This is a genomic window from Streptomyces sp. NPDC051740, assembly GCF_044453165.1.
GTDB classification, from domain to species: Bacteria; Actinomycetota; Actinomycetes; order Streptomycetales; family Streptomycetaceae; genus Streptomyces; species Streptomyces atrovirens.
Map to the genome: position 1 here is coordinate 134,429 of NZ_JBITCL010000012.1, position 56,416 is coordinate 190,844.

Below are 56,416 nucleotides of genomic sequence, written 5' to 3' on the forward strand. Positions count from 1 at the left end.
CGCAGGAGAACTCCCGGCCCGAAGAAGAAGCTCGCGCTGCTGGTCAGTGCCGCGACGGTGGCGGGAGGCGGGGCCTTCGTCATGGCGAACACGTCGAACGCCACCCCTCCGTCGGCCACCACCAGGTCGGCGGCGGACTCGACCGTCTGCCAGGGCCTCGCCACCGCGCTCGGCAACAACCAGAAGTTCATCGAGGGCCAACGGGCCGCCCCGGACGCGCAGTCCGAGGCGCGGATCGCCAACCGCGAGGCGGTCATCGGCCAGATCCAGCGCCAGCAGGAGGCGTCCGGATGCACGGTGGGGGAGTCGGCTCAGGACTCCCAGGCCGCGCAGCCGCAGCAGCCCGCCCCCTCGCAACCCGTCTCCTCGCAACCCGTCCCCTCGCAACCCGCGGCGGAGGAAGAGGGGGCGCAGGCCTCCGGTGAGCAGGTGTGCGACGGGTCGACCGTCACCCTCTCCGGCGAGGACGGCGCCCCGGCCGCGTCCAGCAACCGGTTCCCGGCCGGTACGAAGCTGAAGGTCACCAACCTGGACAACGACAGGTCCACGACGGTGGAGGTCACCTCGGTGTCCGGCAGCTGCGTGCTGCTCAACGACGCGGCCTTCGAGCAGGTCCGCGAGGCCGGCAAGTTCCTGATCCGCCGCGCGGTGATCGAGAAGGTGGGGTGAGGTCCGGGTTCGTCGCGGATTCCCGGGGCCCGCCGCTCCCCCACCGGGGCGGCGGGCCCGTCCGCGTCCCCCGCGACCGGGCACGCGTGCTCACACCGTGAGGTGGGACACAGCGGTGTCAGGTAACACGGGGTTCACATTCGGGCAATGGCCGGGAAATCGCCTGTTGACAGGCTGCGGGCATCGACGGCGGCGTCCCAGTGCCGCAGCGCCGCAGCACCCGCACCAGCGCCCAGACCCACCCCAGAAGGATGTGGACCGTGAGCTTCAAGGCCGAGTACATCTGGATCGACGGCACCGAGCCGACCGCCAAGCTGCGTTCCAAGACGAAGATCCTGGCCGACGACGCCAAGGGCGCGGAGCTGCCGATCTGGGGCTTCGACGGCTCCTCCACCAACCAGGCCAAGGGCCACGCCTCCGACTGCGTCCTCAAGCCGGTCTTCGTCTGCCCGGACCCCATCCGCGGCGGTGACGACGTCCTGGTGCTGTGCGAGGTCCTGAACACGGACATGACGCCGCACGAGACCAACACCCGTGCCGCGCTGGCCGAGGTCGCCGGGAAGTTCACCGCGCAGGAGCCGATCTTCGGCATCGAGCAGGAGTACACCTTCTTCAAGGGCGCCCGCCCCCTCGGCTTCCCCGAGGGCGGCTTCCCGGCCGCGCAGGGCGGCTACTACTGCGGTGTCGGCTCGGACGAGATCTTCGGCCGCGACGTCGTCGAGGCGCACCTGGAGAACTGCCTGAAGGCGGGCCTCGGCATCTCCGGCATCAACGCCGAGGTCATGCCCGGCCAGTGGGAGTTCCAGGTCGGCCCGCTGGCCCCGCTGGAGGTCTCCGACCAGCTGTGGGTGGCCCGCTGGCTGCTCTACCGCACCGCCGAGGACTTCGAGGTCTCCGCCACCCTCGACCCCAAGCCGGTCAAGGGCGACTGGAACGGCGCGGGCGCGCACACCAACTTCTCCACCAAGGCGATGCGCGAGGGCTACGACGCGATCATCACCGCGTGCGAGTCGCTCGGTGAGGGCTCCAAGCCGCTGGACCACGTGAAGAACTACGGCGCCGGCATCGACGACCGTCTCACCGGTCTGCACGAGACCGCCCCGTGGAACGAGTACTCCTACGGCGTCTCCGACCGCGGCGCCTCGGTCCGTATCCCGTGGCAGGTCGAGAAGGACGGCAAGGGCTACATCGAGGACCGCCGTCCGAACGCCAACGTCGACCCGTACGTGGTGACCCGTCTGCTGGTCGACACGTGCTGCACCGCGCTGGAGAAGGCCGGCCAGGTCTGATCCGTACCGCAGGTCCACGAGGGGCGTCCACCGATCGGGGTGGGCGCCCCTCCGCGTTGTCCGAGCGGTGGAAGGGGGCTCCTGCGGACCCCGCGTGTCTGCTTCAATGGACGCATGGCCGGCTTCCGGAAGTACGACGCGACGGGTCGCCGTGACCTGGAACCGTTCTGGCCTTCCCGTCAGCACCACGACTTCGACCGGGTGTGTTGTCGCGCGACGAACGCGCCGGCCCTCTAACGCCCGGATCCTCTCCCGGCCTTCGGCCGGCGCGCACCGCGTACGTCCTCGACGACCCCTTCGCGCGAAAGAGCTGACGTCTCATGGCGACCCCCCGTTCCCTGTCCCCCGTCTCCCCTTCCGTTCCTCCCCGGCTGCGTGCCGTCGACCGGGACGAGGTGGTGACCGTGGCGGATCTGCTGCCGCCGGGCGCCACCTGGCTGCCCGCGCCGCAGAACGCCCTGCCCGTCCTGCCCGGCCGCCCCCCGATGATCGGCTACCTGGTGCTGGTCCCCGCCGACCAGCAGCCGCCGTTCCCGGCCGCGGTACCGGAACCGGCCGGGCACCCCGAGGACGAGCCGCTCATCCACGTCGACCCCCTACAGCGCACCGCCCACGTCGACGGACGGCAACTCGACCTCACCTACCTGGAGTTCGAACTGCTCGCCCATCTCGTGGCGCACCCGAACCGGGTGCACACCCGGGACCACCTGGTCGGCACGGTGTGGGGCTACGGCCATGTCGGCGACGGCCGTACCGTCGACGTCCACATCGCCCGGCTGCGCCGCAAACTGGGCTCCGGACACCGGGACACGATCCGCACGGTGCGCCGGGTCGGCTACAAGTACGTTCCGCCGGCCGGGCGCTGAGTCCCGTACGGCCGGTCTGCCGACAGCAGATCCCCGTTCCCCCGTGCCGCCCGGCCGGGCAGAGTCACCGGTATGAGACTTCTGATGCTGGGTGGTACGGAGTTCGCGGGCCGGGCCGTCGTCGAGGCGGCCCTCGGCCGGGGCTGGGAGGTGACCGTCTTCCACCGGGGGCGGCACGAGGCCCCGCAGGGCGCGCGGACGCTGCTGGGCGACCGCACCGCGGTCGACGGCCTGGCCGCGCTCGACGAGGACCCCGGCGAGTGGGACGTCGTCGTCGACACCTGGTCGGCCGCCCCGCGCGCGGTGCGGGACGCGGCGCGGCTGCTGCGGGGCCGCGCCGGACGGTACGTGTACGTGTCGAGCTGCTCGGTGTACGACTGGGCCCCGCCCGCCGGATACACCGAGCGGGCACCCGTGGTGGAGGGCGCCTCCGCCGACGCCGGTCCCACGGACTACGCGCGGGACAAGCTGGGCGGTGAGCTGGCCGCCGTGGACGCCTTCGGCGCGGACCGGTCGCTGCTGGTGCGGGCGGGGCTGATCCTCGGGCCGTACGAGAACGTGGGCCGGCTGCCCTGGTGGCTGGACCGGACGGCGCGCGGCGGGCCGGTCCTCGCGCCGGGCCCGCGTGACCTGCCGCTCCAGTACGTCGACGTCCGCGACCTCGCGGAGTGGATCCTCGGGGCGGCGCAGCGGGAGCTGAGCGGGCCGTACAACCTGATGTCGCCGCAGGGGCACACCACGATGGGCGGGCTGCTGGAGGCGTGCGCCGAGGTGACCGGGGGTGCGGCCGAGCTGCGCTGGACCGCGCCGGAGGTGATCCTCGAAGCGGGCATCGAGCCGTGGACGCAGTTGCCGGTGTGGGTGCCGCCGGGCAGCGACCTGCACGACGCGCTGCACTCGGCGGACGTCTCCCGGGCGGTCGCGGCGGGGCTGCGCTGCCGCCCGGTCGCCGAGACCGTGGCCGACACCTGGGCCTGGCTGCGGGAGATCGGCGGCACCGCGCCCCGGCGCCCGGACCGGACCGGCAAGGGGCTCGATCCGGAGGTGGAGGCGAAGGTGCTGGAGGCCACCGGAGGGGTGTAGCCAGCACCACCCCCGGGCCGGGTGCCCGGCCCAGTGCCCCGCCGGTCCCGCCCGGCCAGACTTGTGCCATGACCACCGACACGAAGAACGGCCAGAGGCGGACCGGGGGACGGGGCATCGCGCTCGCCGCGATACGAGGGCTGGCGCTCGCCCTGGTGGCGCTGCCGGGGGCGGTGCTGTGCTTCGTGCTGTCCGCGGTGTCCATCGCGCTGATCCCGATCGGCGTCGGCATCGTCACCACCCCGTACGTGCTGCGGGGGGTGCGGACGTTCGCGAACTGGCGGCGGGTGCTGGCGGCCGAGTGGGGCGGGGTGCGGATCCCGCCGTCGTACCGGCCGATACCGAAGGACGCCAACCCGTGGGGGCGGACGTTCGGGATGCTGGGCGACCCGGCGACCTGGCGGGACCTGCGGTGGCTGCCGGTCGACATGACCGCCGGTTTCGTCACCGCGCTGCTGCCGTTCGTGCTGCTGGTCTACCCCCTGGAGGGGTTCGCGCTGGCGGTCGGTCTGTGGCGGGTGATGCCCGACGGGTACTGGTACGGCTTCGTGCCGGTCTCCGACCAGACGTCCGCGCTGGGCGCCGGCGTCCTCGCCCTCGCCCTGCTGTCCCTCGCGCACTTCTCCACCCCGCGCCTGCTGCACGTCCACTTCCTGCTCACGCGGGCCGTCCTCGGCTCGGGCCGGGGTGAACTGACCGAGCGGGTGCGGGTGCTGACCGAGACCCGGCGGGACGCCGTGGACACCTCCGCCGCCGAACTGCGGCGCATCGAGCGGGATCTGCACGACGGGGCGCAGGCACGGCTGGTCGCGATGGGCATGGACCTGGGGACGGTCGAGGCGCTGATCGAGAAGGACCCGGCGAAGGCGCGTGACCTGCTGGCGCGGACCCGGCGGTCCTCCGCCGAGGCGCTGACCGAGCTGCGGGAGCTGGTGCGCGGCATCCACCCGCCGGTGCTGGCCGAGCGCGGTCTCGGGGACGCGGTGCGGGCGCTGGCGCTGCGGCTGCCGGTGGCCACCGAGGTGAACGTGGAGCTGTCCGGGCGGGCCGAGGCGCCGGTGGAGTCGGCGGCGTACTTCGCGGTGAGCGAGGTGCTCACCAACGCGGTGAAGCACTCCGGGGCGGACCGCGTCTGGATCGACCTGCACCACGCCGACGGCCATCTGCGGGTGACGGTCACCGACAACGGGCGGGGCGGCGCGGTGGTCGGCGCCGGCTCGGGACTGACCGGGGTGGAGCGGCGACTGGGTACATTCGACGGCGTCCTGGCCGTCAGCAGCCCCGCGGGCGGCCCCACCATGGTCACCATGGAGATCCCTTGCGCGTTGTCCTAGCCGAAGACCTGTTCCTGCTGCGCGACGGACTCGTCCGGCTGCTCGAAGCGCATGACTTCGAGATCGCGGCGGCCGTGGAGTCCGGCCCCGAGCTGGCACGGGCGCTGGCCGAGCAGGAGCCCGACGTCGCCGTGGTCGACGTACGGCTGCCGCCGACGCACACCGACGAGGGGCTGCAGTGCGCGCTGGAGGCCCGTCGCAGGCGGCCGGGACTGCCGGTGCTGGTGCTCTCGCAGCACGTGGAGCAGTTGTACGCGCGGGAGTTGCTGGCGGACGGCAGCGGCGGGGTGGGCTATCTGCTGAAGGACCGGGTGTTCGACGCGGAGCAGTTCGTGGACGCCGTACGACGGGTGGCGCGGGGAGGTACGGCGATGGATCCGCAGGTGATCCAGCAGTTGCTGGCGCGGCGGTCGGGGAACGACCGGCCGCTGGCGCGGCTGACACCCCGCGAGCTGGAGGTGCTGGAGCTGATGGCGCAGGGACGCACCAACGCGGCGATCGCGGCCAGGCTGGTGGTGACGGAACGGGCGATCGCGAAGCACACCGCGAACATCTTCGCCAAACTGGGCCTTGAGGTCTCGGACGACGACAACCGGCGCGTGCTGGCGGTTCTCGCCCATCTCGACCACGGCCGGTGAAACCGGACCCACCCCTTCACCACGGGTGGGCGATCGGCAACTCCCGGTGCTCCAAGGCCTGTTGAAACCAGTGTGACCGTACTGACCTCCCACCGATTTCCGGGACGGGTGAACACCCGTGGGGCGGCTCCCGTACTCAAGGGAGCCGCTTCACTCCTGCCGGGCCGCTCGACGCCCCGCAAAGGTGCCCCCGTAAGGAAGGTCAAGAGGATTTCCATGGGACGCAACACAAGAAAACGCCGTATGCCGCTGGCCACCAAAGTGACAGCCGGGGCGGCGGCCCTGGCGCTCGGTGGGGGCGGGCTGGTCTGGGCCAACTTCTATGCCTCGGCGCACGAGGACGGAGGCCACAACCGGACGAAGTCGAGGGGGACACAGGTCGCCACGATCAACTGCCCCGATGTCGGCCAGAAGCTGACGAAGGTGCCGAGGAGTGCGCGCAGGGGCGTGGCGAAGGAACTGGCCCTGCTCGACCGGCAGATCACGGACGCCTACACGCGCCTCGCGGAGACGCGCCAGGCCCAGGCGGGTGACGAGAGCTACGTCGACAACGCCATCCTCGGACCGCTGAAGTCCAAGCGGACGGCCACCCTGGACCGGATCGGCATCAACATCAACCGCGCGGGCGGCAAGGCGCCGCGCGACCTCGGCCGGTTCGCCCAGTGCCAGGGCGTTCCCGTCGAACAGCCGGGGAACGACGACGGCGGCGGCCAGGACCAGGACAACGGCCAGGACCAGGGCGACGGCGGTCAGGACCAGGGCGACGGCGGTCAGGACAACGGCCAGGACCAGGGCAACGGCGGCCAGGCCCAGAACGGGCCCGTCGCGGACGACTTCATCAGGATCGAGGACGTCCAGCCGAACTCCCGCAACCTGCCGAACGGTCTGGCCGCGAACGGCGACGGCGGTTCGACGGGCAGCTTCACCACCGTGTGCGGCACCAACGAGAACGCGCTGCGCAACTCGGACAACGTGATCGTCGCCCCCGGCGTGAGCAACGGCGCCCAGCACCAGCACGACTACGTCGGCAACCAGGCCAACACCGCCTTCGCGAGCGACCAGGACCTGGCCAACGGCGACACGACCTGCCAGAACCAGGGCGACCGGTCGTCGTACTTCTGGCCGGTCCTGCGCATCCAGGACGGTACGCAGGACATCGACCAGGGCCAGCCGGGCGGCGGTCAGGACGGCAACGTCGGCAAGATCGTCGCGCCCACCGAGGCGGAGCTGAAGTTCGTCGGCAACCGGACGAGCGACGTCGTCGCCATGCCGAGGGCGCTGCGCATCATCACCGGTGACGCCAAGTCCTTCACCAACGGGCTGAACAACGCCAACACCTCCTGGAGCTGCACCGGCTTCGAGGACCGGCAGGTGACGGACAAGTACCCGGTCTGCCCCGAGGGCAGCGGCGTGGTCCGGACGTCCGCCTTCCAGAGCTGCTGGGACGGCCAGAACATCGACAGCGCCAACCACCGCACGCACGTCGACTTCGTCGAGGCGGACGGCACCTGCTCGAACGGCTTCCAGGCCATCCCCCAGCTCCAGGTCCGCCTGGTCTACGACAACATCCCGGCCCCGCGGATCGAGAACGGACAGGTGGTGAACCCGTTCGCGGTGGACTCCTTCCCGGAGCAGCTGCACAAGCCGATCACCGACCACAACGACTTCATCAACTTCTTCGACGAGGACCTGATGAACGAGATGGTCGACTGCATCAACAGCGGCCAGGACTGCCAGTAGTCCGGTAGCCCGGTGACGGGAGGAGGCCGGCGGTGGGAGATCCCACCGCCGGCCTCCTCGTCCGTCCGGAGCCGGGGGTCAGCCGTGGTGGCCGCCCTGGTTGTGGCTGCCGCCGGGGTTCATGTGCTCGGACCCCTCCTCCATGGTCCCGCCGAGCGTGCTCCGCAGCGCCGTCACGGTCCGCTCCTCGCCGACGGCCACCCACTTGCGGCCGACGAGGTAGTAACCGCCGTAGTCCTTGGCGGTGCTGAGCCATTCGGCCTGGCCCCGGTCGGTGGCGAAGGTGGCGAGGACGTACTTCTCGTCGCCCTTCCCGCACAGCGCCTGGCGGATGGTGTCGGCGTCGGTCTGCATGTTCGGCTCGCACTTCGCCTCGGCGGCCAGGTGCTCCAGGCTGCCGGTCGCGGTGGGCGGCACCTCGTCCTCGGCGTCTCCGCCGGATCCGCAGGCGGTCAGCGCCAGTGCCGCCGCCGCACCGGCCAGCGCGAGCATCGGTCGGGTCAGCCTCATGTGTTCCTCCGGTCCCTCGCGGGCGACATGCCGCACGGAGCCCCGGCGCGGGGCCCTCGCCCTTCGATACGGCTGTGACGCCCGCGGCGCTCAATTCCCGGTGACCATCCCCCCGGTCCGCTCGTTCTGCTGGACGTGCAGTCACAGGATGTCGTCCCGCCCTCCCCCGCCTCCTCCGCGGCCGGTCCGGTCGTGGGCGTCGAGCAGGCCGAGGCCGCGCTCGTCGAGCACTATCCGCGGCTCGTCCGGCTCGCCTACCTGGTGCTGCCGTCCGGCAGGGGCCGGAGCAGGCGGGTGCTCACCGCGCACTCCCTGGTCCAGCGGGCGCTGCCCCGGGGCCGCACCCCCGCGCCGCTGATCCCCGCCCAGCAGGCCGGCCGTGACGGCGACCCCGGGTACGCGCTGCTCCGCCTCCAGGTGCTGCGTACGGCGCTGGGGCGCGGGGCGCGGCTGCCGTCGCCGCTCCCGCAGGCGTGGGGGCTGAAGCTGTTCCCGCGCTCGGGCGGCGCCGACGAACTCGCGCTGGACCAGCGGCTGAGCGCGCTGTCCGGGCCGGCCCGCGCCGCCCACGCCCTGCGCGGTCTGGAGCGGCTCCCGGACGGGGACGTGCGGGAGGTGCTCGCGGCGGCGGGCGTCGCCGACGTGGACGCCGCGCTGGAGGAGGCCGACCGGATCCCCGACCCGTACCGGCTGCTCGACTCCCCCGAGTTCGACCCCTGCGTGCTCCAGGCCCGGCCGACGGATCTGCTGCGCCGCCGACGGCGTGTGAAGGCCGCGCTGGTCGGCGGGGCGGCGCTGGCGGTGTGCGGGACGCTGCTGGGGCTGCCGGGCGACGGCTGGGGCCCGGACGGCGCCGCCGCGCCCCCGTACGCGCGCAATCCGGCCGCGCAGGCCGCGCTGGACCCGGGGAAGCTGTCCCGGGTCCCCTCCACCGCGTGGAGGACCTCCGCGCGCACCGACTTCTCCGTGTGGCCGGCGCGCGGCGACCGCACCGGCGACGAGGCCCTGCTGCGCCGCGCCCTCGCCGTCTGGGCCCGGCCCGGGAGGAACGTCCGGGTGTCGGCGACCCCGGGCACCCCGTCCGGCGGCCCCGCCGGACCGCCCCGGCTGCTGTACGCGGGGACGGTCGACACCGCGCGCGTGGTGGTCCTGTACGACGGTCTGCGCCTCGCCAGGTACGCCGAGCCGGAGGACGGCACGCGGGGGGCCGTGCTCGACCTCGCCCGCGTCGACGGCGCCGGCCGGGCCGGGTCGGGCGCGGTGGTGCTGAGCCGCGTCGACGGCAACGTCCGTTATCTGCTGGCGCCCTGGGTGCGTGAGGCGGACGAGCGGGACCTGCGCGAGCCCGGCTCGGAGGCGACGGCCCTCACCTTCACCGACGGTGTGACCTCACCGCTGGCGAGTCCCGCCCTCCGGCCGGGGCCGTGCGCCTCCTGGAACGTGCTGCGGCTGACCGACGGCACCGGCACCCGGCTGGTGACCGACCTCGGCGAACTGGTCCCGGCCCACCTCACCGCCGGGCGTCCCGGCGCGACGCGTGAGGCCTCCGGTGCCGGGGCGCTGCGCACCTGGGCGCCGTACGCCTGCTCGCTGAGCGCGATGCGCTCGGCGGGCGTACGGAGCGTGAACGCCTGGGCGTTCGCCGAGCAGCCGCTGCCCGACGGGAGCGGGGAGGCGGCGTGGGTGTGCACACGGGCGGAGACCTGGCGGGGCGGCGGGGCGCGGGTGCTGGCGCAGTTCCACACGCCGGGCGGGCGGTTCGGGGCGGTGGCGGCGAAGGCCGAGTCCGCGCCGGCCTGCGGGGAGCGCGAGCCTCGGGTGCTCGCCGGGGTGCTGTGGAAGTCCGGGTCCGGCACCTGGTACCTGCTCGCCGCCGGCAGCCGCGACCTGGCGTCCGTCAGGGCGACGGGCGGGGTCGAGGGCTCGGCACGGGGCCCTCTGCTGGCCGTCCGCGCGGAGAACGGAGCCCGCGCCGGCCTCAGGGGCACGCTCGGGAACGGGCGGTCGGTCGACGGATTGCGCTAGCCGGATGAACACCGCCGTCCGGTCCGGGCCGTTCGAGGCCGGAATCGATCGGTAAGGTGTTCGTATGACTACCGGGGTGCGGCGCAGGATGGGAGTCGAGGAGCGGCGGCAGCAGTTGATCGGCGTGGCCCTCGAACTGTTCAGCCGGCGTTCCCCCGACGAGGTCTCCATCGACGAGATAGCGTCACGGGCAGGCATCTCCCGCCCGCTGGTCTACCACTACTTCCCCGGCAAACTCAGCCTGTACGAGGCCGCGTTGAGACGTGCGGCGGAGGACCTGGCGTCCCGGTTCGTGGAGCCGCGGGAGGGCCCGCTGGGGTCGCGGCTGCGGCGGGTGATGGCCCGCTTCTTCGACTTCGTCGACGAGCACGGGCCCGGTTTCGCCGCCCTGATGCGCGGCGGCCCGGCGGTGTCCGCGGGCGGAGCCTGCTCAATGAGCACGGTCTCGGCCACGAACGCGCTGATCGACTCCGTGCGGCAGGCCGCGTACGACCAGATGGTGGCGCACATGGGCGTGGTGGGCCCGGCGCCGGTGCGGCTGGAACTGGTCGTGCGGTCCTGGATCTCGCTCGTCGAGTCGACGGCGCTGATCTGGCTGGACGGGCGGCGCATCCCGCGCGCCGAGCTGGAGGCGCAGCTGGTGCAGGACTTCGCCGCGCTCGCCGCCGTGGCCGCCGCCCGCGACGAGGAACTGGCCGTACTGCTGCGCGACCTGCTCAGGAACGAGCCGGGCGACGGGCCGTTCACCGACCTCGCCACCCGGCTGATCTCGCTGGCCGCCTCCTAGGGCCCCTACTCCTCGAACTTCCGGTACGAGGCGTCGAGGTCGCGCACCTCGGCGGAGGCGTGCAGCCGCACGCCCTCGGCCGGCTTCACGTACTGCCGCAGCAGTTCCAGGACGGTCTCGGTGAGGCGGGCCTTGGTCTCGTCGCTGCGGCCGGGCAGCATGGCGACGTGGACGTGCACGAGGGCGTGCCCTTCGGTCTCGGGGCCGACCACGACGTCCTCGGTCCGCCGGAACCGGGTCTTGCACGCCGGCTGCTTGGCCGCCGCGATCTCCACCACGGCGGTGTGCAGGTCCCGCGCGAAGGCGGGCCGGTCGAAACCGTCCGCCAGCCGCTCGGAGTAGTCGACGGTGATCTGCGGCATGAGCCCTCCTGATCTGGGTCGGGAGGGCTCACACTAGCCGCAGCTCCTCACGGGGTCAGCCGGCGGTGGTGAACACCGCGACCGTGCGCGCCGGGACGGTGAACGTGCCGGACCCCTTCGCGTACGACGAGGTCTTCACGACCGCGTCCCCGCCCGCCGCCTGCACCGGGTGCAGCCGGTAGCCGGTCCCGGCGAGCGCGGTGACGCGCTGCTCCTGCCGCTCCGGCGTGGCGTTGAAGACCACGACCAGGTCACCGAGGGTCATCGTGATCACGCCGGGCGTCTCGTCCTTCCCGGACAGCGGGAAGGAGAGCCGGGACTGCACCTGCGCGGCCGTGTCGAGGGAGAACGCCTTCTCCGTCGTACGGATGCTCAGCAGGTCCCGGTACGCGGCCGAGGTGCCCTCGATCTGCGGGCAGCCGACCTTCACCGCGCCCAGCAGGGGCTTGGCATAGGACCACTTGGCCTCGTTGTCGGCGGCCGGCGGCAGACCGCGGCCGAAGCCGTTGCCGTCCGCGCAGTTCCAGTGGATGGCGTTGAACCAGTCGCCGCTGTCGTAGGAGTTGCGGTCCAGGGACTTGGAGCGCAGCAGGTCGGTGCCCGCCTGGGAGAGGGCCGGGCCCTGCGAGAGGGTGGCCGTCGCCATGGCCAGGACCTGCATCCGGGCCCGGTCGTCGGCGGACGTGTCCTTCGGCAGCTTGAAGGCGAGCGCGTCGAACAGCGACTCGTTGTCGTGCGCGTCCGCGTAGGCGAGGGCGTCGCCGGGCGCGGCGGCGTATCCGGCGGGGGCGCCGTTGTAGTCGACCTGGGAGCCCCTGACCTCCTTGCCGCTGGTGTCGGTGAAGGTGTAGTCGGCGAGGTTGCCGCTCAGGCCCACCTTGATCAGGTCCTGGTAGTGCAGCAGCCGGGCCTTCTGCTCGGCCTCGGTGCCATTGTCCGCGGAGGAGTTGGGGTCGGTGTAGAGGCCGGAGGCGAAGCCCTGCACGCCGGGGTCCTCGTCGAAGGGGCCGCCGCCGCGCACGGCGTCACGGGCCCGGTCGGAGAAGGTGGCGATGCCGGTGCCGGCCATGTTCTTCTGCGTGGCCTGGACGAAGCGGGCGTCGTCGGCGATCTCGCCGAAGTTCCAGCCCTCGCCGTACAGGATGATCTTCTTGCCGTCGACGCCGTCCTTCTTCGGGGTCAGCGCGTCGAGGGCCTCGCGGACGGCGAGGATGTTGGCCTTCGGGTGGTGGCCCATGAGGTCGAAGCGGAACCCGTCGACCTTGTACTCCTTCGCCCAGGTGACGACCGAGTCGACGACCAGCTTGCCCATCATGGCGTTCTCGGTGGCCGTGTTGGCGCAGCAGGTGCTGTTGGCGACCGAGCCGTCGGCCAGCAGCCGCTGGTAGTAGCCGGGGACGATCCGGTCCAGGACGGAGGTCTCCGCCTGGCCGCTCGCGGCGGTGTGGTTGTAGACCACGTCCATCACGACCCGCAGGCCGTCCTCGTTGAGCGCCTTGACCATCTTCCGGAACTCGACCGTGCGCTCGGTGCCGTCCGGGTCGGTGGCGTAGGAGCCCTCGGGGACCGTGTAGTGGTACGGGTCGTAGCCCCAGTTGTAGGCGTCCTTGGCGGCGGCCTTCGCCACGCACTCCTGCTGCCGGCCGGAGTCGGCCGGGTAGGAGGCGAGGTCGCAGTCGACGGTGGCCTGGCCGGACTTCTCCTCGGGGATGGTGGCGATGTCGAACGCGGGCAGCAGGTGCACGTACGAGGTGCCGGCCTCGGCCAGCTCACGCAGGTGCTCGGAGCCGTCGCTGTCCTCGTCGGTGAAGGCGAGGTAGGTGCCGGGGTTCTCCGCCGTGCGGTCGGCCACGGAGAAGTCGCGGATGTGCAGCTCCTGGATCTGGGCGTCCTTGAGCGGCACGGCCTCCGGCTTGTCGTACGTCGACCACTCACGCGGCTTCAGGGACCGGTCGGCCAGGTCGACGACGAGGCTGCGCTCGGAGTCGGTGGTCAGGGCCACCGAGTAGGGGTCGGTGACCTCGTTGGTGACGATCTCGCGGGTGCTGGGCGCCCACACCTTCACCTTGTACCGGTACTCCTCGCCCTCCCAGGAGCGGGGGCCGGTGACGGACCAGACGCCGGTGTCGTCGTCGCGCCGCATCCGGACGGTGCGGTCGCCGATCTCCAGGGAGACGTCCTGCGCGGTCGGCGCCCACACGGAGAGGGTGGGCCGGCCGTGGCGGAACACCGGGCCGAGGTCCGCCTTGGTGGCGCCGGCCGCGTAGAGGTCGTCGAGCACGCCCGCCATCTGCACGCCGGTCGCCGCGAGCACGGCGCCGTTGGCGGCGTGCTGGGAGGCGACGACCTGGCCGCGCAGGGCCTCGCGCACCCGGTCCCGGTCACGCGGGTCGACGGACCAGGCGGTGCCGTCCTTCAGGTGCGGGAACCTCGCCTTCTGGGTGTCGGTGAGGGCCGTCTCCGTCAGCCGGAGCCAGCGCGCGTCGTCGCTGGTCAGCGCACCGTCCTGCACCTTGACGGAGCCGGTGCGGGAGGCGAGGAGCTGGGTGGAGGCGGCGGCCTCGGAGCCGTCCCAGACGACGGTGTCCCGGTCGATCCAGACCGCCTTGGAGGTGGTCAGGTCGAGTGCCGCCGCCGAGCCGGCCGGCTGCGGCAGCAGGTACTTCTCCTGGCCGTTCAACAGCCACACCTCGTGGCCGTCGGTCTTGAGGTCCAGCGACCGGTCGGTGGGCAGGTCCTTCTCGTCGCCCTTGTGGAGGATGTAGCTGAGGCTGGTGGCACCCTCGGTGAGCGGCACCTCGAAGACAGCGCCATAGGTATCGGTCTTCACCGGCTCCAGGGGGTTCGACCAGTCGGTGGGGTTCGCGGCACCGGTCCAGGTGTGCAGGCCCCAGCCGTCGTAGTTCCCGTCGGCGCGCTTGTAGTGCAGCACGGCCTTGGTGGTGTCCTGGGCCGGGTACTCGGGCCGTTCGGTGGTGACGGCCTCCTTGCCCTGCTCGATCCAGATCTCGCCGTGCTGGGTGACGTCGATGGTGCGGTCGGTGGCGACGTCCTTGTCGCCGTCCTTGTCGATGACGAGGAAGCCGACGTCGGACGCGCCCGGCTTGAGCTTGACGTAGGCGAAGGCGCCGTAGGCGTCGCGGCCGGTGAAGGGATGGCTGTTCGGCCACTCGGTGGCCTCGCCGTCGGCGAGGTCGCCCCAGGCGTACAGGCCCCAGTCGTCGTAGTCGCCGTCCGTGCGCTTGTAGTGGACGATCGCGTAGTCGCGGGAGGCGGCGGTGGGCGGCTCCTCGACGGGCGGGGTGCCCGTGGCGGAGGCGGCCAGGGCGCTCGCGGTGCGGCCGGCCGAGTCGATCACGACCGCCTTGTAGCGCAGGGCGGTGCCGGCGGGGACGTCCTCGCCGATGGTGTGGGTGACCTTGTAGGGGGCGTGGTCGGCGGAGCCGAGGGTCCGCCACTTCCCGTTGCCGGTCTGGGCGGCGAAGACGACCCGGTTGAGCCGGCCGCCCTCGACGTCGGCGGTGACCTCGACGGTGCCGGTGGCGCCCGCCTCGGGGGCCTCGAGGGTGACCGTGGGCTTCGCGGCCGGCCCGGCGAGCGGGCCGGACGCCTTGAGGACGATCGCCGAGCCGGCCGGGACGGTGACGGTGACCTTCTTGTCGGCGTCGCTGGTGACGGTGGCGTCGGTGCCGTAGAGGCCCTTGAACGTCATCCGGGCGGAGCCGGTCGCGAAGGTGGCCTTCTCGGCCTCGCCGGAGTTGTTGAAGGCGACGACGTACTCGGTGGTGTCCTTGCCGGTGCCGGTGCGGGAGAAGGCGTAGACGCCCGCGCCGTCGGCCGCGTACCGCTCCTGCTGGATGCCGTCGGTGAGGGCCGGGTGGGCCTTGCGCAGCTTCGCGAGAGCACTGATCTGCCGGTAGAGCGGTGCTCGCGTGTCGTAGCTGTCCTCGGCGTGGGTGCGGTCGGTGCCGATCAGGTCGTCGTCGAGGTAGTCGGCCGTACGCGAGGCGAACAGGGTCTGGCGGGCGTCCTTGTCGCCGCCGGCGCCGGTGAAGCCCTGCTCGTCGCCGTAGTAGACGACCGGGTTGCCGCGGCTGAGGAACATCAGCTCGTTGGCGAGCATGTCCTTCCTCAGCAGCTCCGCCTCGGACGCCTCCGGGTTGTCCTGCGTCAGGAACGTCCCGAAGCGGCCCATGTCGTGGTTGCCGAGGAAGGTGACCTGCTCGTAGGCGTTGGCCTTGTCGGTGGCGTACTTGTAGTCGTCGCCGAAGACCGAGGCGAGCTTCTTCGCGCTGCCGCCCTGCGAGGCGTACTGCCGTGCCGCCTCCTGGAACGGGAAGTCGAGCGTGGCGTCCAGGCGGCCCCGGGTGACGTACGGGGCGGTGATGTCCGTGTCGGCGGAGTACACCTCGCCGAACATGAAGAAGTCGTCCCGGCCCTTCTTGGCCGCGTAGGCGTCCAGGGCGGTGGCCCACTGGGTCCAGAACTCCATGTTGACGTGCTTCACGGTGTCGATCCGGAAGCCGTCGATGTCGAAGTCCCCGACCCACCGCTGGTAGATCTCCTCCATGCCGTCGACGACCTCGGGACGCTCGGTCCACAGGTCGTCGAGGCCGGAGAAGTCGCCGTACTCGGCGGACTCGCCGGCGAAGGTGGAGTCGCCCCGGTTGTGGTACATGTCCGGGTCGTTGAGCCAGGACGGGACCTTGAGGTCCTCCTTCGCCCCGGGCACGACCGGGGTGCGCGGGAAGGAGCCGGCGTCCACGCGCGGGAACTTCCGGGAGCCGTCGGCGTAGTCGGCGTCGTCGAAGGGCTCGCCCTCCTTCGTCAGGTACGGGAAGGCGCCCTTGGAGAGGTAGCCGTAGGACTTCTCCTCGTAGTCGACGACGTCGGCGGTGTGGTTGGTGATGACGTCGAAGAAGACCTTCATGCCCTTGTCGTGGGCCTTGTCGATGAGCTTCTCGAGGTCGTCGTTGGTGCCGAAGTGCGGGTCGACCTGGGTGAAGTCGGTGATCCAGTAACCGTGGTAGCCGGCGGAGGCGTTCTCCCCCGTCCCCTGCACGGGCTGGTTCTTGAAGATGGGCGCCATCCAGATGGCGGTGGTGCCGAGCCCCTTGATGTAGTCGAGCCTCTTCGTCAGGCCCTTGAGGTCGCCGCCCTGGTAGAAGCCCTTGTCGGTGGGGTCGTACCCGGTGCTGAGGCGCGAACCGGTCAGTCCACCGCGGTCGTTCTTCGCGTCGCCGTTGGCGAAACGGTCCGGCAGGACGAAGTAGAACTGCTCGCGGGTCAGGTCGTGCCGCGCGGGCGACTCGGCGAGCTTCGCGTCCGAGGGGGGCGCGGGCGGGGTGGCGGCACTGGCGGCGACCGGCTGTACCAGGGCTGCGGCGAGCGCGGCCACGGTGACGGCGGCGACACGTCTGCCGCGCGCGGTGCGGCGCCCCGGGGGCGCGGGCCATCTGGGTATCAAGGCGAGAACTCCTTGCGCTTACGGCTCGATTCGGGTCCGACCCCGTACGCCGCGGCACGGCCTGTTTCGGCCACGTCACCGGAGCGTCGGCGTGACCGTATCGCCGTTGAAAGCTTTACAGCAAGGGTTGTGAAAGTAACGGTAAGGACTTGCACACGGACGCGAGCCGCGCCGCCGCCCCGTGAACGGCGGCGCGGCCCGCGCGCGTTCAGCAGGACGACTTGCCGGCGTACACCGCGAGGGCCGTGTGGGAGCCCAGGGTGGCGGTGAGCTGTCCGGAACCGTTCACGGTGACCGTGGTGTTGTTCTGGACGTTGCAGTACGTGCCCGCGGCCAGGGAGGTCTGGTAGGTGCGGGTCAGGGAGCCGGACTCGTGGTTGACGGCCACGAAGCCCTTGGCGCCCCGGCCGAAGGCGATGGCGTCGCCTCCGTTGTCCCACCAGTCGGTGACCGCCTGGCCGCGGGTGGCGTTGCGGAAGGCGACCATGGACTTGATCTCCGGCCAGGCGTGCTGGCACTTCCAGCCGCTCTGCCAGCAGGCGTCGACCCGGCCTCCGTTCGGCGGTCCGGCGTCGTGGTCGGAGAACTCGTACCCGGAGTTGATGTCCGGGGCGCCGTAGGGCCAGGCCAGCATGAAGACGTTGGCCAGGGTGTAGGTGGCGTTGTCCTTGTAGGACAGCGTGGAGCCGTTGCGCTCGGTGTCGTGGTTGTCGACGAAGACGCCGGAGACGGAGCTGTTCATGTAGCCCCAGCCCTCGCCGTAGTTCTTCAGGTAGGCGAGGTTCTCGTTGTTGAAGACCCGCTTGAGGTCGTACGCGTACCGGAACTCCTGGACGTCGCCGTTGCCCGTGTACTCGGTGGGCTGGACGGCCTCGCCGGCGCCGTGGATGACCTCCTGCTTCCAGTACGCGGAGGGGTTGGTCAGCCGGGACTTGATGTTGGCGAGGTCGGCGGCCGGCATGTGCTTGGCGGCGTCGACGCGGAAGCCGTCCACGCCGAGGGAGAGCAGGTCGTTCATGTACCCGGCGATGGTCTTGCGGACGTACTCCTCCCCCGTGTCCAGATCGGCGAGACCGACCAGTTCGCAGTTCTGGACGTTCCCGCGGTCGCCGTAGTCGCCGATCTGCGAGGTGCAGTTGTCGAAGTCGTACGAGGAGTACAGGCCCGGGTAGTCGTACTTCGTGTACGACGATCCGCCGGTACCGGTGCCGCTGCCCGCGGACATGTGGTTGATGACCGTGTCGGCGACGACCTTCACGCCGGCCGCGTGACACGTGTCGACCATGCTCTTGAACGCGGCGCGGTCACCGAGCCGCCCGGCGATCTTGTAACTGACCGGCTGGTACGACGTCCACCACTGCGAGCCCTGTATGTGCTCGGCGGGCGGGGAGACCTGGACGTATCCGTATCCGGCGGGGCCGAGGGTGGTGGTGCACTCGCGGGCGACGGAGGCGAAGTTCCACTCGAAGAGGACGGCGGTGACGTCCTTGCCGCCCGGCGGGGAGGCCTGCGCCCCAGTCGGGGTCATGACAACCGAGGCTGCCGCGAGTGCGGCGGCCACGGCGAGGGTCCTGCGTGCCATGTGGGGTTTCCTTCTTCGTCGAAGGGTGTGGGGATACCGCCCGGATCGCTTGAAGCCTCTTGCAGAAAACTTCAGCAACCTTGCGGCAACGCAGATGTTAGAGGCCCGCCGCCCGAAAGGGCAGCGGGCCGTACCGACTTCAATGAAAAAGTCGCGAGCCGGACCTCAGCCCGTGGTCCACCACACGGTCGTGTCGGCGGGCACCTTCGCCTCGCCGGCCGTCTCCTCCACCTCACCGCTGGCGAGCAGGACACGGCCGTACGACGGGGTGGTCACCGACTCCCCCGTGGTGTTGGCGACGCACACGAACTCCCCGCGCCGGAAGGCGAGGACGCCCTCGGGGGCGCGCAGCCACTCCACCGCGTCGCCGGCGCCCAGGTCGGCCTGGTCCCGGCGGACGGCGAGCGCGGAGCGGTACAGCTCCAGGGTCGAGCCGGGCGCGCCGGCCTGCGCCTCGACGCTCAGCTCACCCCAGCCGGCCGGCTGCGGCAGCCAGCTTCCGCCGTCGCCGAAGCCGTACGAGGACCCCTCGCGCGTCCACGGGATCGGGACGCGGCAGCCGTCGCGGAAGCCGTCCTGGCCCGCGCCCCGGAAGTACGCCGGGTCCTGGCGCACCTCGTCGGGGAGGTCGACGACGTCCGGCAGGCCGAGCTCCTCGCCCTGGTAGACGTACGCCGAACCGGGCAGCGCCAGCATCAGCAGGGTGGCGGCGCGGGCGCGGCGCAGGCCCAGCTCGCGGTCGCCGGCGAGGCGGATCTGGGTGCCGAGGCCCGCCGGGTTGGCGAAGCGGGTGGCGTGGCGGGTGACGTCGTGGTTGGAGAGCACCCAGGTGGCGGGGGCGCCGACCGGGCGCATGGCGTCCAGGGTGCGGTCGATGACCGTGCGCAGCTCCTCGGCGTCCCAGTGGGTGCCCAGGTACTGGAAGTTGAACGCCTGGTGCAGTTCGTCGGGGCGGACGTAGTTGGCGGTGCGCTCGACGGTCGGGGTCCAGGCCTCGGCGACGAAGATGCGCCCGCCCGTCTCCCGCCCCCGCCCTTCTGCGGAAGGCTCTTCGGGCCCCATTGCATCGGAGTACTCGTCGAGGATGAGCCGCCACTGGCGGTAGATGTCGTGGACGCCGTCCTGGTCGAAGAACGGCATGACATCGTTGCCCAGAAGCTTGAGCTGCTCGTGGTTTCCAAGGTCCGGCAGGCCTTCGGCCTTCACCATGCCGTGGGCGACGTCGATGCGGAAGCCGTCCACGCCCATGTCGAGCCAGAACCGCAGGATGGAGCGGAACTCGTCGCCGACGGCCGGGTGCTCCCAGTTGAAGTCGGGCTGCTCGGGGGCGAACAGGTGCAGGTACCACTCGCCAGGGGTGCCGTCGGGCTCGGTGACGCGGGTCCAGGCGGGGCCGCCGAAGATCGACTCCCAGTCGTTGGGCGGCAGCTCGCCGTTCGCGCCCTTGCCGGGGCGGAAGTGGTAGCGGTCGCGCGAGGGCGAGCCGGGGCCCTCGGCGAGGGCGCGCTTGAACCATTCGTGCTGGTCGGAGGAGTGGTTCGGGACCAGGTCGACGATGATCCTGAGGCCGAGGCCGTGGGCGTCCCGGATCAGCGCGTCCGCGTCGAGCAGGGTGCCGAACATGGGGTCGACGGCGCGGTAGTCGGCGACGTCGTAGCCGGCGTCGGCCTGCGGGGAGGCGTAGAAGGGGCTGAGCCACACGGCGTCCACGCCGAGGTCGCGCAGGTACGGCAGGCGGGAGCGGATGCCTTCCAGGTCGCCCATGCCGTCGCCGTTGCTGTCGGCGAAGCTGCGCGGGTACACCTGGTAGATCACCGCGTCCCGCCACCAGTCGCGGCGCCGGGTGACGGTGGCGACGGCCGCGTCGGTGGTGGGGGTCGGGGCCGGGGCGGCGGAGTGCTGCTGGCTCATGTCGTCCTTGATGCGAGTGCGGGCATGGAAGCGAGTGGGGGTGGGACGGCGGGGAGACGAGGCGGCCGCGGTGACAGCGGGGTCGGATGGCCACCGCGGCCGTCTCGGGCCCGGGTGGGGCAACGCCGTACAGGGGTGCGGGGCTGCGTCGGTATGCGGCTCCGCCGCGCGGGCGCGACAAGCCACGACGGCGCGGCAGCCGAACGACGGCAGTTCCCCCTAACGGCTATTACCCCTTCGTGCCGCCGGCGGTGAGGCCGGTGACCAGGTTCTTCTGCACGAGGTAGAAGAACGCGGAGACCGGTATCGCGATCAGGACCGCGGTGGCGGCCATGAGGTTGCGCTGTGCGTCGTGCTCGCTGACGAAGCTCTGCAGACCGACGGCGAGCGTGTACTTCTCGTCGTCGAGCATGAACGTCGTGGCGAAGGCGACCTCGCCGAACGCGGTGATGAAGCTGTAGAACGCGGCGACCGCCAGCCCGGGCTTGGCGAGCGGCAGGATCAGCCGCGCGAACGTGCCGAAGGGGGTCAGCCCGTCGACGCGTCCCGCCTCGTCGATCTCGAACGGGATGGTGTCGAAGTAGCCCTTCATCAGCCAGGCGCAGTACGGCACCGCCGTCGAGCAGTAGACGAGGATGAGTCCAAGATAACTGTCGACGAGCCGCAGGTCCGAGAGGATCTGGTACATCGGGACCATCAGGACGGCCACGGGGAACATCTGGGTGAGCAGAAGCACCCACATGAACTTCCTGTAGCCCGGGAAGCGCATACGGGAGACCGCGTAGCCGGTGGTGGCGGCGACCAGGACACCGATGAACGTGGTGCCGAGCGAGACGATCAGCGAGCTCTTCAGCCAGTCGAAGAAGTTCGTGTTCTGGAGGACGAACGTGTAGTTGTCCAGCGTCATCTTGCCCCAGATGCCGCCGGGACGCAGATAGTCGTCCTTGTCGGGGCCGAGGGACAGGAAGACCAGCCAGGCGACCGGGAACAGCGCGATCAGGCCGGCCACGGTCAGCACGCCGTGCGTGGTGAGGCGGCCCAGGAGGCCGCTCTCGCCGCGCCGGCGGGACGGGCGGGGCGGGATCGTCCCGTCGGCGGGCCGGTCCGCCGGAGCAGTGGTGGTGACGGTGGATGTGCTCATGGGGACTCCTGCCTCAGATCGCGAGCTGCTGCTCATTGCGGTTCAGCCAGCGGCGGTAGAAGGAGGTGAAGACGACGAGGATGGCCAGCAGCAGCATGCCGTAGGCCGCGGACTCGGCGAACTCGCGCGGCTGCTGTCCGAAGCCGAGCTGGTAGGCCCAGGTCACGAGGATCTGTGCCTCCGGGGCGGTGTTGCCGAACAGCAGGAAGATGACGGCGAACTGGTTGAAGGTCCAGATGACGCCGAGCAGGACCACGGTGGAGCTGACCGAGCGCAGGCCGGGCAGGGTGACGTGGCGGAACCGCTGCCAGGCGTTCGCGCCGTCCATCTCGGCCGCCTCGTACAGGCTGGCGTCGATGGACTGCAGGCCGCCGAGCAGGGAGATCATCATGAACGGCACACCGCACCAGGTGTTGACCATGATGGCGGCGACGCGCTGCCAGAAGGTGTCCTCCAGCCACGCCGGGGTCGGCAGGCCGAGGGAGTCCAGGGCGGTGTTGATGATGCCGGCGTCGGCGAGCATGAAGCGCCAGCCGAAGACGGTGACGAAGGTCGGCACGGCCCACGGCAGGATCAGGACCAGCCGGTAGAGGGTGCGGCCGCGCAGCTTCTGGTTGAGCAGCAGGGCCAGGCCCAGGCCGATGCCGTAGTGCAGGGCGACACAGGCGGCCGTCCACACGATCGTCCAGATGAACTTGGACCAGAAGCGGTCGTAGGCCGTCTCGCCCCACAGGATGTCGGCGTAGTTGTCGATGCCGATGAACTTGTAGGTGGCCTCGATCTCGTTGACGCCGATGGTGCGGGCCGAGTTCAGGCTGTCGGCGTCGGTGAGCGTGAGGTAGAGCCCGTATGCCAGGGGGTACAGCACGATGACGCCGAGCACCAGCGCCACCGGCGCGATCATGGCGTAGGCGTACCAGTGCTTCTGGTATCCGCGCTTCAGGCGGCTGACCGGCCCGGGGCGGGGCGCGCGGTCACCGCGGCGCTTGCCGGTCGCGCGGTCGATGGCGACTGTCATGGTTCGGCACCTTCTGGATGGTCAAGGGGTACGGCACACAGGCCGGCGGCCGCCGGACCCTCCCCTCCTGGAAGCGGGTCCGGCGGCCACACGGGCGTTACTTGCTGAAGTCCGGCACCAGCTTGGCGATCGCGGTCTCCGCGTCACCGAGGCCCTTGTCCAGGGACTCCTTGCCGCTCGCGATCTGCGGCAGCTCGTCGTCCAGCGGACCCCACAGGGAGCTGTACTCGGGCAGGGCCGGGCGCGGCTGGGCGGCGGAGAGGACCGTCTGGTAGCCGGCGATGCCCGGGTCGGCCTTGACCTTGTCGGTGTAGGCGTCGTCGCGGGTGGGCAGCGTGGAGTTCTTCAGCGCGATGGTCTCCTGCGCCTTGGCCGAGGTCATGAAGTTCACGAACTTCAGCGCGGCGGCCTGCTTGTCCTTGCTGGAGCCGGCGTAGACGGAGAGGTTGTGGCCGCCGGTCGGGGCGCCCGCCTTGCCGGTGGAGCCGGCCGGGACGGTGACGATGCCGAGGTTGTTCCTGTCCTTGAACGCGGAGCCCTTGTAGAAGTTGGTGATCTCCCACGGGCCCTGGATGATCGAGGCGACCTTGCCGTTGACGAACGCGTCCTGGATGTGCGCGTAGGCGTCGGCGGTGACGTCGGCCTTGTGCAGGCCCTTGCCGTCGAAGAGGTCCAGCCAGGTGCCGTACGCCTTCTGGGCCTCGGCCGACTTGACGGTGACCTTCTTGGCGTCGGCGTCGACGGTGTCGGTGCCCTCGCCGTACAGGAACGGCTGGGCGTAGTAGCCGGCGGTGGAGCCCCAGTAGCCGTCGACGCCGGTCTCGGCCTTGATGGTGGCGGCGGCCTTCTTCAGGTCGTCCCAGGTCTTGGGGGCCTCGACGCCGGCCTTCTCGAACAGGGCCTTGTTGTAGACGAAGGCGAGGGTGTCGGTGACCAGCGGGACGCCGTAGGTCTTGCCCTCGTACTTGGCCTGCTCGATCAGGTTGGACTTGAACTTGTCCTGCTCGGCGAGGGCGTCGGTGCCGTCCAGCGGCAGGAAGAAGCCCTTCTTGGCGAAGGCGGGGGTCCAGCCGACCTCGGAGCGCAGCACGTCGGGGGCGCCCGACGCGCCGGCGGCGGTGTCGAACTTGTTCTGCGCCTGGTCGAAGGGGACGTTGACGTACTCGACCTTGATGTCCTTGTTGGCGGCCTCGAACTCCTTGACCAGGGCCTTGTACGTCGGCGCCTCGTTGGTCGCGTTGGAGGTGTCCCACCAGGTGATGGTGGTCGTGCCGCCGGCCGAGTCGCCGCTGTCGCTGTCTCCGCCGCAGGCCGTCGCCGCGAGGGCGAGGGACGCCACCAGCGCGGTGGCCGCTATGCCACGCCGCATGAGGTTCTCCTTGAGGGTTAAGCCCGTGAGTGCAGGTGCGGCCCCGTCTGCCGTCCTGCTGACTTGCCGACCGCGCCGTTGCCGCCGCCGGGCGACGTGAACGTAACAGCGCTGGAACCTTTTCGAAAGACCTTGCAGAAAAGTTTTGCAAGCGCCGCCGAGAGTTATGCCGCCGTGACCTGTTCTCGACCGCTCGGCAACCCGGGTTTCCGCCCGTACGACAGGGGTTCGGACTGTTGTGCAAGACTCTGCAAGTACTTGCCATCCGTTGCCGCCGGGGGAATCATCCGTTGCGGACCGGACGCCGACCACGACTTGAGGGACCGCGATGACCCAGCAGCCCGCAGCGGGCCGTTCGACGGCGCGCACCAGGCGTCCGATCGGTGTGCAAGGGGAGAAGCGGCAGCTACAGTCCAGTCCTGTGACCACACGCCTTGCCGATATCGCTGCTCAGGCGGGGGTGAGCGAGGCAACCGTCAGCCGCGTCCTCAACGGCAAACCGGGCGTCGCCGCCACCACCCGCCAGTCCGTGCTCGCCGCCCTCGACGTCCTCGGCTACGAGCGGCCGGTGCGGCTGCGGCAGCGCAGCGAGGGTCTGGTCGGTCTGATCACCCCGGAACTGGAGAACCCGATCTTCCCGGCGCTGGCCCAGGTCATCGGGCAGGCGCTGACCCGGCAGGGCTACACGCCGGTGCTCGCCACCCAGACCCCGGGCGGGTCGACGGAGGACGAGCTCACCGAGATGCTCGTGGACCGCGGGGTGGCCGGCATCATCTACGTCTCCGGACTGCACGCGGACACCACCGCCGACACCCAGCGCTACGAGCGGCTGCGGGCGCAGGGCGTGCCGTTCGTGCTCGTGGACGGTTTCTCGCCGAAGGTGCAGGCGCCGTTCATCTCCCCCGACGACCGGGCCGCGATGGCGCTCGCCGTCACCCACCTCGCCTCCCTCGGGCACACCCGGATCGGGCTCGCGCTCGGGCCGAAGCGGTTCGTGCCGGTGCAGCGCAAGATCGAGGGCTTCGTGCGCGCCATGCAGGAGCAGCTCGGACTGAGCGCCGAGACGGTCGGGACCGAGCTGGTCCAGCACTCGCTGTACACGCTGGAGGGCGGCCAGGCCGCCGCCACCGCGCTGATGGACCGCGACTGCACGGCGGTGGTGTGCGCGAGCGACATGATGGCGCTGGGCGCGATACGGGCGGCCCGGCAGCGCGGTCTGGACGTGCCGAAGGACATCTCCGTGGTCGGCTTCGACGACTCCCCGCTGATCGCCTTCACCGACCCGCCGCTGACCACGGTCCGCAAGCCGGTCCCGGCGATGGGCCAGGCCGCGGTGCGCACGCTGCTGGAGGAGATCGGCGGGACGCCCGCGCCGCACAGCGAGTTCGTGTTCATGCCGGAACTGGTGGTGCGCGGTTCGACCGCTTCGGCCCCCGGGGACCGGAATCGTCCCTAGGGCGGAGAAGGGGACCTTCGGCGCACTGCCACAGGAGGAGGGAGCGGGCCTTCCCCCGGGGGAGAACATGCGGATACGGCCCGACCGGGGGATGATCTGGGGGAAGGCTCTTTTCTGGCAGACTCTGGCCCATGGGTGACACGACGGTGACAACGCTGGCAGGCCGGGAAGAGGCCGCAGCGCACCCCGTCACGGAAGAGACGGGGCCACGCCGCCTGCGCCGTCTTCGCGCCCCCCGCCGGCCCCGGCTGTGGTTCGAGATCCTGCTGATCGCGGTGAGTTACTGGACGTACTCGCTGGTCCGCAACGCCGTACCGGAACAGCGGGCCGAGGCGCTGCGCAACGCCGACTGGATCTGGCGCCTGGAGCGGCAACTGGGACTCGCCGTCGAGGAGTCCGTCAACCACGCCGTGAACTCGGTGACCTGGCTCATCGTCGGCATGAACTACTACTACGCCACCCTGCACTTCGTGGTGACGCTGGGTGTCCTGGTGTGGCTCTACCGTGGTCATCCCGGCCGGTACGCGGCGGCCCGCCTGGTCCTCTTCACCACCACCGGCATCGCCCTCGTCGGCTACTACCTGTATCCGCTCGCCCCGCCCCGGCTGATGAACGGCCAGGACTTCGTCGACACCGTCATGGTCCACCGAACGTGGGGTTCGATGGCCTCCGGTGATCTGAAGAACATGTCGAACCAGTACGCCGCGATGCCGTCGATGCACATCGGCTGGTCGGTGTGGTGCGGGCTGACGATCTTCGCGCTGGCCACCGTCCCGTGGGTGCGGGTGCTGGGCCTGGTGTACCCGGCGGCCACGCTGGTGGTCATCGTCGCCACCGCCAACCACTTCTGGCTGGACGCGGTGGGCGGCGTCCTCTGCCTGTCCTTCGGCTACGGCATCGCGCTGCTCTGGTACGGCCGCCGGCCGTACACCCTGCCGAGGCTGGTGCCCGAACAGCGAAAACGGGAGCCGGAGCGGATCCCGGTGCCGAAGCAGGGCTAGCCCGGCAGGCCGGGCGCCACCCCTTCAGGGGCTTGGGCTCCCTGTCCCGGGCGACGGCCGGACCGCCGCCTTCGTCGGGGAGCCGGGGCGACGCGACCTCGGGGAGGCCGGGCCCTGCCGGGGGGGTCACAGCCCCCCGTAGAACAGTTCCTCCACCACACCCCGCGCCCGCCGTGCCGTACGCCGGTACGCGTCGAGCATGTCGCCGGCGTGGCCGGGGCCGTAGCCCAGGTAGCGGCCGACGGCGCCCAGTTCGCGGGGGACGGTGGGGAAGGTGTCCCCGGCGCGGCCCCGGACCAGCATCACCGCGTTGCGCACCCGGGTGGCGAGCACCCAGGCCTCGTCGAGGGTGGAGGCGTCCTCCTCGGAGATCAGCCCGGCCGCGCGGGCGGCGGCCAGCGCCTGCCGCGTGCGGGTCGTGCGCAGACCCGGCTCCCGGGCGCCGTGCCGCAGCTGGAGGAGCTGCACGGTCCACTCCACGTCGGAGAGCCCGCCCGGCCCGAGCTTGGCGTGCAGCTTGGGGTCGGCGCCGCGCGGCAGCCGCTCGGACTCCATACGGGCCTTCAGCCGCCGGATCTCCCGGACGGCCTCCTCGTCGAGCCCGGCGGCCGGATAGCGCAGCGGGTCGACCAGCTCGGTGAAGCGGCGGCCCAGGTCCTCGTCCCCGGCGACGTGCTCGGCGCGCAGCAGCGCGTGCCGCTCCCACACCAGCGACCAGCGGCGGTAGTACGCCTCGTACGACCTGAGCGTGCGCACCAGCGGGCCGGACTTGCCCTCCGGGCGCAGGTCGGCGTCGATCAGCAGGGGCGGGTCGGCGCTCGGTACCTGCAGCAGCCGGCGCATCTCGGCGACCACCTTGCCCGCGGCCTCGGCGGCCTCCCGCTCGTCCACGCCGTCGCGCGGTTCGTGCACGAACAGGACGTCCGCGTCGGAGCCGTAGCCCAGCTCGTGCCCGCCGAAGCGGCCCATGCCGATGATCGCGAACCGGGTGGGGAGCGTGTCGCCCCAGCCCTCGCGGACCACCGCGCGGAGCGTGCCGGCGAGGGTGGCGGCCGCCAGGTCGGACACCGCGCCGCCCACCAGGTCCACCAGGGCGCCCTGGTCGGCCTCGGCGGGCTGCGACTCGGTGCCGTAGGAGCCGACGATGTCGGCGGCGGACGTACGGAACAGTTCGCGGCGGCGCACCCCGCGGGCGGCCGTGACGCCCTGGACGGCGTTGTCGGCGCGGCGGACGGCGGCGAGCATCTCCTGCTCCAGATGGGCGCGGGACCGCGGTTCGAGCCCGCCGCCCCCGTCGCCGAGCAGCGCCACCGCCTCGGGGGCGCGCATCAGCAGGTCGGGGGCGAGCCGTCCGGCGGACAGCACGCGGGCCAGGTTCTCGGCGGCGGCGCCCTCGTCGCGCAGCAGCCGCAGGTACCAGGGGGTCTTGCCGAGCGCGTCGGAGACCTTGCGGAAGGTGAGCAGACCGGCGTCCGGGTCGGCGGAGTCCGCGAACCAGCCGAGCAGCACCGGCAGCAGGGTGCGCTGGATGGCGGCCTTGCGGGTGACACCGGACGCCAGCGCCTCCAGGTGGCGCAGCGCGGCGGCCGGATCGGCGTACCCGAGCGCGATCAGCCGCTCCCGCGCGGCCTCGGCGCTGAGCCGGGCCTCGCCGGGGGCGAGCGCGGCGACGGCGTCCAGCAGCGGCCGGTAGAACAGCTTCTCGTGCAGCCGCCGTACGACGGAGGCGTGCCGCTTCCACTCCCGGGTCAGGGTGGCGACCGGGTCGGTGCGCAGGTCGAGGGAGCGGCCCAGGCGGCGCAGGTCGGCCTCGTCCTCGGGGACGAGGTGGGTGCGGCGCAGCCGGTGGAGCTGGATGCGGTGCTCCATGGAGCGCAGGAAGCGGTAGGCGTCGTCGAGCTGGGCGGCGTCCGCGCGGCCGACGTAGCCGCCGGCGGCGAGGGCCTTCAGCGCGTCGAGGGTGGTGCCGCTGCGCAGGGAGCCGTCGGCGCGCCCGTGCACCAGTTGCAGCAGCTGCACGGCGAACTCGACGTCCCGCAGCCCTCCCGGGCCCAGCTTGAGCTGCCGGTCGATCTCGGCGGCGGGGATGTTCTCCACCACCCGGCGGCGCATCTTCTGCACGTCGGCGACGAAGTTCTCCCGCTCGGCGGCCCCCCACACCAGCGGCTGGAGCGCGGTGACGTACTCCTCGCCGAGCGCGAGGTCACCGGCGACCGGGCGGGCCTTGAGCAGCGCCTGGAACTCCCAGGTCTTGGCCCAGCGCTGGTAGTAGGCGAGGTGGGAGGCGAGGGTGCGCACCAGCGGCCCGTTGCGGCCCTCGGGACGGAGGTTGGCGTCGACGGGCCAGATGGAGCCCTCGACGGTGGTCTCGGAGCAGATCCGCATCATGTGCGCGGCGAGCCGGGTCGCGGCGCGCAGCGCCTTGTCCTCGTCGGCCCCGTCCACCGCCTCGCCGACGAAGACGACGTCGACGTCGGAGACGTAGTTCAGCTCGTGTCCCCCGCACTTGCCCAGCGCGATCACCGCGAGCCGGCACAGCGCGGCGTCCGCGGGCGCGGCGGCCCCGGCGAGGGCGAGGGCGGCGCGCAGGGTGGCGGTGGCGAGGTCGGCGAGCTCGGCGGCGGTCTGGGCGACCTCGATGGTGCCGCAGACGTCACGGGCGGCGATGGACAGCAGACAGCGCCGGTAGGCGACGCGCAGCGAGACCGGGTCGCCGGCCTCGGCGAGGCCCCGTTCGAACTCCTCGACGCCCGGGTGCAGGTCGCGCGGCTCGTAGGTGACGAGGGCCTGCCAGTCGCTCGGGTGCCGGGCCAGATGGTCGGCGAGCGCCTCGGACGCGCCGAGCACCCCGAGCAGCCGGTCCCGCAGCGGCTTGGCGGCTATCAGCGTGTCCAGCAGCTCCTGGCGGGCGGTGGGCCCGTCCTGCGCCTCCAGCAGCCGCACCAGGCCCCGCAGCGCGAGATCGGGGTCGGCGGTGGCGCCGAGGGCGTCCAGCAGCACGGGGTCGTTGCGCACCAGCGCGAGTCCGGCGCTGTCGAGCAGCCGCTCCGCGGCGGACGGATCGGTGAAGCCGTGCCGCAGCAGCCGCGTGAAGGTACTGCTCCTGCGCCCCGGCGCCGACGTCATCCCCGGCCTCCCTCGTGCCTCGTGCCTCGTGCCTGTGCCTGGTGCACATGCCTCGGATCAGGGTCGTACGGCCATGAGCCTATCCGGAGTACGAGGTTGCGGCCCGGGGCGCGGTGGGACGTGCCCGTGCCGGCATTTCGGTGGCGCGGCGGACGGTTTTCGGATTCGGTGGGGGCAGCCGTCCGGCCGGGCCGGGTGACGGTCCGGGCGACGCGCAGCCGACACGCCGACGAAGGAGTGCTGTTCCATGGACATGACCCTCGAAGTGATCCCGCTCCCGGTGAGCGACATCGACCGTGCCAGGGACTTCTACCGGGACAAGGTCGGCTTCCACGTCGACATCGACCAGGAGGTCGTGCCGGGCATGCGCATCGTCCAGCTGACCCCGCCCGGCTCCGGCTGCTCGATCGCCCTGGGCGACAGCATCTGGGAGATGAGCCCGGGCCCCGCCCCGGCCCCGGGCTCCTACCGGGGGCTCCAGCTCTGCGTCGCCGACATCAAGGCGGCCCACGCGGAACTGACCGCCCGGGGCCTGGAGGTCTCCGACCCGGTCGAGTACGCCCCGGCCGACGGCGCGACCTTCATGTACTTCACGGACCCGGACGGCAACGGCTGGGCGGTGCAGGAGTACCGGCGGCGGGCGGTGGAGCCGCTGCACAAGGTGCTGGGGGATCTGGCGGGGGCGTAAGGTTGTATGGCAGAGGTACCATACCTTCATGAGTCTCAAACGGACGACGGTCTACCTCGAAGAAGACGATCTCCACGACCTCAAGGACACGGCGGCGCGGAGAGGGATCAGCGAAGCCGAGCTGATTCGCGAGGGCGTCCATCTCGCCATTGCCCGCAATCGTGTCTGGGACGAGCCCGCAGGGCTTCCCGTCCTCGACAGCGGCGACGCCACCTTCGCGGAGCGAGGTGACGAGATACTGGGCGAGACGGGCTTCGGCCACGGGAACGAGGCGTCGTAGGTGATCGCCGTCGCCGACACGTCGGGGATCATCGCCTCCGTCGACCGCAGCTGCCCCGAGCACAAGACGGCCCGTCATGTGATGGACACGGCCGGCCTTCTGGTGATCCCCCAGCTCGTCCTCGCCGAACTGGACCACCTGCTGAGCCGCCGGTTCGGCAAGGATGCCGCAGGGCAGGTCATGGACTCACTCGTGGCACAGGCCAGGGCGGGACGCTACGCCCTCGGCGACACGCACGTCGACCTCCTCGCGGACGCCCGCCTCGTTCAGCGCAGGTACCGGGAACTGGCCCTCGATCTGACCGATTCGGTGATCGCGGTCACGGCCCGCGAGTACGCGACGGACGCCGTGCTCACGCTCGACCGGAAGGATTTCCGCACCATCCGCCCACTCACCGCACACCCGGCGTTCCGGCTCCTGCCCGACGATCTGTAGCGTCACCCGGACGACGACGCCGAAGGCGTCGCCGTCCGGCGGCGGCGTCCGCGCTCACGCAGGGCCGCCCGGGCGCCGGCGTTCGCGCGGGGTGTCAGCGCAGCGCGTCGAGCAGGACCGCTCCGGCGACCAGGGCGAGGGCGCAGCCCAGGAGGTCGACGGAGCGGGCGATCATCCTGTACTTGCGTGTTACCAGAACCGACAGTTCGACGAGTTGGGTGCACCGCTCCAGCTCGGCGTTCCCCTGTGCGGACAGGTGGGCGACCAGGTCGCCCGGCCGGCCCGCGTACTGGGCGTAGAACAGGAAGTAGGCGCTGCCGGCCGGGCGGGAGACACCGCCGGGCCGGACGCAGACGAGCAGTTGGACGAGGCTGCCGGCCAGGCAGGCGAAACCGAGCCAGGCCATCCACTCCGCACCGTTCCAGAGCGTGAAGACACCGGCCCGGCGGACACCGAGGGCGGCGGCGATCCCGGCCGTGATCGCCGAGAACAGCGCCAGGAGCGTCGCCGCCTTCTGGTCCGCGCGGCTCAGCTCCGCGCGGACCTCGGCCAGTGCCGGCCGCAGCCGCAGGTCAGAAGAGGTCACTGCCGGCACCGCTGTCGCTCGCGACCCCGCTCCCGCCTCCGCCGACCAACTGCCCGGAGATGCCCTTGTAGTTCCTGCGGACCTCCAGGCGGACCTGCTCCCCGAACTGGTGGCCGGCCGCCGCGTCCCCCAGGTACACGAAGAGGTTCTGCTGGTTGCCGCGCACGTCGCGCACCTCGACGAAGCCGTAGCCCTTGTCGGCCAGGACGCGCTGGAAGGTGCCCCGGATCTCGTGCCCCTCCTGAACCGTGCAGCCCGCCACCGGGCGCTGCCCCTCCTTGAGCGGCGCCAGCGGGACGAACCTCACGGCGCCTCCCTCGGTGAGGTTCTGCTCGTCGACGATGAACCGCCGGTCGACGTAGTGGTCACCGCGCCCGGCCGTCGCGATGAAGCCACGGCCCTGGTCCGGGTCCCAGCGGGTGACCGTACCGTCGAGGGTCGCGTCGGCGGGCCTCGCGGGCGGACCCGCCTGCGAGGGCACCGCCGCCTGGGTCCGGACCTGGACGTGCGCCTGTGTCTGGGCCCGGTCGATGGCCTCGGTCAGCACGGTGTTCTTCACACCGAACGCCTTCCGGTGCCAGATCACCTCGCGGTACTTGATCGGCTTGGCGAACCCCTTGAGGTCGACCTTCTCCTCGTCCGAGAGGTAGTCGTCCGGGGAGTACTCCAGGACCCGGCCCATCTCGGAGCTGACCCTGCTCATGTTGGCCGAGACGACGGTCGCGCTGTCGACCCAGATCGCCTGGGGAGCCCCGGCGCTGCACAGCCGTGCGGCCAGGTCGACGACGGAACCGATGTAGTCCAGGCCGCCGCCCGGGGCCTCGTACTCGACGACCCGGCCGGTCGCGACGCCGACCGTGGCGAGGCAGTCGTTGACCCTGCCCTTGCTGTTCTCCTCCTTCAGCAGCTCCTGGATGGTGATGGCCGCGCAGATCGCCTCGGCCGCGCGCTCGCCGTCGAACGCGGCCAGGGTGCCGTCCCCCAGGTACTTGATCACGGTCCCGCCGTGCTCGGTGACCGCCCGGGCGGTGATGTCCAGGAACTTCCCGATCGTGGGGAGCCAGCCGACCTCCCCCGTCTTCCCCTTCATCTCCGTGGAGCCCGCGAGGTCCGCGAAGAGGATCACCCGCGACGGACGGTCCTGGTGGCTGAGCGCTTCCTGGAAGAGCGAGAAGTGGTCCGTGGCCATGACTACCCCCATGCATGTGCTGTTCCTTGGGCGGCCCCCCGCCCCGAAGTGACGACCCATCACTTCGTTAATACCATTAACCATGCGAACGCCTGTCACCGCAAGCCCGGGAATGACCCGACGTGTGATGTAGTGACGTGAACTCGGTTGCGAGCGTCGAACGTCGATGCGATCAGGGAGGCAGGGGCATGCAGACCGGGCCGTCGCGCCGCGAGCGCATGCGCGCGGCACTGGAGCGCGAGGCCAGGGACGAGGCGCGCAGGCTCACGGCGGCGCACGGCGTCGAGGGCCTGAGCCTGTCGGCGGTGGCCCGTGCCGTCGGCGTCTCCCCGCCGGCCCTCTACCGGCACTTCGACGGCAGGAGGGGGCTGATCCTCGCGGTCTGCGAAGACCTGACCGACGAGTTCGTGTCGGCCGTCTCGGCGGCCGTCCGGCGCGAGGACCCCGAGGACCTGGGCGCCCAGCTGTACGCCGCCACCCGTGCCGTCCTCGACTGGTCCGTCGCCCACCCCGCCGGGTTCGACCTCCTCATGGGCGCGGGACACTCCCGCCTGTCCGCGGAGAGCACGGTCGACCAGGCGCTCGCGCGGAGACTGGGGGGCCTGTTCGGGGAGCTGTTCGGCCGGCTCTGGGAACGGGGCGGACTCGACTTCCCGTCCGACGACGAGATCGACCCCGTGCTGCACGCCCAGATGCTGGCGTACCGCCGCGTGATCGGCCAGGAGTTCCCGGCCGGCGTCGCCCTGCTCATGGTCACCTGCTGGCGTCAGCTCTACGGGCTGCTCTGCATGTCCGTCTACAGCCACCTCGCCACGGCCTTCGACGACTGCGTCCCCCTCTTCGAGCACATGGTCGACGACCTGCTCGCGCTCGTGGGCGTGGCGCGCCCGCCGGGGCGACGGAGGAACGCCACCGCCCCGGAACCGGGACGACCTCACAGGGATCCGCTTCCTGGGGAACGGTAATTCCCTCCATAACGTGTCGAGCACGGACAAATGGCCACTCGGAGGGGGACGGACGGCTCCGTGTGGTGCCCGACGCGCAACCTCCGGTACACGCCGGGTCATCGGGAACACGGGCCGCACGCACGACAGCCGATAAGGGGAAGTCGCCGATGAGTGAGTCCGTACGAACCGGATCCGGGAGCACCGGAGACAAGGTCAAGGCAGAGACCTCCGCGACGGCCGACCAGGCCAGGCAGGCCGCCGGCCAGGTGGCGGGGACCGCGGCGGAACAGGCCCGGACCGTCGTGGACGAGGCGCGGCAGCAGGCCGGCACGGTCATCGAGGACCTGCGCGGCCGCGCCATGGACGAGGCGGACGGGCAGGCCAGGCGGGCGGCCGGCACGCTGCGGCAGTGGGCGAACGACTTCTCGAACCTGGCCGCGCACGCCGAGCACGACTCGCCCGCCCGCAGCATGGCGGCCCGCGCGGGCGACAAGGGAATGCGGGCGGCCGACTATCTGGAGCGGCAGGGGGTCGAAGGCATCGCCGCCGACCTCCAGGGCTTCGCCCGGCGCCGTCCCGGCGCCTTCCTCGGCGGCGCGCTGCTGGCCGGACTGGCCGTCGGACGCCTGGCGAAGGTGGCGCAGACGGCCTCCCGGACCGACGGGAACGGGCAGCGGCGGGTCACCGCGACCCCGGCCTCCGAGGCCCTGCCGGCCGCTCCCCCGCCGGGGACCGCACCGCCCGCGCCGTCCACTCCGCCGAGTCTCGGCACGCCGGGCCGCCCGTTCCCGGAGGCGTGAGATGTCCACGATGTCACCGCTGTCCCGGGCCCGCTCGGCCGAGCCGTACGAAGGGGAGCGGTCCGCGGGTGAGCTGCTGTCCCGGGTGACCTCCGACCTCCAGGTCCTCTTCCGGCAGGAGGTGGAGCTGGCCAAGGCCGAGGTCAAGGAGGAGGGCACCAAGGCGGGCAAGGCGGCCGGGATGTACGGCGGTGCCGGCTTCGCCGCCTACATGGTCCTGCTGTTCCTGTCGCTGGCGGCCATGTTCGGTCTGGCCAATGTGATGGACGACGGCTGGGCCGCGCTGATCATCGCCGCGCTGTGGGCCGTCGCCGCGGCCGTGCTGTACCAGAAGGGCCGCGCGAAGATGCGCACCGTCTCGCCGAAGCCCGAGCACACCGTCCAGACCCTGAAGGAGGACGCGGAATGGGCACGTCACCCGACCAAATGAGGGCCGAGATCGCGGCCACCCGCAACCAGCTGTCCGCGGACGTGGACCGGCTCGCCGACCGGGCCAGCCCGCGCCGCATGGCCCGCCGCCGCAAGGCGAGGATGCGCCGCACGGTGTCGGGCGTCCGTGACCGCGTCATGGGCACCGCCTCGTACACGGCGCACGGCATGGCCGGCACCGCCCGGTCGGCGGCCGGCTCGATGCAGTCGGCGGCGGGCACGGCGGCCGACTCGGTGCAGTCGGCGGCCGGTTCGGTGCAGGAGGGCACCGGACGGGCGGCCGACTCGGCGCGCGAGGTCGCCGGTCAGGCGGGACAGGCCGTCCAGCAGACACCCGAGATGGCCCGCCGCCAGACGCAGGGCAACCCGCTGGCCGCCGGTCTGGTCGCCTTCGGCGTCGGCCTGCTGGCCGCCTCGATGGTGCCCGCCTCCGAGAAGGAGCAGCAGAAGGCGTCCGAGCTGATGGAGCGCGGCGCCGAGGCGCTGGAGCCGGTGAAGCAGGCCGCCGGCGAGTCCGCGCAGCACCTGAAGGAAGGCGCCAAGGAGGTCACGCAGAGCGCGGCCGCGGAGGTGAAGGACACTGCGCAACAGGCGGCCCGCACCACCCAGGACGAGGCCCGCGACCGGACCGGCCAGGTCACCGACCAGGCCAAGGACTCCGGCCGCACCCTCAAGGACGAGGCCGGCCGCCGGTCCGGTCCCGCGTGAGCGACGCGGCGGCCCTGCCTTCGGCGCCCGCACGGGTACGGAGGCGGGGCCCCGGCCGTCCGGTCCTTCAGCCGCTCTCCGGCTGGAAGTCGTGCGCGCTCCCGTAGTTGTCGCTCACGGTCACCGGCACCCCCAGCACCTTCGACAGGTACTCCCCCGTCGCCAGGGCGACCGGCCAGGCCTTGTCCCAGTGCGGATCGTCCGGGGGTGCGATCTCTATCGTGATCCCGGCCATGGCTCCTCCTCGTTCCCGCTCGCTCGGTCAACCGCAATGTAGGGCACGTCACTGACATCGGACGCCGAGGGATGTCACTCGTCGGCGTGTCCGAAGCCCGTTCGCCCCGGCCCCCGGCTCCGTCCACGTCCGGGGCCCCAGGGCTCCCGGCGGCCCCGTCCCGCCCTCACGGCGGCGACGAGGGCCCGCTTCGTGACGCGTCACGCCGGCTGGGACCGGGGGCCGCCGCGAGGACGGCCCCCGGTGCGGGTCAGCTCGCGTACGTCTCGAACTCGGCGATCCTCGGGGTGCCCGAGGCGCTGGTGATCTCGAAGGTGATCTTCGTCAGGGAGGTCGCGGAGAAGCTGATGACGCCCGCTCCGCTGCCGGAGGCCAGGACGGCGCCGGTGTCGTGGTTGAGGACGCGGTAGGAGCCGATGGTGCCCGAGCCCGACGCCTGCCTGATGTTGATCTTGGAGACGGTGGTGGCCGAGCCCCACTTGATCGAGACGGAGCCGGTCGAGCCGGACGGGGACCAGTACGAACTCATGTCGCCGTCACGGACGTTGCCGTAGCTCGTGCCGTCGGCCTTGGAGGAGCCGTCGGAGCCCGCGCCGATGCTGAGGTTGGTGCCGGTGGGCGGGTCGGTGGGGTCCGGGTCCGTCGGGTCCGGGTCCGTCGGGTCCGGGTCCGTCGGGTCGGGGTCGGTCGGGTCGGGGTCGGTCGGGTCCGGGTTCTGCGGGGTGCAGCTGCCGTCGGAGACCTTCAGGCCCTTGTTGGCGCCCGCCGTCTGGCTCACCACGCCCGGTACGCAGTTGGCCGCGTCGAGGGTGTACGCGTACGGGATGCTCACCGACGTGTTCGACGTCGGGTTGGGACCCGCCGGGTTGTGGTCGCTGCTGCGTGAGGACCAGGTCACGTTGTCGAAGATGTTGCCGCTGACCTGCCAGTAGCCGGCCGCGTCGGTGTAGAAGGTGCCGAGGACGTCCTTGGAGTCCTCGAAGTAGTTGTTGTCCACCTTGGCGCGGGCGCCGGCCCGGGAGTTGATCCCGGACTCGTTCAGGTTCTTGTAGTGGTTGTTGTAGATGTGTGAGATGCCGCCGCGCAGCAGGGGCGTGCGGGAGTCGATGTTCTCGTACAGGTTGTGGTGGAAGGTGACGTACCCGTTCGAGGTGTCGCTCTCGCTGGAGCCGATGAGGCCGCCGCGGCCGGAGTTGCGCAGGATGCTGTAGGACAGCGTCACGTACTGGGTGTTGTCCTTCATGTCGAAGAGGCCGTCGTAGCCCTCCGACTCGCCGCCGGACGCCTCCAGCGTGGTGTGGTCGACCCAGACGTTGCGGACACCGCTTTCCATGCCGATGGCGTCTCCGCCGTTCGACGTGGGCGAGCCCGACTTCTTGACGTTCCGGATCGTCACGTTCTGGATGATGATGTTGCTGGACTCCCGGATGTGGATGCCCAGTTGGTCGAAGACCGCGCCGTTGCCGACACCGACGATCGTGACGTTGCTGATCTGCTTGAGCTCGATCACGCCGGCCGCGGTGTTGCAGCTGCTGCCCGACACCTTGGCGGTGTTGCCGTGGTTGATGGTGCCCTCGACCTGGATGGTGATCGGGGTGGAGCTGCTGGCCCGGCCGCAGAGGGCCTGGTGGATCGCGGTGCCGGTGGTGGCGCGGACCGTCTGGCCGCCCGCGCCGCCGGTGGTCCCGCCGTTCTGGGTCGCGTAGCCGGTGACACCGCCGGTCGCGGCGGATGCCGTGGAGGTGGACAGGGCCAAACCGGTCGCTGCCGCGAGGGCTCCCGTGGCCAGTAACGCGGAGAGTCGCACTGCGACTGATCGCTTCATTCTCGTCTCGCCTTTCACTCTCGTGTGCCGGGCGTTCCGCACCGAGCTGCCTTATGTCATGGGCATGTCAGTACTACCGATGAGGGGAGGCGGGGGTGAGCCGACCCATCGGCGAGAAAGCGCTTTCTTGATGTCTGCCGCGACAGTAGGGCCACATTCGAGGGACTGGCAAGGTTCCGCGCAGTTACGGAAGGGATGCTTCCGTTTCGATGGGACGGATGCGTGCCCTTTAGGTCATGACCTGTCCTACATAGCTTCTAGCGTGGTCCTCGACCGCGGAACGGAACGACGGAAGGCAGATCCATGACCGTGAACGAGCTGACCACCAGCGACTCCACCGAGGCCCCGGTGGTGACCGGTGAGCGCGCCGACCTGCTGGAGACGCTCGCCAAGTCCCGGCACTTCCTGCGCTTCACCACCCGTGATCTGACCGACGAGCAGGCCGGGCTGCGGACGACCGCCGGCGAGCTCTGCCTGGGCGGCCTGATCAAGCACGTCACCTCGGTCGAGCGGAAGTGGGTGGACTTCATCCTGGACGGCCCCTCCACGATGGGGGACTTCACCGCCATGACCGAGGCCGACTGGGCCCGGCGGGCCGACGAGTTCCGGATGCTGCCCGGCGAGACGCTGGCCGGTGTGCTGGCCGAGTACGCCGACGTGGCCCGCCGGACCGATGACCTGGTCGTCGCCCTGCCCGACCTGGAGGCCGCGTGGCCGCTGCCGAAGGCCCCGTGGTTCGAGTCCGACATGAAGTGGTCGGCCCGCAGGGTGCTGATGCACATCATCGCCGAGACCGCTCAGCACGCCGGCCACGCCGACATCATCCGCGAGTCCCTGGACGGCGCGAAGAGCATGGGCTGACGGCACCGCTGCTTTGTCGCGCCGTCCCCCGCCGGGGCGGGGCGGGAGGCGGCAGTGGACGTCCACGAGGCCGGGCCCACAGCCATCGGTGGACGCTGTTGACGAATCCTCCGACGGCTGCCAGGCACCCGCCTCGGCGCCATGACTGGAGCGTTCCTCCCGGCGAAACACCGCGTAAGTGGTGCCACGCCTGGAGAAACGCTCCAATCGTCCAACGACGACGGGATCGGCCAACAGCATCCCATCGGTGGGGCCGGGCCCGCGACCGTCGGCCCCATGCGCTCGTCAGCCGGGCACCGACCGGAGACCCGGCCGGTGCCCGCCCCGGTCCGCGCCTACAGCACCGGCAGGCTCTTGCGCAGCTCGAAGGCGGTGACCTCGCTGCGGTACTCCTCCCACTCCTGGCGCTTGTTGCGCAGGAAGAAGTCGAAGACGTGCTCGCCGAGGGTTTCGGCGACCAGGTCGCTGCGCTCCATCAGCGTCAGGGCCTCTCCCAGGTTCTGCGGCAGGGGCTCGATGCCCAGCGCGCGGCGTTCCGCGTCGGACAGGGCCCACACGTCGTCCTCGGCGCCCGGAGGGAGCTCGTAGCCCTCCTCGATGCCCTTCAGGCCGGCGGCCAGCAGGACGGCGTAGGTCAGGTACGGGTTGGCGCCGGAGTCGATGGAGCGGACCTCCACGCGCGCCGAACCGGTCTTGCCGGGCTTGTACATGGGCACGCGGACCAGCGCCGAGCGGTTGTTGTGGCCCCAGCAGATGTACGACGGGGCCTCGCCGCCGGCGCCCGCCGTGCGCTCCGTGCCGCCCCAGATGCGCTTGTAGGAGTTGACCCACTGGTTGGTGACCGCCGAGACCTCCGCCGCGTGCCGCAGCAGGCCCGCGATGAAGGAGCGGCCCACCTTGGAGAGCTGGTACTCCGCGCCGGACTCGTAGAACGCGTTGCGGTCGCCCTCGAAGAGGGAGAGGTGGGTGTGCATGCCGGAGCCGGGGTATTCGGAGAACGGCTTGGGCATGAAGGTCGCCTGGACGCCCTGCTCCAGGGCCACCTGCTTCATGACCAGGCGGAACGTCATGATGTTGTCCGCCGTGGAGAGCGCGTCCGCGTAACGGAGGTCGATCTCCTGCTGGCCGGGGGCGCCCTCGTGGTGGGAGAACTCCACCGAGATGCCCATCGACTCCAGCATGGTGATCGCCTGGCGGCGGAAGTCCATGCCGACGTTCTGCGGGGTGTGGTCGAAGTAGCCGGAGTTGTCCGCGGGGGTCGGGCGGCTGCCGTCCAGCGGCTTGTCCTTCAGCAGGAAGAACTCGATCTCCGGATGGGTGTAGAAGGTGAAGCCCAGGTCGGAGGTGCGGGCCAGGGCGCGCTTGAGGACGAAGCGCGGGTCCGCGAAGGACGGGGAGCCGTCCGGCATGAGGATGTCGCAGAACATGCGGGCCGTGCCGGGGGCCTCGGCGCGCCAGGGGAGGATCTGGAACGTCGACGGGTCCGGCTTGGCGATCATGTCGGACTCGTACACCCGGGCGAAGCCCTCGATGGCGGAACCGTCGAAGCCGATCCCTTCATCGAACGCCTGTTCGAGCTCGGCGGGGGCGACGGCCACGGACTTGAGGAAGCCCAGCACGTCGGTGAACCACAGGCGCACGAACCGGATGTCGCGCTCCTCCAACGTCCGGAGCACGAACTCCTGCTGCTTGTCCATCTTCCGCTTCCCCATCCTTGCCGGTCAGGCCGCCTGTCCGCTCCCGCGTCCCGGGGAGACGGCCGGGCATTGCGAGCATCCCACCACACCAGCGTTTCATACGCGTTGCCGACCTCGATCGGACGGCTTGCCGTGGCCCGAACAGCTCGCACACACCAGGTGTACCGCTGTACCGCTCCGAGGCCCATCTTGCCCGCTCCGGCCGACATCCGTAACGGGCGGGCTCACGGCCTCGGGGAGATGCCCAGCAGGAGGGGGCCGGTGGGGGCCGAGACGATGTCCGCCACCGTGACCGGGTCCAGCGTGGCGAAGAACGCCTCCTGGGCCCCGCGCAGGGCGCCGCGCAGCCGACAGGCCGAGTTCAGCGGGCAGGGGGACGAGGTGGCGGTGCCCTCGCAGTCGACGACGTCCCCCTCGCCCTCGAAGGCCCGGACCACCGCGCCCACCGAGGCGGTACGGCCCTCCTCCGTGAGGCCCAGACCGCCGCCCCGGCCGCGGCGGGCCGTCAGCAGGCCCATGTGCTGGAGCTCGGCGACCACCTTCGCGGCGTGCGTGTAGGGCACGTCCATGGCTTCCGAGACGTCGCGCGTCGTCGGGTTGGAGTCGCCGGCCACGGCGAGGCGCATGAGGACGCGGAGGGCCAGGTCTGTGGAGCGGAGGAGCCGCATGACAGAGAGCGTAGGTAATACGCATCTTGGGTTCAAGTTTTCTGGGGTGCGGTCTGCGGGGTGCGGATCTGTGGGGTCCGGCCCTATGGGGTCTGGCCCTATGGGGTCCGGATCTGTGGAGTGCAGCTCTATGTGGTGCGGCTCTGCGGGGTCCGCGGATCTGTGGAGTGCAGCTCTATGTGGTGCGGCTCTGCGGGGTCCGGATCTGTGGGGTCCGGCTCTATGTGGTGCGACCCTGTGAGGTGCGGTCCGGTTCCGTTGTCCGTGAACCCTACGGCTCTCCCCCTCTCCCCTATTACGATCAGCTGACCCGTTCGTCCCACTCCCCCGAAGGACACCCCCATGGGCTCCGCCAAGAAGAGCAGCTCGGCACGTTCGGCGCGCATAGAGGAGATGCGGCGTGCCGAGAAGGCCCGCGAGCGTCGCGCCCGCGTCCTCACCATCGCCGCCAGTGTGGTGGTCGTCGTGGGGCTCGTCGTCGGCGGTGTGGTGCTCGTCCAGTCGCAGTCGGACGACGACGGCGGCAGCGCGGCGACCGACTCGAAGACCTCGGGCAAGTTCGTCACGGGCGACGACGGTGTGCGCAAGTGGGACGGCGAACTGGGGCGCAACCACGTGACCAAGGCCGTGGACTACCCCGTCTCTCCTCCGGTGGGCGGTGACCACAACCCGGTGTGGATGAACTGCAACGGGGACGTCTACACCGACGAGATCAACGACACCAACGCCGTGCACTCGCTGGAGCACGGCGCTGTGTGGGTGACGTACAACGCCTCGGCCGACAAGGCCGCCGTCGACGCGCTCGCGGCGAAGGTGAAGAAGACGCCGTACACGCTGATGAGTCCGGTGGACGGCCAGAAGGACCCGATCATGCTGTCCGCCTGGGGGCACCAGCGCACGGTGACCGGTGCGGACGACCCGAACCTGGACGCGTTCTTCGAGAAGTTCGTCCAGGGGGAGCAGACGCCCGAGCCGGGGGCCGCCTGCACCAACGGGCTGTCCAAGTGAGGCAGGTCGGGCTGATCGCGGGGGCCGCGGCCTTGGCACTGGTCGCGACCGGGGCGATCACCTACGCGGTGGCGGGGGACGAGGGGTCCTCGGACGCGGTTCCGGCCGCGGAGTCCGCGGACGCCGGGTTCGCCCGGGACATGGCCGTGCACCACCAGCAGGCCGTCGAGATGTCGTACGTCGTACGGGACCGCACGGACGACGAGGAGGTCCGGCGGCTCGCCTACGACATCGCCCAGACGCAGGCCAACCAGCGGGGCATGCTGCTGGGCTGGCTCGACCTGTGGGAGCTGCCCAAGGTGTCCGCGGATCCGCCGATGACCTGGATGGGCATGGGGGACACGGCCTCCGGCAAGGACGGGGCGCTGATGCCGGGGATGGCGACCAATACCGAGATGGAGCGGCTGGGGTCGCTGAGCGGGGAGCGGGCCGAGGTCTTCTACCTGCAGCTCATGACGGACCACCACAAGGGCGGGGTGCACATGGCCCAGGCGTGCGTCCGTGCGTGTGAGGTGGGGGTCGAGAAGCGGCTCGCCCGGGGGATGGTGGAGGGGCAGGAGTCCGAGATCGCGCTGATGGCGGGGATGCTGGAGGAGCGGGGGGCGGCGGCCCGGCCGTAGCGGACGGGGCTCCGGGACATCGCGTCGCTTTGACGATTACACTGGGCCCGTGCCTCAACTACGTCTCGCCCTGAATCAGATCGACTCGAGCGTCGGCGACCTCGCCGGCAACGCCGAAACGATTGTCCGCCGGACCCGGCACTCCGCCGAGCGGGGAGCGCACCTCGTGGCGTTCCCCGAGATGGCGCTGACCGGGTATCCCGTCGAGGACCTCGCCCTGCGGTCGTCCTTCGTGGAGGCCTCGCGGGCGGCGCTGCGCTCGCTGGCCGCGCGGCTCGCCGAGGAGGGGCTCGGGGAGCTTCCGGTGATCGTCGGGTACCTCGACCGCAGCGCCGCCGCCCAGCCGAAGTACGGGCAGCCGGCCGGTGCGCCGCAGAACGCGGGCGCCGTGCTGTACGGGGGTGAGGTGGTGCTGAGCTACGCCAAGCACCACCTGCCGAACTACGGCGTCTTCGACGAGTTCCGGTACTTCGTGCCCGGCGACACCATGCCGGTGGTGCGGGTGCGCGGGGTCGATGTCGCCCTCGCCATCTGTGAGGACCTGTGGCAGGACGGGGGGCGGGTGCCGGCGGCGAGGTCGGCCCGGGCCGGGCTGCTGCTGTCGATCAACGCCTCGCCGTACGAGCGGGACAAGGACGACACCCGGCTGGAGCTGGTGCGCAAGCGGGCGCAGGAGGCCGGGTGCACGACCGCGTACCTCGCGATGACGGGCGGGCAGGACGAGCTGGTCTTCGACGGGGACTCGATCGTCGTGGACCGTGACGGCGACGTCGTGACGCGTGCCCCGCAGTTCGCCGAGGCGTGTGTCGTGGTCGACCTCGAGCTGCCCCTCGCGGAGGCCGACGCGCCGACGGGGGTCGTCGACGACGGGCTGCGGATCGACCGGGTCGTGCTGTCGGAGGAGCCCGTGCCCGCGTACGACGCCTCGTCGGCCGGAGAGTACGCCTCGCGGCTCGACGATGACGAGGAGGTGTACTCCGCGCTGGTCGTGGGGCTGCGGGCGTACGTCGAGAAGAACGGGTTCCGGTCGGTGCTGATCGGGCTGTCCGGGGGGATCGACTCGGCGCTGGTCGCCGCTCTCGCCTGCGACGCGGTGGGGGCGGAGAACGTGTACGGCGTGTCGATGCCGTCGAAGTACTCGTCCGAGCACTCGAAGGACGACGCGGCGGAGCTGGCGCGGCGGACGGGGCTGAACTACCGGACCGTGGCGATCGAGCCGATGTTCGACGCGTACATGGGGGCGCTGGGGCTGACGGGGCTGGCGGAGGAGAACCTTCAGTCGCGGCTGCGGGGGACGCTGCTGATGGCGATCTCCAATCAGGAGGGGCACATCGTGCTGGCGCCGGGGAACAAGTCGGAGCTGGCGGTGGGGTACTCGACGCTGTACGGGGACTCGGTCGGGGCGTACGGGCCGATCAAGGACGTGTACAAGACGTCGGTGTTCCGGCTGGCCCAGTGGCGCAACCGGGCGGCGGCGGAGCGGGGGCAGACGCCGCCGATCCCGGAGAACTCGATCTCCAAGCCGCCGAGCGCGGAGCTGCGGCCGGGGCAGGTGGACACGGACTCGCTGCCGGACTATCCGGTGCTGGACGCGATCCTGGCGCTGTACGTGGACCGGGACCGGGGGGCGGACGAGATCGTCGCGGCCGGGTTCGACGCGGAGCTGGTGACGAGGACGCTGCGGATGGTGGACCGGGCGGAGTACAAGCGGCGGCAGTACCCGCCGGGCACGAAGATCTCCCCGAAGGGCTTCGGCAAGGACCGCCGCCTCCCGATCACGAACGGCTGGCGCGAGGGGGCACGCGCCTGACGCGCGTCTGACGCGCGTCTGCGGGATGCCTGCGGCGCGGGGTTCGGTCCGGTGGGGGCGGGCGCAGCGCCCGCGGTCGGTGGGTGGGGCGGGGCCGCGTCGGGGGTGTCCGTCCTCGGACCGGCGCGGATCACGTCCGCCGGTGAGGGTGCGGGGCGCGGACGCGCCGGCCACTGCGGGCGGCCACCCCCGCCCCGACCCCTCCGCGCCGTACGCGGCTGCCGCCCCCGTTCCCGTTCCCGCGGGCAGTCGTGCCGCAGGGCGGCACGGGTGGGCGGTGGGGGGTCCCTCCCGCTCATGGGGGTCCCTCCCGCTCGAGCGAAGCCGAGAGTGGGGGAGAAGCCGAGAGTGGGGGAGGCACCCCGCGAGCGCCGGGCCGCGCGAACACCCCCGGCCCGCACCGACGCCGGGCACCCCGCGAGCGCCGGGCCGCGCAGACCGACCCCGGTGCACACCGACGCCGTGCGCTTCGGACGCCGTCGCGCTCGCGGAGCCGGCTCTCAGTCGTCCTGTGTGGTGACCCTCACACGGGCCGCTATGGGGAGGTGGTCGCTCGCCGTGGCCGGGAGGGTCCAGGAGCTCTCCGGTTCGGCGCCCTTGACCAGGATCTGGTCGATCCGCGCCATCGGGAACGACGCCGGCCAGCTGAAGCCGAAGCCGCTGCCCACGGCGCCCTGGGTGGAGCGCATCTGGGAGGTGACGGCGTTCAGGGCGCGGTCGTTCATCGTGCCGTTCAGGTCGCCGAGCAGCACGATGTTCGGCAGTGGTTCGTCGGCGATGGCCTCCCCCAGGGCGTCGGCGCTCCTGTCCCGCTGACGGGCCGTGAACCCGGCCTCCAGCTTCACCCGGACGGAGGGGAGATGGGCGACGTAGACGGCGACCTGGCCGGCCGGCGCGGCCACCGTGGCACGCATCGCGCGCTTCCAGCCGAGGCGGATGTCGACCGCCTTCACGTCGCTCAGGGGGTACTTGCTCCACAGCCCGACGGTGCCGACCACCTTGTGGTACTCGTACGTCGACTCCAGCGCCCGCTCGTACGTCGGGACCGCCGACGCCTTCAGCTCCTCCAGGGCCAGCACGTCCGCACCCGAGGCGGCCACGCCGCGGGCGGTGGCGGACGGGTCCGGGTTGTCGGCGTTGACGTTGTGCGTGGCCACGGTGAGGTCGCCGCCCGTGGCGGTCTTGTCGGTGAGCAGGCTGCCGAAGAGGTTCAGCCAGACGGCCACCGGCAGGATCGTCGCGATCAGCGCCGTCGCCGACTTGCGGACCAGGCCGAGGACGAGCAGTACGGGGATCAGCAGGCCCACCCAGGGGAGGAAGGTGTCCACCAGGCTGCCCAGGTTGCCGATCGCGTTCGGGATGTGGCCGTGGGCCAGCATGACCAGGGCCGTCAGGACCGAGCAGGCGGCCAGGACGAGACCGCGGCGCCAGACGCGGCGGTCGCCGCGCCAGCCTCTGGTGAGGCGCTCGCGCAGGCGCCGGAGCCGGGTCGGCCGCGGCTCGGACCCCGAACCGCCGTTGTCCGTCTCCGTCGTGTACGCCTGCTGCGCCATACCGTCGCCTCACAACCTGCCGTGCACACCGTCGCCCCCGTGTCCGTAAGACCCTAGGGGATGATCGGTTCCTTTCCTGCCGCCCCTCGGCGGCCGTACAGGGGCGAGGACGTGCGGGGGCGCTCGGGGAGTTCCGGGCGGGGGTGGTGAAAGCGCCCTCTGTGACGAAACGCGCACATCGCGGCTAGCCGGTGACGGGGCGTAGGCCCTCCAGGAGCGTGTCGACGACTTGCTCGGCCAGGTCGTCCGGGAGGTCGGCGTCGGGGCGCAGGACGGTGCGGACGAGGATGGGGCCCACGACGATGTCGTTGAGGATCTCCATGTCGACGTCGGCGCGCAGTTCGCCGTTCTCCCGGCCCCGGCGCAGCACCTCCAGGCCGAGCCGGCGGCGCGGCAGGATGACGGTGTCGTGGTAGGCGGCCCAGAGGTTGGGGCTGCTCTTCATCTGGGCGCGCACGTTGTGCAGGATCGCCGAGGTCCGACCGGCCAGGCCGCGCAGGCGCAGGGACTCCAGCAGGACGACGAGGTCGTCGCGCATGGAGGTGCCGGGGAGTTCGGGGTCCGGGGGCTCGGCGGCGCGCAGGACGTCGACGAGGAGCTGTTCCTTGCCGCTCCAGCGGCGGTAGATGGTGGCCTTGCCGACGCCGGCGGTGCGGGCGATGCGCTCGATGGAGAGCTCCGCGAGGGGCACGCCGTCCTCCAGGAGCTTCATCACTCCCTCGATGATGGCGCGTTCGACCGCCTCGCTGCGGGGGCGGCCCCGTGCGGGACCGTCCTGCCGGGGGTCGGTGTCGGCCGGGATCACGTCGTCGGGTCCTTACGTCGGGGGTGGGCCGGGACGATTCTCCCGGTGGGCGGTGGAGACGGTCCACCGCCCGGGGGTCATCGGTCCGTCGCCGGCGTCAGTTCCTGCTTCTCCTCCTCCTCTTCGGGCGTCGGCGTACGGCCGGGCAGGAACACGGCGACGACGACCGCGCCCAGCACCGCGACGCCCGCTCCCCACAGCGCGGTGACGTGCATGGCGTGCAGGAACGCGTCGTCGGCCGCGCCGATCAGGGGCTCGCCGCGCGCGCCCAGCCGGTCCGCCACGGCCAGGGTGGCCTCGATGGACTCGCCGGCGGCGTGCCGGAGGCCGGGCGGCAGCAGGCCGAGATCGTCCTCGATGCCGTTGCGGTAGGCGGCGGACAACACCGAGCCGAGTACGGCGATGCCGAGGGCGCCGCCGACCTGGCGGAAGACGTTGCTGAGGGCGGAGGCGGAGCCGGCCTTCTCGCGGGGCAGGGCCTGCATGATGACGACGCTGACCGGCGTCATGACGTGCGCCATGCCGGCGCCCATGAGGAAGAAGACGACCTCCAGGATCCAGATCGGCGTGTCCCCGTCCAGGGTGGCGAACGCGGCCAGCGTCGCGGCGAGCACCAGCAGGCCGGCGGTCGTGGTGGTCCTGTAGCCGAAGCGGTCCACCAGGAGGCGGGCCCGCGGTGCGAAGAGCATCTGTGTGGCGGCCAGTGGCAGCAGCAGCAGGCCCGTCTCCAGCGGCGAGTAGCCGCGCACGCTCTGGGTGTAGAACACGGCGAAGAACGTCACGCCCATCAGCGCGAAGAAGACCAGCGCGATCGCGACGACCGCGGCGGAGAACACCTTGTTCTTGAAGTAGGCGACGTCGATGGACGGGTGGTCGCTGCGCTTCTCGAACACCACGAACGCGGCGAGCACGGCGAGGCCGGCGCCGACCGTCGACACCACCGTGACGTCGGTGAAGTCGGCGAGCTGGCCGCCCTTGATGATGCCGTAGACCAGCAGGACCAGTCCGGTCACGGACAGGACGACGCCGACGGGGTCGATCCGGCCGGGGTTCGGGTCGCGGGAGTCGGGGACCAGCCACAGCATCAGGGCGACGGCGAGGACGACGATGGGCACGTTGACGAGGAAGACCGAGCCCCACCAGAAGTGGTCCAGGAGGAATCCGCCGGTGATCGGGCCGATGGCGATGGCGAGGCCCACACCGCCCGCCCAGATGCCGATGGCCTTGGGCTGCTCGTCGCGTTCGAAGACGTTCATCAGGACGGCCAGGGTGGCCGGCATGACGAGTGCGGCGCCCGACCCCATCACCGCGCGGAAGCCGATCAGCTCGGCCGGTGAGCCGGAGAACGCGGCGAGCGCCGAGCCGGCGCCGAACACGACGAGACCGCCGATCAGCACCTTCTTGCGGCCGAGCCGGTCGCCCAGCAGGCCCGCGCTGAAGAGCAGACCGGCGAAGACGAGCGTGTAGGAGTTGATCGCCCACTCCAGCTCGCTCTGGGTGGCGCCCAGGCCGGTGGGGGCGGGGGTGGAGATCGTCTTGATGGCGACGTTCAGGATCGAGTTGTCGAGTACGACGATCAGCAGGCTCAGCATCAGCACGCCGAGGATCGCCCAACGGCGCCGGTGCACGGCTTCCGGGACCCGGTGGCGGGCAGGGGCGGCAGGAGAAGTCATGCGGCCCAGAGTAGTTAATTACGATACGGGACCGTCTCGTATCGTAAGCGTTTTGCCCAGAACTTGCCGGGATATTGCACGGCGGAACTCACAGGGGGTCCTCTGGCCCTCGCCGGGGCGAGGTGCCACCATGGAAGTGGTCCGGGGACGCCGTCAGGGCGCCTCGAGATGACGTGTTGGGAGACGGTTCAATGACGCAGCTTTCGGCTGCCCAGACCGGGGCGACGTCCGGTTCCCCCTCCGGCGGAGCGACGCTGTACGGGGGCAAGGGCACGCGCCGTATCACTGTCCGCGACATCGCCGCCGCCAAGGAGCGCGGCGAGAAGTGGCCCATGCTCACCGCGTACGACGCGATGACCGCGTCCGTGTTCGACGAGGCCGGCATCCCGGTCGTGCTCGTCGGTGACTCGGCCGGTAACTGCCACCTCGGGTACGAGACCACCGTGCCCGTCACCCTCGACGAGATGACCATGCTGTCGGCGGCGGTCGTACGCGGTACCTCGCGCGCGCTGATCGTGGGCGACCTGCCCTTCGGCTCCTACCAGGAGGGTCCGGTGCAGGCGCTGCGCTCGGCGACCCGGCTGGTGAAGGAGGCCGGTGTCGGTGCCGTGAAGCTGGAGGGCGGCGAGCGGTCGCACCGGCAGATCGAGCTGCTGGTGGAGTCCGGGATCCCGGTGATGGCCCACATCGGGCTGACGCCGCAGTCGGTGAACGCGATGGGGTACCGGGTGCAGGGGCGTGGCGAGGAGGCGGCGCAGCAGCTGCTGCGGGACGCGAAGGCCGTGCAGGACGCGGGGGCGTTCGCGGTGGTGCTGGAGCTGGTGCCGGCGGAGCTGGCGGCCGAGGTGACCCGGGTGCTGCACATTCCGACCGTCGGGATCGGGGCCGGGCCGGACACGGACGCGCAGGTGTTGGTGTGGACCGACATGCTGGGGCTGACGGGGGGGCGTGTGCCGAAGTTCGTGAAGCGGTACGCCGATCTGCGTGAGGTCATGAGCGGGGCGGTGAAGGCGTTCGCCGAGGATGTCGTGGGCGGAACGTTCCCGCAGGAGGAGCACTCCGTGCACTGAGCAGCTCTGCTGCTGTTGAGCCACTGTCGCACCACCTGTCGGCCCCGTCGATCTTCCCCCGTCGGCGGGGCCGACACCTTTTTGCGCCTGAACCGGCGCCGCTCTCGCGGATGTGGTGCGCGCCGTTGGGGTGCCTCAATTGATGGTTGCGGTGGCCACGCGGGAGTTGTCGGTGCCGTCGGCTGACCTGTCGGTGGGATGTCGGGGGTTTGTCGGTGGGGGTTGGGACAGTTCTCGGCATGACGCGAAACGACAAGGACCTGGGGGGCGCGGGGAGCGCCGTCACCGTGCGGGGGCTGGTCAAGCACTACGGCGGGACCAAGGCGCTGGACGGCGTCGATCTGGATGTGCGGGAGGGCACCGTGATGGGGGTGCTCGGGCCGAACGGGGCCGGGAAGACCACGCTCGTACGGATCCTGTCCACCCTGCTCACGCCGACCGCCGGGCACGCCACCGTCGCGGGGTACGACGTGGTGCGCCAGCCGAGGCAGCTGCGCCGGGTGATCGGGCTGACCGGGCAGTACGCCTCCGTGGACGAGAAGCTTCCGGGGTGGGAGAACCTGTATCTGATCGGGCGGCTGCTCGACCTGTCCCGCAAGGAGGCGCGGTCCCGCGCCGACGAGCTGCTGGAGCGGTTCTCGCTCACCGAGGCGGCCCGCCGGCCGGCGGCCACCTACTCCGGCGGTATGCGGCGGCGCCTCGACCTGGCCGCCTCGATGATCGGCCGGCCGGCCGTGCTGTACCTGGACGAGCCGACCACGGGACTGGACCCCCGTACCCGCAACGAGGTGTGGGACGAGGTCAAGCGGCTGGTCGGGGACGGGGTGACGGTGCTGCTGACCACCCAGTACATGGAGGAGGCCGAGCAGCTCGCCTCCGAGCTGACCGTCGTGGACCGGGGCAAGGTCATCGCGAGCGGCGGCATCGAGGAGCTGAAGGCCAAGGTCGGCGGCCGTACGCTGCGGGTCCGCCCGGCCGATCCGCTGCAGTTGCGCCCGCTGGCGGACGCCCTCGACACGCTGGGCATCACCGGGCTCGCCACGACCACCGTGGACACCGAGCGGGGTGCCGTGCTCGTCCCGGTGCTGAGTGACGAGCAACTGACCGCCGTGGTCGGCGCGGTCACCGCGCGCGGTATCACCCTCAGCTCCATCACCACCGAACTGCCCAGCCTGGACGAGGTGTTCCTGTCCCTCACCGGCCACCGCGCCGGTGTCCCGCAGGACGCCGTACCCGCCGAGCCCCATGAGGAGGTCGTCGCCGTATGAGTGCCGCCACCGCCACCGCCACCACCGACCTCCGCGCGGACGCGCGGATCCCGTTGCGCGCCCATCTGCGGCACACCGGGGCGCTGGTGCGCCGCAACCTGCTGTGGATACGGCAGGACCCGGAGTCGATGTTCGACGCCGTGCTGTTCCCGATCGTCTTCACCCTGCTGTTCGTGTACGTCTTCGGCGGCTCCATCGGGCAGTCGCTGGGCGGCGGACAGCAGGCGTACGTGCAGTACATCGTGCCCGGTCTGATGGCCATGATGGGCATGAACATGGCCCAGGGGGTGGGCACCGGGTTCAACCAGGACTTCAACACCGGGGTCATGGACCGCTTCCGGTCGCTGCCGATCGGGCGCGGCTCGGTGCTGTTCGCCAAGATCTCCGTCGAGATGGTGCGGATGCTGATCGCCACCGCCATCCTGATGGTCGTCGGTGTGCTCGTCGGCTTCGACATCGACAACTGGCCGGGACTGTTCGCCGCCGTGGGACTGTCCGCGGTGTTCGGCTCGGCGCTGATGTGGATCTTCCTCACGCTGGGCGTGGTGATGAAGAACGCGCAGTCGGTGCAGGCGATGGGCTTCCTGGTGCTGATGCCGCTGCAGTTCGGCTCGTCGATCTTCGCGCCGACCCAGTCGATGCCGGGCTGGCTGGAGTCCTTCACCCAGGTCAACCCGTTGTCCGCGCTCGCGGACGCCGCACGCGGGCTGATGGTGGGCGGCCCGGTCGCCCACGACCTGTGGATGACCCTGGCCTGGTCGGTGGGGATCACCGCGGTGATGGCACCGGTCGCGATCCACAAGTTCCGTACGAAGAGCTGATCACGCCGGCCCGAGCAGGGCGTCGGCCTCCTCCGGGGAGAGGCCGGCGCCCTCGGCGTACGCGATGTCGTACGCCGGGTCGCCGAGTGCCGCCCGGACGCGCGCCTCGGCGCGTGCGCGCGCCTCGCGTTCCACCTGCCCGGCGTGGTGCTCGGGCGGCAGCCAGGAGTCGGCGGCGCCGAGGCAGCGGGCCGCGTCCCGGGCGTGCCGTCCGCCGTCGAGTCCGGCGAGGGCGAGGGCGCCCAGGGTGACGTACGCCGAGCGCATGTGGGGGGCCATGGCGGCGGACAGCGGATCGCCCGCCTGCCGGATCGCCTTGCGGATGATCACCAGGGCCTGCTCGTCGTTGCCGTCGGCCACCTCCAGCCAGCCCTCGGCACCGAGGATGAACGCGTCGAAGACGACGTAGTGCGCGATGCGGAACTCCTCGCGCAGGGCCCGCAGATGCTCCCGGGCCTCCGCCGTACGACCGGTCGTGCACAGCCAGCCGGTCAGGAAGAGCCGGGCGGCGGGCAGGGCCTCGACATGCCGGCCGCGCGTGTCGTCGATGACCTCGCGCAGCAGCCGCTCACCGCGCTCCGCCTCACCCGCCTCCAGCAGCGCGCTGCCCAGCCGGGCGGTGAGGATGGCCGTGTGGGCACGGGCGCCGAGACGGCCGGCGTGCTCGATCGCCGCCTCGTAGTCCGCGGCGGCGTCCCGGTACGCGCCGGCGCGTTCGAGGGCCTCGCCGCGCGCGGAGAGGGCCTCGGCGATGCCCCAGGTGTCGCCGAGCCGGCGGTGGATCTCCAGGGCCTCGTCGGCGTCGCGGCGCGCGTCGCCGGCCCAGTCGCTGCGGTTGGCCAGGAAGTTGGCGCGCAGCTGGAGGTTGGAGGCCAGCTCCCATGCGAATCCGGGGTTCTCCCGGCAGGTGCGGATCGCCGCGTCGACCACCCGGTGCAGCCGCTCCATGTCGCCGGTCAGCATCACGGCGAAGATCCAGAGCAGGCCGGGCGGCCGGCAGACCTGCGGCATGCCCGGTTCGTACGTCGCGCCGACGAGACGCAGCTTGTGCTGTGCCTGCGGGGTCTGCCAGTCGTCGAGTTCGGTGTCCATGTGGGCCAGATGGGCCAGGTGTACGCCGCGCCGGGCCTCGGCGAGGAGTTCGCCGGTCATCGGGGGCGGGGCGTCGGTGCAGCGCTCCCACAGCGGTACGGCGGGTCGTACGGGTTCGGTGAACGGGTCGGGGGCGAGGGCCATGACCTCGGTGCACCAGTTGCGGGCCTCGATGCGCAGGTCGCGCATCTGCCAGTACCAGACGAGCGACAGGGTGATGCAGAGGGCCTCCTGCTCGTCGCGCAGGGCGAGGGCGTGGCGCAGGGCCGTGCGCACGTTCTCGTACTCCCGCTCCAGCAGCGCGATGGCGGCCACCTGGTCCGGGCCGCGCAGCATAGGCTCGGTGGTGCGGGCGACCTCACGGAAGTACGTCAGGTGCGCCCGCTCGGCCTCCGGGCGCCGGCCGGACTCGTCGAGGCGTTCGCCGGCGTACTCGGCGACGGTCTCCAGGAGCCGGTAGCGCATCTCGCCGTCGCCCGAAGGGGCGGCCACCACCAGGGACTTGTCGACGAGGGAGCCGAGCGCGTCGAGCGCGGCCGGTCCGCAGACGGCCTCGGCGGCGGCGAGGCCGCAGCCGCCCGCGAAGACCGAAAGGCGGCCCAGTACGTCGCGTTCGTCCGCGTCGAGCAGTTCCCAGGACCAGTCGACGACGGCCCGCAGGGTCTGCTGCCTGGGGAGGACGGTGCGGCTGCCGGAGGTGAGCAGCCGGAAGCGGTCGTCGAGCCGGTCGGCGATCTGGCGCGGGGTGAGCATCCGCAGCCGGGCGGCGGCGAGTTCGATGGCCAGCGGCAGTCCGTCGAGGCGGCGGCAGATCTCCGCGCAGGCCGCCGCGGTGTCGTCGTCGGCGTCGGTGCGGAAGCCGGGGCGGGCGGCGGCCCCCCGGTCGGCGAGCAGGCGCAGCGCGACCGGCTCGGGAAGCGGCTCCACCGGTCGCAGCAACTCCCCCCGCACACCGAGGGGTTCACGGCTGGTGGCGAGGACGGTGAGCCGGGGGCAGCGTTCCAGCAGCGCCTCGACGAGGTGGGCGGCGGCCTCGACGACGTGCTCGCAGTTGTCCAGGATCAGCAGCATGCGGCGCGGGCCGCAGTGTTCGGCGAGGCGCTCCACCGGGTCGTCGTGCCGGTCGGTGACGGCCCGTATGCTCTCGGCGCCGGCGCCGTAGAGCACGGTCTCGCGGGCGCCGACGGCGGTGAGGACGGTCTCGGGGACGGCGTCGGGGTCGTCGACCGGGGCGAGTTCGGCGAGCCACACGCCGTCGGGGAGGGTCTGCCGTACGGTCTCGGCGGCCTCCTGCGACAGCCGGGTCTTGCCGGCTCCGCCCGGTCCGAGCAGGGTCACCAGGCGGGCGGCGGCGAGGTCTGCGCGGATGGTCTCGATGTCGGCCTCCCGGCCGACGAACGAGGTCAGCCGGGCCCGCAGGTTGCCCGGCGGTGCGCCGGCCCGGGTTCCGGCCGCCGGCCCGGGTTTCAGCAACTCGGCGTGCAGTGCGCGCAGTTCGGTGCCGGGGTCGGAGCCGAGACGGTCCGCGAGCAGGAGTCGTACGTCCTCGTAGGCGGCCAGGGCCTCGGCGGTGCGGCCCGTGTCGCGCAGGGCGCGCAGCCGCAGCGCCTGGAGGGGTTCGTCGAGGGGGTGACCGTCGCACAGCGCGGTCAGTTCGGGCAGGGAGTGCTCGGCGTCGCCGAGGGCGAGGGCGGCGGTGTGCCGGGCGCGCAGCGCGTCCAGGTGCCGGGTCCGCAGGCGGGCCGCGTCGGCGGTGCGGTCGGGCAGGCCGGTGAGGGCGGGGCCGCGCCACAGGGCGAGGGCGTCGTCGAGGACGACGGCCGCCTTCGCCGGGTCGCCGTCGGCGAGGGCGCGCAGGCCGTCGCCGGCCAGCCGCTCGAAACGGTGCAGGTCGATGTCGTCGGGCGCGGCGGTCAGCCGGTAGCCGCCGTCGACGGAGGCGATCTGGTCCGCGCCGAGCGTCCGGCGCAGCCGCCCCACCAGCGCCTGGAGCGCCCCGGTGGCGTCGGCCGGCGGATCGGCGTCCCCCCAGACCTCGTCGACCAGCAGGCCCACGGGCACGGTGCGCCCGGTCCGCAGGGCGAGCACGGTCAGCAGGGCGCGCAGCCGCGCCCCGCCGACGGGGACGACGGTGCCGTCGGGACGGAGTGCCTGGGTGGTGCCGAGGATGCGGTAGCGCACGGGGTCCATTGTCTCCGGTGGTGGCGGCAGGGGTCACGGGGCCCGGTCGGCGTGGCCGTCGTGGCCGGCGCGGTCGGCGTGGCCGGCGTGGCCGGCGCGGTCGGCGTGGCCGGCGTGGCCGGCGCGGTCGGCGTGGCCGGCGCGGTCGGCACAGTCGGCCCGGTCGTCGTGGTCGGCCCGGTCTGCCCGGTCGGCACAGTCGGCCCGGTCGGCACAGTCGGCCCGGCCGGCGTGGTCGGCGTGGTCGGCGTGGTCGTCGTGGCCGGCGTGGTCGGCGTGGTCGTCCCCACCCTGCGCGGAACCGGCGGCCGACGCGAGACGTTTTCACCGTGCGCCCGGTACCGTCGGGCGGTCCCCGCGTACGCCCGACCGTCTGAGGAGCCCCATGACCACCGCCGCCACCCGTCACAGCGACCGGAGGATCAGCCCGGTCTTCCTGGGCATCCTGGCCGTGACGGCGGTCACCGGGTGGGCCACCTGGACCGGGTTCGCCGAGCAGCCGGGCGTGGCCGTGTTCCTGTTCGTGACGGCCGCCTGGATCGTCTCCCTGTGCCTGCACGAGTACGCGCACGCGCGCACGGCCCTGCACAGCGGCGACATATCGGTCGGCGCGAAGGGCTATCTCACGCTGAACCCGATGAAGTACACGCACGCCCTGCTGAGCATCGTGCTCCCGGTCGTCTTCGTCATCATGGGCGGGATCGGCCTGCCGGGCGGTGCCGTGTTCATCGAGCGCGGCCGGATCCGGGGGCGCTGGCGGCACAGCCTGATCTCGGCGGCGGGCCCGCTGACGAACGTGCTGTTCGCGATCGTGTGCACGGCGCCGTTCTGGCTGGGCGCGCTGGACGGCGTACCGGCCGACTTCCGCTTCGCGCTGGCGTTCCTGGCGCTGCTCCAGGTGACGGCCGCGATCCTGAACTTCCTGCCGGTTCCGGGGCTGGACGGCTACGGCGTGATCGAGCCCTGGCTGTCGTACGACGTCCGGCGGCAGGTGGAGCCGTTCGCCCCGTTCGGTCTGCTGTTCGTGTTCGCGCTGCTGTGGGTGCCGTCGGTGAACGGCGCGTTCTTCGACGTGATCGACTCGCTGCTGGGGACGCTGGGCATCGACGAGCTCGACACGTACTGCGGCTACGACCTGTTCCGCTTCTGGCGGGAGGCGGACGGGTACTGCTCGGTCAGCCCGTGACCGGCCCGCCGTCCCGCGCCGCCGCCCGCCCGCGCCGCGCGTAGTACCAGGTCATGTTGGACGACAGTCCCGCCAGCAGCACCCAGACGATGCCGATGAACACACTGCCCCGCACGAAGGAGACGACGGCCGCGGCGACGGCGAGGAGGCAGACGGCGAGGGCGTAGAGGGCGAGGCGGGGCATGGCTGGGGGCTCCTGTCGGGGGACACTGCTGCGGCACTGCTACGGCCTCCAGTGTCCCCCATCGCCTCATACGTCCGTCACGCGGAGCCCGGCGTGTGCCTTGTAGCGGCGGTTGACGGAGATCAGGTTGGCGACCAGCGACTCCACCTGGTGGGCGTTGCGCAGCCGCCCGGCGAAGACGCCCCGCATGCCCGGGATGCGCCCGGCGAGCGCCTGCACGATCTCGACGTCGGCCCGGACCTCGCCGAGCACCATCACATCGGTGTCGATCTCGTCGATCTCCGGGTCCTGGAGCAGTACGGCGGACAGGTGGTGGAAGGCGGCGGTGACCCGGGAGTCCGGCAGCAGCGCGGCGGCCTGCTGGGCGGCGCTGCCCTCCTCCGGCTTCAGCGCGTAGGCGCCCTGCTTGTCGAAGCCGAGCGG

The 56,416-nt window shown here is 71.6% G+C and carries 48 protein-coding genes (2 of these 48 cut by a window edge); 27 read left to right on the top strand and 21 right to left on the bottom strand.

Features of this window, described 5'->3' with window-relative positions; genetic code table 11:
* The 8 genes from ACIA6T_RS21315 to ACIA6T_RS21350 form a co-directional block, all read left to right on the top strand.
* Window positions 1-669, top strand: partial view of a hypothetical protein gene (locus tag ACIA6T_RS21315; RefSeq protein ID WP_399448029.1) — the 3' portion only. It extends 6 nt beyond the left edge of the window; only the last 669 of its 675 coding nucleotides appear in the window; its start codon lies off the left edge, out of view; its stop codon occupies window positions 667-669.
* Window positions 670-929: 260 nt separating this feature from the next.
* Window positions 930-1,958: a glutamine synthetase gene (gene glnII, locus ACIA6T_RS21320; protein ID WP_399448030.1), complete on the top strand. Its 1,029-nt coding sequence runs from the start codon at window positions 930-932 to the stop codon at window positions 1,956-1,958.
* Between the two features lie 39 nt (window positions 1,959-1,997).
* Entirely contained in the window at window positions 1,998-2,195 is a 198-nt protein-coding gene (locus tag ACIA6T_RS21325; RefSeq protein ID WP_073935640.1) for a hypothetical protein, read from the top strand.
* An 83-nt stretch (window positions 2,196-2,278) separates the two neighbouring features.
* On the top strand, window positions 2,279-2,824 hold the full coding sequence (locus tag ACIA6T_RS21330) for a winged helix-turn-helix domain-containing protein (protein ID WP_399448031.1): 546 nt from the start codon (window positions 2,279-2,281) through the stop codon (window positions 2,822-2,824).
* A 72-nt stretch (window positions 2,825-2,896) separates the two neighbouring features.
* Window positions 2,897-3,907: an SDR family oxidoreductase gene (locus ACIA6T_RS21335; protein ID WP_399448032.1), complete on the top strand. Its 1,011-nt coding sequence runs from the start codon at window positions 2,897-2,899 to the stop codon at window positions 3,905-3,907.
* A gap of 68 nt (window positions 3,908-3,975) precedes the next feature.
* Window positions 3,976-5,241 (top strand): sensor histidine kinase, encoded by a 1,266-nt coding sequence (locus tag ACIA6T_RS21340; protein WP_399448033.1) that lies wholly within the window; start codon window positions 3,976-3,978, stop codon window positions 5,239-5,241.
* A complete protein-coding gene (locus ACIA6T_RS21345; RefSeq protein WP_399448034.1) occupies window positions 5,226-5,879 on the top strand; it encodes a response regulator in 654 nt (217 codons plus the stop codon). Before ACIA6T_RS21340 ends, ACIA6T_RS21345 begins: the two co-directional genes overlap by 16 nt.
* A gap of 216 nt (window positions 5,880-6,095) precedes the next feature.
* Entirely contained in the window at window positions 6,096-7,619 is a 1,524-nt protein-coding gene (locus ACIA6T_RS21350; RefSeq protein WP_399448035.1) for a DUF1996 domain-containing protein, read from the top strand.
* Between the two features lie 78 nt (window positions 7,620-7,697).
* Here the strand turns inward: ACIA6T_RS21350 and ACIA6T_RS21355 are convergent, their stop codons facing one another.
* Complete coding sequence (locus tag ACIA6T_RS21355) at window positions 7,698-8,129, bottom strand: hypothetical protein (protein ID WP_399448036.1); 432 nt, start codon at window positions 8,127-8,129, stop codon at window positions 7,698-7,700.
* A gap of 135 nt (window positions 8,130-8,264) precedes the next feature.
* On the opposite strand from ACIA6T_RS21355, the gene ACIA6T_RS21360 reads away from it, so the two are divergent.
* Both ACIA6T_RS21360 and ACIA6T_RS21365 read left to right on the top strand, forming a co-directional pair.
* Window positions 8,265-10,154, top strand: coding sequence for a hypothetical protein (locus ACIA6T_RS21360; protein ID WP_399448037.1), 1,890 nt, complete (start codon window positions 8,265-8,267; stop codon window positions 10,152-10,154).
* A gap of 64 nt (window positions 10,155-10,218) precedes the next feature.
* A complete protein-coding gene (locus tag ACIA6T_RS21365) occupies window positions 10,219-10,941 on the top strand; it encodes a TetR/AcrR family transcriptional regulator (protein ID WP_399448038.1) in 723 nt (240 codons plus the stop codon).
* A 5-nt stretch (window positions 10,942-10,946) separates the two neighbouring features.
* Here the strand turns inward: ACIA6T_RS21365 and ACIA6T_RS21370 are convergent, their stop codons facing one another.
* The 7 genes from ACIA6T_RS21370 to ACIA6T_RS21400 form a co-directional block, all read right to left on the bottom strand.
* A complete protein-coding gene (locus tag ACIA6T_RS21370) occupies window positions 10,947-11,303 on the bottom strand; it encodes a 5-carboxymethyl-2-hydroxymuconate Delta-isomerase (protein ID WP_399448039.1) in 357 nt (118 codons plus the stop codon).
* A 55-nt stretch (window positions 11,304-11,358) separates the two neighbouring features.
* On the bottom strand, window positions 11,359-16,770 hold the full coding sequence (gene pulA, locus ACIA6T_RS21375; RefSeq protein WP_399448040.1) for a pullulanase-type alpha-1,6-glucosidase: 5,412 nt from the start codon (window positions 16,768-16,770) through the stop codon (window positions 11,359-11,361).
* A gap of 208 nt (window positions 16,771-16,978) precedes the next feature.
* Complete coding sequence (locus tag ACIA6T_RS21380; protein ID WP_399448041.1) at window positions 16,979-18,352, bottom strand: alpha-amylase family protein; 1,374 nt, start codon at window positions 18,350-18,352, stop codon at window positions 16,979-16,981.
* Window positions 18,353-18,517: 165 nt separating this feature from the next.
* Window positions 18,518-20,263 carry a glycoside hydrolase family 13 protein gene (locus tag ACIA6T_RS21385; RefSeq protein ID WP_399448042.1) on the bottom strand — a complete coding sequence of 582 codons (1,746 nt, stop codon included), beginning with the start codon at window positions 20,261-20,263 and terminating at the stop codon, window positions 18,518-18,520.
* A 229-nt stretch (window positions 20,264-20,492) separates the two neighbouring features.
* Window positions 20,493-21,404 carry a sugar ABC transporter permease gene (locus ACIA6T_RS21390; RefSeq protein WP_399448043.1) on the bottom strand — a complete coding sequence of 304 codons (912 nt, stop codon included), beginning with the start codon at window positions 21,402-21,404 and terminating at the stop codon, window positions 20,493-20,495.
* Window positions 21,405-21,417: 13 nt separating this feature from the next.
* Entirely contained in the window at window positions 21,418-22,422 is a 1,005-nt protein-coding gene (locus ACIA6T_RS21395; protein WP_399448044.1) for a carbohydrate ABC transporter permease, read from the bottom strand.
* A 97-nt stretch (window positions 22,423-22,519) separates the two neighbouring features.
* Window positions 22,520-23,791, bottom strand: coding sequence for an extracellular solute-binding protein (locus ACIA6T_RS21400; RefSeq protein WP_399448045.1), 1,272 nt, complete (start codon window positions 23,789-23,791; stop codon window positions 22,520-22,522).
* Window positions 23,792-24,212: 421 nt separating this feature from the next.
* Here ACIA6T_RS21400 and ACIA6T_RS21405 point away from each other — a divergent pair, with 421 nt between their 5' ends.
* Together ACIA6T_RS21405 and ACIA6T_RS21410 are read left to right on the top strand one after the other, a co-directional pair.
* Window positions 24,213-25,247, top strand: a complete 1,035-nt coding sequence (locus ACIA6T_RS21405; protein ID WP_399448046.1) for a LacI family DNA-binding transcriptional regulator — start codon at window positions 24,213-24,215, stop codon at window positions 25,245-25,247.
* A 131-nt stretch (window positions 25,248-25,378) separates the two neighbouring features.
* Window positions 25,379-26,248 (top strand): phosphatase PAP2 family protein, encoded by an 870-nt coding sequence (locus tag ACIA6T_RS21410; protein WP_399448047.1) that lies wholly within the window; start codon window positions 25,379-25,381, stop codon window positions 26,246-26,248.
* A gap of 126 nt (window positions 26,249-26,374) precedes the next feature.
* On the opposite strand, the gene ACIA6T_RS21415 is transcribed toward ACIA6T_RS21410, so the two are convergent.
* A complete protein-coding gene (locus tag ACIA6T_RS21415; protein ID WP_399448048.1) occupies window positions 26,375-29,374 on the bottom strand; it encodes a bifunctional [glutamine synthetase] adenylyltransferase/[glutamine synthetase]-adenylyl-L-tyrosine phosphorylase in 3,000 nt (999 codons plus the stop codon).
* 247 nt (window positions 29,375-29,621) lie between these two features.
* On the opposite strand from ACIA6T_RS21415, the gene ACIA6T_RS21420 reads away from it, so the two are divergent.
* Genes ACIA6T_RS21420 through ACIA6T_RS21430 form a run of 3 tightly spaced genes read left to right on the top strand, consistent with a single transcriptional unit; the run spans window position 29,622 to window position 30,777 of the window.
* Entirely contained in the window at window positions 29,622-30,062 is a 441-nt protein-coding gene (locus ACIA6T_RS21420; protein WP_399448049.1) for a VOC family protein, read from the top strand.
* 28 nt (window positions 30,063-30,090) lie between these two features.
* On the top strand, window positions 30,091-30,342 hold the full coding sequence (locus ACIA6T_RS21425) for a CopG family transcriptional regulator (protein WP_399448050.1): 252 nt from the start codon (window positions 30,091-30,093) through the stop codon (window positions 30,340-30,342).
* Window positions 30,343-30,777, top strand: a complete 435-nt coding sequence (locus ACIA6T_RS21430) for a type II toxin-antitoxin system VapC family toxin (RefSeq protein ID WP_399448051.1) — start codon at window positions 30,343-30,345, stop codon at window positions 30,775-30,777.
* A 94-nt stretch (window positions 30,778-30,871) separates the two neighbouring features.
* On the opposite strand, the gene ACIA6T_RS21435 is transcribed toward ACIA6T_RS21430, so the two are convergent.
* The gene (locus ACIA6T_RS21435; protein WP_399448052.1) at window positions 30,872-31,363 is read right to left on the bottom strand and encodes a Pycsar system effector family protein; all 492 of its coding nucleotides are present in this window, start codon (window positions 31,361-31,363) and stop codon (window positions 30,872-30,874) included.
* Window positions 31,350-32,564, bottom strand: coding sequence for an adenylate/guanylate cyclase domain-containing protein (locus ACIA6T_RS21440; RefSeq protein WP_399448053.1), 1,215 nt, complete (start codon window positions 32,562-32,564; stop codon window positions 31,350-31,352). Before ACIA6T_RS21440 ends, ACIA6T_RS21435 begins: the two co-directional genes overlap by 14 nt.
* Window positions 32,565-32,740: 176 nt before the next feature.
* Here ACIA6T_RS21440 and ACIA6T_RS21445 point away from each other — a divergent pair, with 176 nt between their 5' ends.
* From ACIA6T_RS21445 to ACIA6T_RS21460, 4 genes are all read left to right on the top strand, one after another.
* Window positions 32,741-33,517 (top strand): TetR/AcrR family transcriptional regulator, encoded by a 777-nt coding sequence (locus ACIA6T_RS21445; protein WP_399448054.1) that lies wholly within the window; start codon window positions 32,741-32,743, stop codon window positions 33,515-33,517.
* A 149-nt stretch (window positions 33,518-33,666) separates the two neighbouring features.
* On the top strand, window positions 33,667-34,299 hold the full coding sequence (locus ACIA6T_RS21450; RefSeq protein ID WP_399448055.1) for a hypothetical protein: 633 nt from the start codon (window positions 33,667-33,669) through the stop codon (window positions 34,297-34,299).
* A 1-nt stretch (window position 34,300) separates the two neighbouring features.
* Window positions 34,301-34,729: a phage holin family protein gene (locus ACIA6T_RS21455; RefSeq protein WP_399448056.1), complete on the top strand. Its 429-nt coding sequence runs from the start codon at window positions 34,301-34,303 to the stop codon at window positions 34,727-34,729.
* On the top strand, window positions 34,705-35,436 hold the full coding sequence (locus tag ACIA6T_RS21460) for a DUF3618 domain-containing protein (protein WP_399448057.1): 732 nt from the start codon (window positions 34,705-34,707) through the stop codon (window positions 35,434-35,436). Before ACIA6T_RS21455 ends, ACIA6T_RS21460 begins: the two co-directional genes overlap by 25 nt.
* Window positions 35,437-35,503: 67 nt before the next feature.
* Here the strand turns inward: ACIA6T_RS21460 and ACIA6T_RS21465 are convergent, their stop codons facing one another.
* Together ACIA6T_RS21465 and ACIA6T_RS21470 are read right to left on the bottom strand one after the other, a co-directional pair.
* Complete coding sequence (locus ACIA6T_RS21465) at window positions 35,504-35,671, bottom strand: hypothetical protein (protein ID WP_399448058.1); 168 nt, start codon at window positions 35,669-35,671, stop codon at window positions 35,504-35,506.
* A gap of 250 nt (window positions 35,672-35,921) precedes the next feature.
* Window positions 35,922-37,496, bottom strand: coding sequence for a polysaccharide lyase family 1 protein (locus tag ACIA6T_RS21470; protein ID WP_399448059.1), 1,575 nt, complete (start codon window positions 37,494-37,496; stop codon window positions 35,922-35,924).
* A 303-nt stretch (window positions 37,497-37,799) separates the two neighbouring features.
* Here ACIA6T_RS21470 and ACIA6T_RS21475 point away from each other — a divergent pair, with 303 nt between their 5' ends.
* Window positions 37,800-38,357 (top strand): DinB family protein, encoded by a 558-nt coding sequence (locus tag ACIA6T_RS21475; protein ID WP_399448060.1) that lies wholly within the window; start codon window positions 37,800-37,802, stop codon window positions 38,355-38,357.
* A gap of 335 nt (window positions 38,358-38,692) precedes the next feature.
* Here ACIA6T_RS21475 and ACIA6T_RS21480 read toward each other — a convergent pair whose 3' ends face one another.
* Both ACIA6T_RS21480 and ACIA6T_RS21485 read right to left on the bottom strand, forming a co-directional pair.
* The gene (locus ACIA6T_RS21480) at window positions 38,693-40,054 is read right to left on the bottom strand and encodes a glutamine synthetase family protein (RefSeq protein ID WP_399448061.1); all 1,362 of its coding nucleotides are present in this window, start codon (window positions 40,052-40,054) and stop codon (window positions 38,693-38,695) included.
* A gap of 224 nt (window positions 40,055-40,278) precedes the next feature.
* Window positions 40,279-40,722 carry an RrF2 family transcriptional regulator gene (locus ACIA6T_RS21485; RefSeq protein WP_399448062.1) on the bottom strand — a complete coding sequence of 148 codons (444 nt, stop codon included), beginning with the start codon at window positions 40,720-40,722 and terminating at the stop codon, window positions 40,279-40,281.
* A gap of 342 nt (window positions 40,723-41,064) precedes the next feature.
* On the opposite strand from ACIA6T_RS21485, the gene ACIA6T_RS21490 reads away from it, so the two are divergent.
* From ACIA6T_RS21490 to ACIA6T_RS21500, 3 genes are read left to right on the top strand one after another with little or no spacing between them, the layout of a single operon-like run.
* Window positions 41,065-41,730, top strand: a complete 666-nt coding sequence (locus ACIA6T_RS21490; protein WP_399448063.1) for a DUF3105 domain-containing protein — start codon at window positions 41,065-41,067, stop codon at window positions 41,728-41,730.
* Window positions 41,727-42,350: a DUF305 domain-containing protein gene (locus ACIA6T_RS21495; RefSeq protein ID WP_399448064.1), complete on the top strand. Its 624-nt coding sequence runs from the start codon at window positions 41,727-41,729 to the stop codon at window positions 42,348-42,350. The genes ACIA6T_RS21490 and ACIA6T_RS21495 overlap by 4 nt, the downstream gene beginning before the upstream one ends.
* 49 nt (window positions 42,351-42,399) lie before the next feature.
* A complete protein-coding gene (locus tag ACIA6T_RS21500; protein WP_399448065.1) occupies window positions 42,400-44,160 on the top strand; it encodes an NAD+ synthase in 1,761 nt (586 codons plus the stop codon).
* A 500-nt stretch (window positions 44,161-44,660) separates the two neighbouring features.
* Here the strand turns inward: ACIA6T_RS21500 and ACIA6T_RS21505 are convergent, their stop codons facing one another.
* The 3 genes from ACIA6T_RS21505 to ACIA6T_RS21515 all read right to left on the bottom strand — a co-directional run bounded on the left by ACIA6T_RS21505 (window position 44,661) and on the right by ACIA6T_RS21515 (window position 48,191).
* Window positions 44,661-45,713 (bottom strand): endonuclease/exonuclease/phosphatase family protein, encoded by a 1,053-nt coding sequence (locus ACIA6T_RS21505; RefSeq protein ID WP_399448066.1) that lies wholly within the window; start codon window positions 45,711-45,713, stop codon window positions 44,661-44,663.
* 184 nt (window positions 45,714-45,897) lie between these two features.
* A complete protein-coding gene (locus tag ACIA6T_RS21510) occupies window positions 45,898-46,518 on the bottom strand; it encodes a TetR/AcrR family transcriptional regulator (protein WP_399448067.1) in 621 nt (206 codons plus the stop codon).
* Between the two features lie 77 nt (window positions 46,519-46,595).
* Window positions 46,596-48,191 carry an MFS transporter gene (locus ACIA6T_RS21515; protein ID WP_399448068.1) on the bottom strand — a complete coding sequence of 532 codons (1,596 nt, stop codon included), beginning with the start codon at window positions 48,189-48,191 and terminating at the stop codon, window positions 46,596-46,598.
* 191 nt (window positions 48,192-48,382) lie between these two features.
* Here ACIA6T_RS21515 and panB point away from each other — a divergent pair, with 191 nt between their 5' ends.
* The 3 genes from panB (at window position 48,383) to ACIA6T_RS21530 (ending at window position 51,350) form a co-directional block, all read left to right on the top strand.
* Window positions 48,383-49,261: a 3-methyl-2-oxobutanoate hydroxymethyltransferase gene (gene panB / locus ACIA6T_RS21520; protein WP_399448069.1), complete on the top strand. Its 879-nt coding sequence runs from the start codon at window positions 48,383-48,385 to the stop codon at window positions 49,259-49,261.
* A gap of 239 nt (window positions 49,262-49,500) precedes the next feature.
* Entirely contained in the window at window positions 49,501-50,529 is a 1,029-nt protein-coding gene (locus ACIA6T_RS21525) for an ATP-binding cassette domain-containing protein (RefSeq protein ID WP_399448070.1), read from the top strand.
* Window positions 50,526-51,350, top strand: a complete 825-nt coding sequence (locus ACIA6T_RS21530) for an ABC transporter permease (RefSeq protein WP_399448071.1) — start codon at window positions 50,526-50,528, stop codon at window positions 51,348-51,350. The genes ACIA6T_RS21525 and ACIA6T_RS21530 overlap by 4 nt, the downstream gene beginning before the upstream one ends.
* Here the strand turns inward: ACIA6T_RS21530 and ACIA6T_RS21535 are convergent, their stop codons facing one another.
* Window positions 51,351-54,632 (bottom strand): BTAD domain-containing putative transcriptional regulator, encoded by a 3,282-nt coding sequence (locus tag ACIA6T_RS21535; protein WP_399448072.1) that lies wholly within the window; start codon window positions 54,630-54,632, stop codon window positions 51,351-51,353.
* A 376-nt stretch (window positions 54,633-55,008) separates the two neighbouring features.
* On the opposite strand from ACIA6T_RS21535, the gene ACIA6T_RS21540 reads away from it, so the two are divergent.
* Entirely contained in the window at window positions 55,009-55,809 is an 801-nt protein-coding gene (locus ACIA6T_RS21540) for a site-2 protease family protein (protein ID WP_399448073.1), read from the top strand.
* Here ACIA6T_RS21540 and ACIA6T_RS21545 read toward each other — a convergent pair.
* Complete coding sequence (locus ACIA6T_RS21545) at window positions 55,799-55,993, bottom strand: hypothetical protein (protein WP_399448074.1); 195 nt, start codon at window positions 55,991-55,993, stop codon at window positions 55,799-55,801. The two genes, ACIA6T_RS21540 and ACIA6T_RS21545, sit on opposite strands and share 11 nt — an antisense overlap.
* Before the next feature lie 66 nt (window positions 55,994-56,059).
* Window positions 56,060-56,416, bottom strand: partial view of an NADPH-dependent F420 reductase gene (gene npdG / locus ACIA6T_RS21550; protein WP_399448075.1) — the 3' end only. The gene runs 369 nt beyond the window's last position; the window shows 357 of its 726 coding nt (coding positions 370-726); its start codon lies beyond the right edge, outside the window; the stop codon is at window positions 56,060-56,062.

Bases quoted from the DNA above. Each gene is read 5' to 3' on its own strand.
- ACIA6T_RS21330 (WP_399448031.1), top strand. From the start codon at position 2,279: ATGGCGACCCCCCGTTCCCTGTCCCCCGTCTCCCCTTCCGTTCCTCCC.
- ACIA6T_RS21335 (WP_399448032.1), top strand. From the start codon at position 2,897: ATGAGACTTCTGATGCTGGGTGGTACGGAGTTCGCGGGCCGGGCCGTC.
- ACIA6T_RS21340 (WP_399448033.1), top strand. From the start codon at position 3,976: ATGACCACCGACACGAAGAACGGCCAGAGGCGGACCGGGGGACGGGGC.
- ACIA6T_RS21350 (WP_399448035.1), top strand. From the start codon at position 6,096: ATGGGACGCAACACAAGAAAACGCCGTATGCCGCTGGCCACCAAAGTG.
- ACIA6T_RS21355 (WP_399448036.1), bottom strand. From the start codon at position 8,129: ATGAGGCTGACCCGACCGATGCTCGCGCTGGCCGGTGCGGCGGCGGCA.
- ACIA6T_RS21365 (WP_399448038.1), top strand. From the start codon at position 10,219: ATGACTACCGGGGTGCGGCGCAGGATGGGAGTCGAGGAGCGGCGGCAG.
- ACIA6T_RS21370 (WP_399448039.1), bottom strand. From the start codon at position 11,303: ATGCCGCAGATCACCGTCGACTACTCCGAGCGGCTGGCGGACGGTTTC.
- ACIA6T_RS21380 (WP_399448041.1), bottom strand. From the start codon at position 18,352: ATGGCACGCAGGACCCTCGCCGTGGCCGCCGCACTCGCGGCAGCCTCG.
- ACIA6T_RS21385 (WP_399448042.1), bottom strand. From the start codon at position 20,263: ATGAGCCAGCAGCACTCCGCCGCCCCGGCCCCGACCCCCACCACCGAC.
- ACIA6T_RS21390 (WP_399448043.1), bottom strand. From the start codon at position 21,404: ATGAGCACATCCACCGTCACCACCACTGCTCCGGCGGACCGGCCCGCC.
- ACIA6T_RS21395 (WP_399448044.1), bottom strand. From the start codon at position 22,422: ATGACAGTCGCCATCGACCGCGCGACCGGCAAGCGCCGCGGTGACCGC.
- ACIA6T_RS21400 (WP_399448045.1), bottom strand. From the start codon at position 23,791: ATGCGGCGTGGCATAGCGGCCACCGCGCTGGTGGCGTCCCTCGCCCTC.
- ACIA6T_RS21410 (WP_399448047.1), top strand. From the start codon at position 25,379: ATGGGTGACACGACGGTGACAACGCTGGCAGGCCGGGAAGAGGCCGCA.
- ACIA6T_RS21415 (WP_399448048.1), bottom strand. From the start codon at position 29,374: ATGACGTCGGCGCCGGGGCGCAGGAGCAGTACCTTCACGCGGCTGCTG.
- ACIA6T_RS21420 (WP_399448049.1), top strand. From the start codon at position 29,622: ATGGACATGACCCTCGAAGTGATCCCGCTCCCGGTGAGCGACATCGAC.
- ACIA6T_RS21425 (WP_399448050.1), top strand. From the start codon at position 30,091: ATGAGTCTCAAACGGACGACGGTCTACCTCGAAGAAGACGATCTCCAC.
- ACIA6T_RS21440 (WP_399448053.1), bottom strand. From the start codon at position 32,564: ATGGGGGTAGTCATGGCCACGGACCACTTCTCGCTCTTCCAGGAAGCG.
- ACIA6T_RS21445 (WP_399448054.1), top strand. From the start codon at position 32,741: ATGCAGACCGGGCCGTCGCGCCGCGAGCGCATGCGCGCGGCACTGGAG.
- ACIA6T_RS21450 (WP_399448055.1), top strand. From the start codon at position 33,667: ATGAGTGAGTCCGTACGAACCGGATCCGGGAGCACCGGAGACAAGGTC.
- ACIA6T_RS21455 (WP_399448056.1), top strand. From the start codon at position 34,301: ATGTCCACGATGTCACCGCTGTCCCGGGCCCGCTCGGCCGAGCCGTAC.
- ACIA6T_RS21460 (WP_399448057.1), top strand. From the start codon at position 34,705: ATGGGCACGTCACCCGACCAAATGAGGGCCGAGATCGCGGCCACCCGC.
- ACIA6T_RS21465 (WP_399448058.1), bottom strand. From the start codon at position 35,671: ATGGCCGGGATCACGATAGAGATCGCACCCCCGGACGATCCGCACTGG.
- ACIA6T_RS21470 (WP_399448059.1), bottom strand. From the start codon at position 37,496: ATGAAGCGATCAGTCGCAGTGCGACTCTCCGCGTTACTGGCCACGGGA.
- ACIA6T_RS21475 (WP_399448060.1), top strand. From the start codon at position 37,800: ATGACCGTGAACGAGCTGACCACCAGCGACTCCACCGAGGCCCCGGTG.
- ACIA6T_RS21480 (WP_399448061.1), bottom strand. From the start codon at position 40,054: ATGGACAAGCAGCAGGAGTTCGTGCTCCGGACGTTGGAGGAGCGCGAC.
- ACIA6T_RS21485 (WP_399448062.1), bottom strand. From the start codon at position 40,722: ATGCGGCTCCTCCGCTCCACAGACCTGGCCCTCCGCGTCCTCATGCGC.
- ACIA6T_RS21490 (WP_399448063.1), top strand. From the start codon at position 41,065: ATGGGCTCCGCCAAGAAGAGCAGCTCGGCACGTTCGGCGCGCATAGAG.
- ACIA6T_RS21505 (WP_399448066.1), bottom strand. From the start codon at position 45,713: ATGGCGCAGCAGGCGTACACGACGGAGACGGACAACGGCGGTTCGGGG.
- ACIA6T_RS21515 (WP_399448068.1), bottom strand. From the start codon at position 48,191: ATGACTTCTCCTGCCGCCCCTGCCCGCCACCGGGTCCCGGAAGCCGTG.
- panB (WP_399448069.1), top strand. From the start codon at position 48,383: ATGACGCAGCTTTCGGCTGCCCAGACCGGGGCGACGTCCGGTTCCCCC.
- ACIA6T_RS21525 (WP_399448070.1), top strand. From the start codon at position 49,501: ATGACGCGAAACGACAAGGACCTGGGGGGCGCGGGGAGCGCCGTCACC.
- ACIA6T_RS21530 (WP_399448071.1), top strand. From the start codon at position 50,526: ATGAGTGCCGCCACCGCCACCGCCACCACCGACCTCCGCGCGGACGCG.
- ACIA6T_RS21535 (WP_399448072.1), bottom strand. From the start codon at position 54,632: ATGGACCCCGTGCGCTACCGCATCCTCGGCACCACCCAGGCACTCCGT.
- ACIA6T_RS21540 (WP_399448073.1), top strand. From the start codon at position 55,009: ATGACCACCGCCGCCACCCGTCACAGCGACCGGAGGATCAGCCCGGTC.
- ACIA6T_RS21545 (WP_399448074.1), bottom strand. From the start codon at position 55,993: ATGCCCCGCCTCGCCCTCTACGCCCTCGCCGTCTGCCTCCTCGCCGTC.